The organism is Streptoalloteichus tenebrarius, from assembly GCF_024171885.1.
Lineage (GTDB): Bacteria > Actinomycetota > Actinomycetes > Mycobacteriales > Pseudonocardiaceae > Streptoalloteichus > Streptoalloteichus tenebrarius.
Genome location: NZ_JAMTCP010000042.1, coordinates 1 through 44807, shown reverse-complemented (window position 1 = coordinate 44807; position 44807 = coordinate 1). Strand labels below are relative to the sequence as shown.

Sequence of the window (44807 nt, the reverse complement as noted above, 5' to 3'; positions counted from 1 at the left end):
GCGCGGTGATCCGCACACCGGTGATCCGCAGGCCGGGCGTGGACAGGCGCGGACCTCGGCGGTGCGTCCCGGTGCTGACCGGGCCGGGCCGGGCCGAAGGCAGGGGGCATCGGGCCCGCGCGGTGAGCTGCGGGCCGGGCGAGGACAGGCGCGGACAGGTGCGGACCCCGGCACGGCGGACGGGGCCGGACCTGGTGCTGACCGGGCCGGGTCGTAGGCAGGGGACGCCGGGCCCGCGCGGTGAGCCGCACACCAGGCGAGGACAAGGGCAGCCCCCGGCGCCGCGATCTGGACCTGACCAGATCGGGCCGAAGGCACCGGACATCGGACCTCCGCGGTGAGCCGCGCGCCGGTGATCCGCACACCGGGCGAGGACAAGGGCAGCCCCCGGCGCCGCGTCCCGGTGCTGGCCGGGCCGGGCCGAAGGCAGGGGGCATCGGGCCCGCGCGGTGAGCTGCGGGCCGGGCGAGGACAGGTACAGACCCCGGTGGCGAGGACAGGCGTGGCCCTCGGCGCCGTGATCCGGTCCTGACCGGACCGGCCCGGAGGCAGGGGATGGCGGGCCCGCGCGGTGAGCCGGACGCCGGTGAGCCGCATACCGGGCGAGGGCAGGTGCGGACCCGGTGGCGCCGCGGACCGGTCCTGACCGGGCCGGACGGAAGGCAGGGGATGGCGGGCCCGCGCGGTGAGCCGCGCGCCGGTGATCCGCACGCCGGGCGAGGACAGGCGTGGCCCTCGGCGCCGTGATCCGGTTCTGACCGGACCGGCCCGGAGGCAGGGGACGCCGGGCCCGCGCGGTGATCCGCACACCGGTGATCCGTACACCGGCGTGGACAGGGGCGGGCCCCGGTGGCGCGTCCCGGTGGCGCGATCTGGTCCTGAGCGGGCCGGACCTGAGTGGATCAGACCGGACCTGGTCCGATCAGGAGGGATCGCTCGGCTCAGGTCCGGAGTCGCTGTACCCGCTCGTGGGTGTGCGCCTCGATGTCCTTGGCCGCGGCGTGCAGGAGCTGGTGCGCCAGGTCGGACAACGCCCTCGCCGTGGCCAGCTCGTCCCCGATGCTCGGCACGTTCTCGTCGGCCGGGTTGCACCGCGCCGTGCCCTGGCCGACCAGCTCCTCGGAGTCCTTCCCGCTCAACCGCGCCTCGACCCGGGTCATCCGGTCGACCTCGCTGATGTTGATCTGGACCTGCCACATCTTGTTCCCCATGGTTCGGCCTCCTCGTTCACCCACTGCCGGTCGGCGGCGGCCGCCCCGGCCCGCCTCGGCCGCCTCACCGCACCGGGCTGATCAGCCCGTAACGGCCGTCGTAGCGCCGGTAGACCACGTGGCCCCGCCCGGTCCGCTGGTCGGCGAAGAACACGAAGCGGTCGCCGGTCGTCTCCAGCCGCTGCACGGCCTCGACCACCGACAGGCGCGGCGCGCCCGTGCCGGCCACGGGGAACGGCGTCGGGGAGATCCCGGCCGGCCGCATCCGCACCAGCCGGGGCTGGCCGTTGGCGTCCCGGAACACCACGCTGTCCTGGTCGGTGGTGGCGTCCCTGAACAGGAAGAAGTCGTAGTCCATCAGCTCCATGTCGAAGGCGGCCTCCTCCGGCAGGAGCCGTTCCGGCGCGTACGTCTTGTGCCGCACCACCCTGGGCTCCTCCGCGGGCAGGGCGGCCCTGGGGGACGGCACGCCCCTGGGCGCGGCGCCGTGCCGGTCGCGGTGGGTCCTGGCCAGCCTCCGCAGACGCTCCCTGAGCCGGTCCTGGACGAGGTCGACGGCCTCGGTGAAGGTCGGGGCGGCCGCCTGCGCCCGCACCTCGCTCCCGTCGACGTCCAGGTTGACCTGGACCAGCGCCGGCGTCGGCACGGAGGGGTCGTGGGATCTGGTCAGCTTGATCCGCACGTACGGCACCGGACCCGGACAGCAACGGGACAGGGCGAGCACCTTGTCCCTGGCGTAGTCCTGCGCTCTGGCCGACACCCCACCCCCCGCCTGCACGCGAACGTTGGGCATCACCGATGTGGGCGAGCCTCTCATCGCGACCTCCCGCGGTCGGCACCCGCCGGACCCGACGCCGGCGAGGTGCGGGAACTGCCGCTGGCGGCGGGTGGGGATCCCCCGAGGGGGCGGCCGGCACCGGCCACGCGTGACCCCACCCGCCTGCGCGGTCGCACGCCGTGTACTGCCCAGTTTGCGCTGTTCGGGATGGGTATGCCAGACCGGACGCCCGGTCCGGTGGCGCCGGCTCGCGCCGCGTCGGGCGCGGCGCCGACGGCGACACTCACCCGTTCGGGGCGGTGGTTCGCTCGCCCGCGAGGCGGGCGTGATCGCCACTCCCGCCACCGCCACCGCCACCGCCACCGAGGACCGGGGAACCCGGGGGACCGCCGGCGCCCGGCGATCAGCCTCAGCGCGCCGGGCCGTCCCCGGAGCCCCCGCCCCCCGTGTTCCCCGGGGCGTCGTCACCCGTGTCGTCCGTGTCGACGGTGTTGTCCTGGTTGTCTTGATTGTCTTGGTCCTCGGCCAGCAGCCGCCGCAGGACCCGGCCCATGCCCGCCCGAATCTCCTCCGGCTCCGGCAGCGGCGTCTCGGCCGGCACGAGGTCCTCCGGCTCCTCGTCGCCCTCCCCGTTCGGGCTGACCGTCGTGGCCTCCGCCTCGGCGGCCGCCCTCAGCTCGGCGATGTCGGCCATGACGTCCTCCGGGGACACCGCCGGCAGCAGCGGCTCGACGTCGGCGAGCACGTCCTCGGAGTCCACCGCGACCGCCTCGGCCAACCCGATCGCGTGCGTCCGCTCGTAGGGGCCGCAGACAAACGGGTCCCAACTGTCGTCCCAGGAGCGGAACGTGACGATCCAGGGCAGGTCCCGCAGCGGTGAGCCGGGCTCCGGCTCGTAAATGATCACGCCGCCCACGACGGTTCCTCCTCGCGCGCCCCCGCGCCCCTGACTGTGCCTCTGATGACGGTAGTGCGCGTCACAGCCCCCCACCCGCTGGAGCCCATCCGCGCGCCGTCACCGTCGGTGATCAACCGCCTGACCTGCGTCGATCACCTTCTTCAGGGGTCGGCCCCCGGCGCCCGCCGGCCGTCGCCTAGCCTGCTGGCCTCGTAGCCGAATCGTGACCAAGTCGGAAGGGGACCCACCCGGTGAGTTCCGAGGACCACGCGCCCCCGGCACCCATCGCGGCGCGCGCCCCGCGCCCCGCCGCGCGCCGGCCGTCGTGGCGGGTCCCCCTCGCGCCGTGGCGCCTGTCCCGCCTGCCGCTGCCGCTGCGGGCCGTGACGCTGGTGCTCGCGGTGTTCGCGGCGGGACTGATGCTCTTCCGGCCGGCCAGCCCCGCCGAGGGCCCGCCGGACCCCTCGGTCGCGGGCGCCGCCCGCGTCTTGGACGCCATGAACCACCCGTCGCCGGACCGCGACCCCCTCGCCGACCTGCCCGACGACTTCGCCCACCTCCTCGGCTACCAGCCCGTGACCGTCCGCTTCCCCGACGGGAACCTCCGCGCCATCCACCCCCGTGGCGACTGCTCGTCGCCGGGCGGGGCCACCCGCTTCGACTTCGACGCCGGGTGCAAGGCGCACGACCTCGGCTACGACGTGCTCCGCTACGCCGACAAGAAGGGCCACCCCCTCGGGCAGGACGCGCGGCGCGGCGTCGACGACCAGCTCGGCGCGGACATGCACGCCCGCTGCTCCGCCCAGCGCGGACTGGAGGTCCCGATTTGCCACGCCGTCGCCGAGACCTACTCGGCGGGGGTGGGCTTCAACTCGTGGCGGCAGCGTTACGGCCCACCCAGCTTCGAGCCGATGGGCGCGTGGAGCGTCGGGTTCGCCGTGATCGCCTGCCTGCTGGTCGCCCGCCGGCCCGGCCGCCTCGCCCACTGGTGGCGCGACCGTCGTCGCCCGCTCACCCGAGCGCCGGTCCCGGCGGACGCGCCGGGGGCGGAGCCCCGCGCCTCCGACGCCACCGACCAGGACGCCGGAGCCCCCGCGCACGGCCTGCCCGTGGTGGCCGTCCTGTTCGCCCTGCTCGGGCTGCCGCTGGTGGTCGTCCTGGGCTGGTGGGACAGCGGCGTGGCCCGCCAGCCGGGGCTGTGGCTGGCCGCGTGGGGCCTCCAGGTGCTGCCGATCTTCTTCTTCGCCGGTGGCCGGTCCCACCTCGCCGCCTGGCGCGCGGTGCGCGGCGCCGGCGGCGGCTCGGTGGAGTTCCTCGTGGGCCGCCTGGCCGGCCTGTTGCGGCCCGTGGTCGCGTTCGTGCTGGTCTGGCTGCTGCTCCCCGCCGCGCTCGGCCTGCTCGGCGGGCAGGAGGAGCAGATGGACGAGCTGGGCTGGATGGTCGCCAGGCCGCTCTGGTACCTGGGCGTGTACCTGCTGGTCACCGCGGCCACTCCGGTGACGGCCTGGCTGCACCGCCGCCTCGGCTGGGCCGTGCCCTTCACGCTGATCGCCCTGACGGTGGCGGTGGACCTGGCCCGGCTGGTCACCGACCAGGCGCTGCTCGGCTACCCCAACGTCCTGCTCGTCGGGCTGCTGGTCCACCAGCTCGGCTTCTGCCACGCCGACGGCTCCCTGTCCCGGCTGTCCCGGCCGACGCTGGTCGCCACCGCGGCCGCCGGTCTCGGGGTCCTGGTCGTGCTCGCCGCCACCGGGGCCTACCCGCGTGATCTCGGCGGCGTGCCGGGGACCTCCGTCTCCGGCCTGAACCCGTGGGCGGTCACCGCCCTCGCGCTGGCCGCGTGGCAGATCCCGCTCGTGCTGTCGCTGCGGGAGCCGGCCGCGCGGTGGCTGACCCGCCGGCGGTGGGCGCGGGGCGTGGCGCGACTCGGCGACACGCCGGTGAGCCTGTACCTGTGGCACCTGGCCGTGGTGCTGGTCGGGGTGGAGCTGCTGAGCATGCTCGGCCTCAACGTCCCGTGGACCGGGCCGGGCTGGCTGGGCGTGTTGCTCGCGCTGCTGGCCGTGCTGGTGGTGGTGTTGAGGAGGCTGGAGCGCGACACGCTGCCGGCGGCGGCCGGGCGCATCGCGTCCCCGCACGGCCGGGTCGCGGCCGTGCTCGGCCTCGGCTACGCCGCGTTGGGCATCGTCGGGTTCGTCGCCACCGGCTTCGCGGCCGGACCGCACGGCAGGACCGTGCTGTTCCTCCAGGTCGACACCATGCAGAACCTGCTGCACCTGCTGCTGGGCGTGTACCTGGTGCGCACCACGCGCGCGGGCCTGAGCGGACGGTGGTTGCCCTGGCTGCTCACCGCCGTCGCGAGCGTGCCGCCGATGTTGCTGCCGGGCGTGAGCGGGGCCGGGCTGGCCCTGCACAGCACGACGCTGGCCGTCGCGGTGGTCATGGCGCTCGCGCCGCGCCGTCGTGTGATCCCCGGGCTGCGGCCGGTCTGACGGCCTCGCGCGGTGCCCGGACGGCCGGGTGGAGGAAATTCCTCCTTTCCCGTATCTGCCGCCGGATGTGGATCTCTTGTGATCGTGGACGGGTCATCCCGTCCACCCAGGGGGTGCACAACGGGAGGTGGGTCCCGCGACGGGGTGGCGCGACCGCCCCGGCGCGTCCGCCGGTCACGCGATGGGGGATCGGTGCGCCGGCGGGCACGAGGGCCCACCTCCCCAGGGCCGTCGTTCGGAGCAGGGGGAACGACGGACAGCGGGGGAGGGGGCTGGCACGCCCCGGGGGAGTGAGGCACCGGTCGGCGCGGTGGGGGGAAGCGCCGGCCGGTGCCTCCGTGTTCCACCGTGTTTCACCGGCCCGCCTTCTGCGGTCCGCCTGTTCCGTCCGCGTCGCGCGCCCGGGGTTCGTGCTGCGTCGTGCCCGCTGACACGTCCACTCGGGCGTCGCCATCTGCGGGGCAACCCCCGTGCGGGAGCCGTGCTTCTCGACCACCCGGCCCGGGAGTTGCCCCGCTCCACCGCATCACGAGATCATGAATTTGGGGGTTCCCCCCAATAACACCGTTTTGGGCGAAATGGACATCTGGGTCGCCCGATTTGCGCGCTGCGGGGCGAAATCTGACGGCTTCTTTTCCCGTCTCGGCGCGTCCGGGTCAGGGCGAGGACCGAACAGGGGCGCACCCGGGGACGGAGTCGGCGTCGGTGGAGATCAGGCCGGCTTGGGCTGGGCGGGGATCAGCAGGCTCCCCGCGGTCTGGTCGGCCAGCAGGTCCACCACGTCGCTGAGCCGTCCCCGGCGGGCGAGCGCGCGGCGCTGTCGTTCCGCCCCGGAGCCGCTCGCGCGCAGTGACCGCAGGACCTCGGTGACCAACGGGAGGTCGCCACCGGCCAGCAGGGCCGGGCGGAGGCGTTCCAGGAGCCGGTCGGCGAGCACCGGGACCGGGGTGACCTGCCCGGTGAGCGGGTCGAGGCAGGCGCCCTCCAGCCCGTCGTGGGCCGCCCGCCACAACGCGGCGCGCAGGTCCGACCCCCGGGGCGCCGGCGCGGGCCGGCCGGCCCGGATGTCGACGACGGCGGTCGCGACCAGCCCCCGGATCAACGCCGCGAGCAGGGCGGCCTCGTCGGCGGTGGGCGAGACGTCGCAGACCCGGATCTCGATCGTGGGCTGGTGGTCCGACAGTCGGATGTCCCAGTAGACCATCCCCCGGTCCATCGCGGCCCCGGTCTCCAGCAGCGCCCGCACGGCCGACTCGTACTCGTCGATCGAGGTGAAGTGCGGCGGCGGCCCCGCGGACGGCCACCGCGCCCAGATCATCGCCCGCCAGCTCGCGTGCCGGGTGTCGCGCTCGTGCCAGAACGGGGAGTTGGTGCTCAACGCGAGCAGGATCGGCAGCCACGGCCGCAGGTGGTTGCTGACCTGCACCGCGGTCTCCGGGTCGGGCATGCCGACGTGGACGTGGCAGCCACAGATGCTGTGCGTGTCGATCAGCCCCCCGAACTCGGAGGCCATGCGCTGGTAGCGATCGACGGCGGTCAGCGGCGGCGGCACGGCCTCGCCGAGGACGGCGGTGCCGGTGGCGACCAGGCGCAGTCCCTGCGCCTCGGCGGTGCGGGCCAGGCTGACCCGCAGCCGTTGGAGGTGGTCGCGCAGCTCGACGGCGCTCAGGCACACCGGGCTGGTCGTCTCCACCTGGTAGAGGGTGATCTCCTTCTGGAGCACGGGTGAGATGCCGGCGCCGGCCGCGAGGACCGCGGTGGCGGCCGGCGCGACCCGTCGCGTGTCGGCGTCGACGAGGAGGAACTCCTCCTCGACCCCGACGGTCAGCCGCTCGGCCAGCTCACCGGGGTCGGTGACGAGCTGGTCGACCGGGGGCGGCGACGGGTGGAACGCGGCAGCGTGCTGCTGCCCGCCGGTGCCGCCGTGGTCCGGATGGTTCATCGCGAGCGCCTCCCTGACAGCAGTCCGGTCCGGGGGAGCGGAACGGCCAGTGCGCGCGGTGGTGGACTGGAAACTATCGGTAGTCACGCGGGCGACGCATGGTGCATTGGGAGGAAACAAGAAAGACACTTCTCGGGGGAGCGACGACGCCGCGCTCTCGTCATTCCCCCGGAAGACTCAGTCCGGCTTCCCCCGTGCGGGAGACCTCTATGGTCCGCCGAGGGGTGGGGAGAAGGGAACGGCGGCCCGGGACCTGTCTCGGACACTGATCGCTCGATGAGGTCAGTGCCGAGTGAAGTCAATTACCCAGGGTCATGAGTGGTGTCGACGGTGTCGACCGTGTCGGCGCCTGTCCGGCGGGAGCAACGCTGGGGAAGGTGACCGTGACGAGATCCGGTCAGGGGTGGGGGACGGGGCGGGCGCTGTGACGAGAGCCCTGCCACCGTCCGCCGTCTGGACATTCTTCGATGTCGCCCGTTAAGGTTTCGCTAACGGTGTGCCGGGAAGTCTGGTCGGCGAGTTGGTGGCGTGTTCGACGAAAGGGTTCCTGGCCGTGTCACAACGTTCGTCCGTTGTTCGCACTCCCTTTTCCGATGATTTCCCGGCGACGGGTGCACTCGTGATCCGCGCGTCGCGGTAGTCGAGGTCCACGTCGCATCGGCCCTGGTCCGAGCGGCAGGCGGACCGGGATCAGCATTCACCGCCAGCGTAGGCGGACATTGACGACAACGTGGTCGTGACGCGTCGCGCGCGCCGCGCGGAGGCGCTCGCCGTTTGTCGGTGGAACAAGCATGGCCGTCCTGGCGCGTGTTCGAGGCGTCGGAACGGCCGAACAGGCGACGCAGGGCGAAATCGCGTCAGGGGGACGACGGTTCCGGTGCCCTGCCCGGACCGTCGCGGGGAGGACCCCGCCCGGCACACGGGGTTCGTGCTGGGCGGGGTCCACACGCGTGCCCGCTCCGCGCGTGGGATCAGCCGGGCATGACCAGCAGACTCACCGGGGTGAGGGTGAGCAGCGTCGCCGTGGCGACCAGCAGGACGCGCACCGCCGTTGACAGCGGCCTGCGCGGGGTGAGCAGCCGCCGCACCCGGGCCTGGAGTTCGTGGCTGGCCGGCGCGGAGCCGCCCGGCGCGGCCGGCGCGGCGGGCCCCGGTTCGCCGTCTCCGTCCGGGTGGAAGCACAGCAGGGCGCCGGCCAGGGTCTCCGGCCGGTGCCGGGCCAGCGCGCGGTCGTCGGCCCGCATCTCGACCAGCAGCTCCACCGCCCGGGACGCCTCCGCGAGCAGCCGGCTGTTCGGCAGGGCGCGCCGCAGCAGCGTGAACGGCAGCAGGACCAGGTCGTGGCGCTCCCTGGCGTGGGCGCGCTCGTGGGCGAGCACCGCGCGGAGCTGGTTGTCGTCGAGCAGTCGCCGCGTCACGGTGCTGATCACCACGCGGGGGTGTCGGCCGGGCACGCAGTAGGCCGCCGGCGTGGGCAGGTCCACCAGCAGCACGTCGTCGCCGTGCGGTCCGTCCTGTCCCAGCAGGGCGAGCAGCGACCGGTGCCGTCGGCGGGCGCGGAGCGTGGCGGTGATGGCGGACACCGCGCCGACCAGCAGCCGGGTGGCGAGCGCGAGGCCGAGCACGACGGCGACGAGGTGGGCCAGGCTGAGCGCGGTGAACACCTGGCCGGCCAGGACGTCGGCGACGAGTCGCGCGCACGCGGGCAGGACTCCCCTGTCGTAGGGGGAGAGGCCGACGGCGAGCAGGAAGCTGACCGCGGACAGCCCGGCGGCGAGCCCGAGCGCCTGCCAGAGCACGAGCGCGACCCGGGGGCTGTGCCAGGGCCACCGGCTGCGCGCCAGGGGGCCCACGCTCGCGGCGCAGACAGCCAGCATCAGCGCGTGGTGCAGCGCGTGGCTCATCGCCGGCCGGAGGGGTCGGGGCGGCCGTGTCCGGTGAGGGCGTCCCTGAGCACGTCGGCCTCGGTCACCGGCACGGAGCGGGCGAAGTGGACCAGGGCGGCGTCCCGGTCGCCGGCGAGGTCGAGGACCTGCAACATCAGCTCGGCGACGAACGACTCCCGGCTGGCGGCCGCGACGTAGCGCCAGGTGCGTCCGTCCTCGGCGCGTTCCCGGCGCACGAAGTCCTTGCGCGCCAGGCGGTCGAGCACGGTCATGACGGTCGTGTAGGCCAGGTTCCGATCGGCGAGGTCGGTGACGACCTCGCGCACGGTCGCGGGGGTGGAGCGGGCCCACAGCACATCCATCACCGCGCGTTCCAAGGCACCGAGGTTGCGCACGACACCTCCCTGTCGTCTGGCGCCGGACGATTGTCCGTCGGGGCGGGCGCGGCGGGGGACCCGGGAGGCCGTTGTCCTCCTACGCCTTGTCATACTACGGCGCGTAGTAGAGCGGAGCGGGCGGGTTTCGCGACGAGAGGGGATGGCGATGACGATCGGCGACCTTCGAGAGGTGGTGCGCGCCCCGGATGCCGAGGGGAGCCCCCCGCGGGGGCCGGCCCGCGGCGCGGCCAGGGCGCGCGCGTACCTCGCGCTGACCAAGCCCCGCATCATCCGGCTGCTGCTGATCACCACGGTGCCCGCGATGTGCCTGGCCGCACGCGGGCTGCCGTCGTTGTGGCTGGTGCTGTGGACGCTGGTCGGCGGGGCCGCCGCCGCGGGCAGCGCGAACACGCTGAACTGCGTCATCGACGCCGACATCGACAAGGTGATGAACCGGACCAAGGACCGGCCGCTGGCCACCGGCGCGCTGACGCGGCGGGAGGCCCTGGTGTTCGGGCTGGGTTTGGGCGCCCTGTCGTTCGCCGTGCTGTGGTGGACCTCGAACCTGCTGGCGGCGTCGCTCGCCGTGGCGGCGATCCTGTTCTACGTCCTGGTGTACACGCTGGTGCTCAAGCGGCGCACCTCGCAGAACATCGTGTGGGGCGGCGCGGCGGGCTGCATGCCGGTGGTGATCGGCTGGGCCGCGGTGACCGGGACGGTGGACTGGCCGGCGTGGGTCATGTTCGCCGTGATCTTCGTGTGGACGCCGGCCCACTTCTGGGCGTTGGCGATGCGCTACCGCGAGGACTACGCGGCCGCGAACGTGCCGATGCTGCCGGTGGTGGCTCCGCCGAAGGTGGTGGCGCGGCGGACGGCGGCCTACACGTGGTTGACCGTGGTGGTGTCGCTGTTGTTGTTCCCGGTCACGAGCTGGGTCTACGTGGCGGTCGCCGGTGTGGTGGGCGCGTGGTTCGTGGTCAGGGCGCACGGCCTGCGCAACGCGGTCGCCAGGGGAGAGGCGGGCGAGCCCATGGCGGTGTTCCACGCGTCGATCGCCTACCTGGCGGCGGTGTTCGTCGGGATCGCGGTGGACGCGCTGGTGGGTCTGACGCCGATCGGCTGGCCGCTCTGAGGACCCTCCGATGATCTCGGGACCCTCGGAGGAGCCCTTCGGAACGCCAGAGGAGCCCTGAGGAGTCGACGCGACCCCGTCTTCCCGTGCTGGTGTCGCGACGGGAGACGTGTCGTGAACGGGGTGTCGCCGGGCCGTGGCGCGTCGGTGGACGGGATCGCGAGGCATCCCCCACCGGCGGTCACGGCCCGCGTCTGTGGTTCCCACGTTCCGGGAAGTCCTCGTGGAGCGCCGAAAGCCAGCCGACCGAGCGTCCTCAGTGGACGAACAGGCGGGACGGGACGGAGGGAGCGCCCGAAACGGGGCGAGATCCTTTCCGGACCGATGACCGTCTAGAGTGGACCGAGGATCGGCGCCGTGGCCGCTCGCGTGGGCGACCACGGCGCCGCGACGTCGTGCCGTCGTTCCGTGTCGGGCCGCTCCTCGCGGGGCGACCACCGGCGGTCCGGGTGTTGACGTTCGTCACACCGCGCCATACGGTCCATCACCACCGTCCCCGTTAACGGTCACTAACCGCAGGAGGCACGATGGCCGCGAGCGCGCCGTCCTACGCTTCGGGAACCTCCACCACGCCGCTGCTCGGCGAGACGATCGGGCAGAACCTGGAGCGCACGGTCGCCGCGCACGCCGGGCGGCCGGCCCTGGTGGAGCGGGCCACCGGGCGGCGCTGGACCTACGCGGAGCTGAACCGGGACGTGGACGCGCTGGCCAGGGGCCTGCTCGCCGCCGGCGTCGCCCAGGGCGACCGGGTCGGGATCTGGTCGCCCAACTGCGCCGAGTGGGTCCTGCTCCAGTACGCCACGGCCAAGGTCGGCGCGATCCTGGTCAACGTCAACCCGGCCTACCGGGTGCACGAGCTGGAGTACGCGCTCAACCAGTCCGGGGTGCGGCTGCTCGTCTCGGCGACCAGCTTCAAGACCTCCGACTACCGGGGCATGGTGGACCAGGTGCGCCCGGACTGCCCGGCGCTGGAGCGCGTCGTGTTCGTCGGCGCCGACTCGTGGGACGAGCTGGTGGCGGGCGGGGCCGAGACGCCGGCCGAGGCGCTGCGGGAGCGGATGGCCCAGCTCTCCCCGGACGACCCGATCAACATCCAGTACACCTCGGGCACGACCGGCTTCCCCAAGGGCGCGACGCTGTCGCACCACAACATCCTCAACAACGGGTTCTTCGTCGCCGAGCTCCAGCGGTGGACGCACGAGGACCGGGTGTGCCTGCCCGTGCCCTTCTACCACTGCTTCGGCATGGTCATGGGCAACCTCGGGGCCACCTCGCACGGCGCGTGCGTCGTCATCCCCGCCCCCGTGTTCGAGCCGGCCGAGACCCTGCGGGCCGTGCACGACGAGCGCTGCACCGTGCTCTACGGCGTGCCCACCATGTTCATCGCCGAGCTGAACCACCCCGACTTCGACAGCTTCGACCTGTCCTCGCTGCGGACCGGCGTGATGGCGGGCTCGCCGTGCCCGCAGGAGGTCATGAAGCAGGTCATCGAGCGGATGGGCATGCGCGAGGTGACCATCTGCTACGGCATGACCGAGACCTCGCCGGTCTCCGTCCAGACCAGGGTGGACGACGCGTTCGACCGCAGGGTGGCCACCGTGGGCAGGGCGCACCCGCACGTCGAGATCAAGGTCGTCGACCCCGCCACCGGCCTGACCGTGCCGAGGGGGACGCCGGGTGAGCTGTGCACGCGGGGCTACTCGGTGATGTTGGGGTACTGGGAGCAGCCCGACAAGACCGCCGAGGCGATCGACTCGGCCCGCTGGATGCACACCGGCGACCTCGCCGTGATGGACGACGACGGCTACGTGACCATCACCGGCCGCATCAAGGACATGGTCATCCGGGGCGGGGAGAACATCTACCCGAGGGAGATCGAGGAGTTCCTGTACTCCCACCCCGACGTGCTGGACGCGCAGGTCGTCGGCGTGCCCGACCCGAAGTACGGCGAGGAGCTGATGGCCTGGGTGCGGATGCGGCCGGGCGCGGAGCCGCTGACCGCCGAGTCGCTGCGCGAGTTCTGCCGGGGCAGGCTGGCGCACTACAAGGTGCCCCGCTACGTCCACGTGGTGGACGAGTTCCCGATGACCGTCACGGGCAAGATCCGCAAGGTCGAGATGCGCGAGCGCGCGGTCCAGATCCTGGGTCTGCGCGAGGAGGGCGGGAACGGCGCGTCCTGAGATCGGGGCATCCCGGACCCGCACTGCCGGCGGGCGCGGTCGGTAGCCGCGAGCTGTCTGCGACGGGCAATGCGGAGGAGCCGCTGATGGGTATGCAACAGCGGGCCACTCCGGCTGGCCCACCTGGAGGGGCTGGAGGGGTGGCCCCCGTGCTGGGTGAGGCGGCTGGAACGGGCGCGTTTGTGGTGCGTTCGGAACGACAAAGTTGATGTTCGTCGTCGCGGCTGGCCGGGTGCTCTGCGGGCGTATGCGACGAGCCAGGGTGTCCTGAATCGATCCGTGGTGTCCGGAGAACCGGGTCCTGACGGCACAGAGGCACTTGGTGAGCGCTCTCCCGCCCAAAACACTGTTACCTGGGGGAACCCCGATTTTTATGATCCCAGGTGAGGCTGGGGCGCCGTGGGGGAAGCAGGTGCGGCGCGCCGAAACCTTCGGGGGAACTCGCGCGGGGGAACGTCCTCAGGGGCCGGCGCCGCCGGTCAGGCGGCCTCTCCGGTCAAGTGGCCTCGCCCGTCAGGCGGCCTCGCGGGTCAGGCGGCGTCGCGGGTCAGGCGGCGTCGGCCGGTCAGGCGGCGTCGGCGGTGTTCGGGGCGTCGGTGTTGGTCGCCTCGGCGAGCCGGGCCAGCAGCGCGTCGCGGTGGAGTTCGGCGACCGGCGCGAGCAGGTCGGGGTGCCGCAGCAGCGCGGCGGCCTGGAGGTCGCGCGGCGCCGGGTTGGTCAGCCGCGCGAAGGCGCCCTCGTAGCCGAGGAAGTGCGCGGAGTCGGCGAGCGCGGCCACCGCGGCCGACGCCAGACCCGGGTCGGCCAGCAGGCACGCGGCCCAGCTCACGACCACCTCGTCCACCCAGGTGCGCCAGCCGTAGTCCTCGTCGGGCAGCTCGGCGTGCTCCGCGCCGAGCAGGCCGTCCAGTCGCGCGGAGCCGCCGGGGCCGACCAGGGCCAGCAGCCCGGCGTCGGTGGTCGTGGGGTAGCGCAACCAGGCGGCGACGGTGGCGGCCTGCCGGGCCTGCACCTCGTTCAGGGTCGCGGCGAACGCTCCGCCGGTGGACGGGTAGGCCCGGACCAGCCAGTGCGCCGTGGCGGCGACAACGGGAGAGAGGTCGTCGGACACGCTGGCAACCTCACTCCACTTTCGGGGCACGTGCGGTGCGATCTGGCCACGGACAGTCAGCGCGTCGCGGCTGTGGCGGCTTCGGCGGGGTGCGACGACGCTCGTGTCACGGTACCTTCCCCGCTCTGTCCTGGGAAGATGTGTGAGCGGGCTCCCTCGCGCCTCCGACCCGGGTCCCCGATCGGGTTTCTGACCCATCACGCTCCGTCAACTGATCGACGCGCCGCGGTCCCCGGGGCGACGCGGACACGACGACGCCGGCGGCGACGGGTCGGTCCCCGTCGCCGCCGGCGTCGGACGCTGTCGGGGCAGGACAGCGAGGTGCGGAGCGCTCCTCAGGTCTTGCGGCCGGTGAGCGCGTCGCGCAGCCGGTCCACCAGCCCCGTGCCCGGGGCGAGCAGCTTGTTGGCCGGCGGCTTGTCCGGCGCGGCCGGGTGCGGCCGCGTGGGCGCCATCTGCTTCGCCCTGGTGACCTTGCGGCCCAGCTCGCGCAGCTCCTCCTGGTCACAGGCAGCCTGGAGCCGCGGGAACAGGTCGTTCTCCTCGCCGCGGATGTGGTCGCGGATCTCCCGCATCAGCGTCCTGAGCAGCTCGTCGAACCGGGCGTCGGTGGCGTCCATCCCGTCCAGTTCCTTCATGACCCGCTCGGCCTCGGCGTGCTCGGCGATCTCCTGGTCGGCGATCTGGTCGCCGTCGGGCAGCACCTTGCGCGCGGTCGGGTAGAGGTACATCTCCTCGGCCACCGAGTGCCGCACCAGCTCGGCGATCACGTGGTCGGCCAGGTCCCTCCGCTGCCGCGGGTCGCTGATCGCCCCGGTCTCCAGCTCGCGGAACGCCTGTTCGACCTCCCGGTGGTCGGCGATCAACACGGAGAACAGGTCGTCCTGCTTGGCTTCGGTCACGGTTCCTCCTCGGCGTTGGGAACGGCGGCGGGGACGACGTGCCCGCCCACCAGCGGCGACCGGCGCGGGCGCTCCGCGCGACCGGTCGTCGCCGCCTCCCGGCGAGTACCCCGACCAGAGCCGGTTCATGACCGTTCCGGCTGATCCGTCCCCCGAGATCCCCCCGAGATCCCCCTGAGGTCCCCACAGAGGGGCCCCACCGACGTCCCGGTCGGCCGCCCACAGGCCGCTGACCGGCAGCCCCGACGGCACGCCGGTCGGACCCCGCGGGGACCGAACGGCGCGCACGCTCAGAGCTGGTCCACGCTCAGAACTGGTCCACCGCCGTCACCCGCACCACGGCCGTCCCCGCCTCGTCCGACGCGGCCAGGTCGACCTCCGCGCTGATCCCCCAGTCGTGGTCGCCCGCCGGGTCCGCGAAGATCTGCCGCACCCGCCACAGGCCCGGCTCCTCGTGGATGACCAGCAGGGCGGGGCCGCGCGCGTCCGGGCCGGTGCCGATCTCGTCGTGCTCGGCGAAGTACGCGTCCAGCGCCTCCGCCCACCGCTCGGCGTCCCAGCCCGAGGCGGCGTCCAGCTCCCCGAGCGCCGCGTGGTCCCGGCGCGCCGCGAGCTGGACGCGCTGGAACAGCGCGTTGCGGACCAGCACCCGGAAGGCCCGGGTGTTGGCGGTGACCGCGGCCGGTGGCCGCTCCTCGACCTGGCCGGACCCGCCGCCCTCGCCGGGGTTGACCAACTGCTCCCACTCGTCGAGCAGGCTGGAGTCGACCTGCCGGACCAGCTCGCCCAACCACTCGGTCAGGTCGGCCAGCCCCTCGGTCTTGGCCTCCTCGGGCACGGTCTGCCGCAGCGCCTTGTAGGCGTCGGCGAGGTAACGCAGCACCAGGCCCTCCGAGCGGGCCAGGCCGTAGAACGAGACGAACTCGGTGAACGTCATCGCCCGCTCGTACATGTCGCGGACCACCGACTTCGGCGACAGCCGGTGGTCGGCCACCCAGGGGTGGCCCCGCCGGTAGGTCTCGAACGCCGCGTCGAGCAGCTCGGCCAGCGGCCGGGGGTGGGTCACCGACTCCAGCAGCTCCATGCGCTCGTCGTAGTCGACGCCGTCGGCCTTCATCTGCGCCACGGCCTCGCCGCGCGCCTTGAACTGCTGCGCCGACAACACCGGCCGGGGGTCCTCCAGCGTGGCCTCGATGACCGACACCACGTCCAGCACGTAGCTCGGCGACGCGGGGTCGAGCAGCTCGATCGCGGCCAGCGCGAACGGCGACAGCGGCTGGTTGAGCGCGAAGTCGAACTGGAGGTCGACCGTCACCCTGACCCGGCGGCCCTGCTCGTCCGGCTCGTCGAGCTGTTCCACCACGCCGGCCGCCAGCAGCGCGCGGTAGATCGCGATCGCCCTGCGGATGTGCCGGCGCTGGGCCGGGCGGTCCTCGTGGTTGTCGGTCAGCAGGTGGCGCATCGCCGCGAACGCGTCGCCGGGCCGGTTGATGACGTTGAGCAGCATCGGGTGGCTGACCGCGAAGCTGGACGTCAGCGGCTCCGGCTCCGCCGCGACCAGCCGCTCGAAGGTGGGCTCGCCCCAGGAGACGAACCCCTCCGGCGGCTTCTTGCGCACCACCTTCCTGCGCTTCTTCGGGTCGTCGCCGGCCTTGGCCAGCGCCCGCTCGTTCTCCACCACGTGCTCGGGGGCCTGCACGACGACGTTGCCCACGGTGTCGTGCCCCGCGCGGCCGGCCCTGCCGGCGATCTGGTGGAACTCCCTGGCCTTGAGGTGGCGGGTGCGCACCCCGTCGAACTTGCTCAGCGCGGTGAACAGCACGGTCCTGATCGGGACGTTGATGCCGACGCCCAGGGTGTCCGTGCCGCACACGATCTTGAGCAGCCCGGCCTGGGCCAGCCGCTCCACCAGCCGGCGGTACTTGGGCAGCATGCCGGCGTGGTGCACGCCGATGCCGTGCCGCACCAGGCGGGACAGCGTCTTGCCGAACCCGGCGGAGAACCGGAACCCGCCGATCATCGCGGCGATCGCGTCCTTCTCGGCCCGCGTGCACACGTTGATGCTCATCAGCGACTGCGCCCGCTCCACGGCCGCCGCCTGCGTGAAGTGCACGACGTAGACGGGGGCCTGCTGGGTGCCCAGCAGCTCCTCCAGCGTCTCGTGGATCGGGGTCGTGACGTAGCGGAAGAACAGCGGCACGGGCCGCTCGGCGGAGCTGACCAGGGTCGTGGGCCGGCCGGTGCGCCGGGTCAGGTCCTTCTCGAAGAAGGCGGTGTCGCCCAGGGTGGCCGACATCAGCAGGAACTGCGCCTTCGGCAGCTCCAGCAGCGGCACCTGCCACGCCCAGCCGCGGTCCGGCTCCGAGTAGAAGTGGAACTCGTCCATGACGACCTGGCCGACGTCGGCCTCCGCGCCGTCGCGCAGCGCGATGTTGGCCAGCACCTCGGCGGTGCAGCAGATGATCGGCGCCGAGGCGTTGACGCTGGAGTCGCCGGTCATCATGCCGACGTTGGCCGCGCCGAAGACCTCGCACAGCGCGAAGAACTTCTCCGACACCAGGGCCTTGATCGGGGCGGTGTAGAAGCTGCGGCGCCCCTGCGCCAGTGCCGTGAAGTGGGCGCCGACCGCGACCATGCTCTTGCCGGACCCGGTCGGGGTGCTCAGGATGACGTTGGAGCCGGAGACGATCTCGATCAGCGCCTCCTGCTGGGCCGGGTAGAGCGTGAGGCCCCTGCCCTCAGCCCATGCCGAGAAGGCGTCGAACAGGGCGTCGGGGTCGGGGCTCGCGGGGAGCTGGTCGGTGAGCGTCATAGCGTCACCGATCGTGCCCGACCAGGGGCGTCGACTTCACCCCGGGGGTTGGTCCGAAGGGTGGCGCCGCCGCCACGCGCCCCGGGAGGGACCGCCTGTTGGCCCGGTTGTCGGTGACGAACGCCCGGTTTTTCTCTCCGTCGAGTGTCACTCGATGCCGTTCTCCACGAGGTTTCGAGCGGCCCGGAGGCGAACTGACGTCGCGCTGGAGTTGGGCCGGAGTTGAGCCCGGGTCGGGGCGAAGTGGAAGCGGCCGTGTTCTTCTCGTCGACACGACAGGACGGTGGTCCTCGGTCCAAACTCCGACCCGCGCGGGACGCCGGTGCGGCGGGCCGAGCAAAACGATGTTCTTTCGTGTGAAAGGGGTCGGGCACGCCTCCCCGTGCCTTCCCTCGCCTTCGCCTCGGGCTGTGCCGTGAGCGTCAGGGCAATTTCCCGATCGAGGGGTGGCCGCGTTCTCCACACCGGGGACACGACGCGCCCGCGCGCGATCACACGGAGCTGATCCCGGTGCCGGCGGGCTCGGCCGGCGCCGGGGCGCCAGGGCGCCCGCCGCGGCGGCCACTACCCGCTGGTTCGCGACGATCACACCCCGATCGGGGACGGCTGGGATCACACTGTCCGGGGAGACAGGGCGGGATGCCCGGCGGAGCGGGTTGACGCGCCGCGTCCGCCGGGCCGTTCATCCGCGAGATGGGGAACACCCGAATTCGACAATGGTCGCCGAACGCGTTCGGATGGCGACGCCGGAAACGGGAGAGGAATTCCCGTTCGCGGCGCCCGGCCCCCGCCCCGAATCGGGTGGCCACCGTTTCGGGTGGTCGTGTCCACCCGAGTTGTCCCCCTTCCGTCGGGCGTGCTTCGATGACGATCAGCTCGGTGAGGCAACGGCACATGCTATGGCTGCGTCATTCGACGCCGCCCGGGGTTCCGTGTTCTGGTCGCCACTTCTGATCACCGCGGGGGAATCCATGTCTACAGCGGAGTCATCTCACGTGGATCGTCGGTTGGCGCGCGACCCGGTCGCGGTCGTCGGCGTGGCGGGTGTCCTCCCGGGGGCGCGGGACGTCCGCGAGTTCTGGACCCGCGTCGTCGCCGGCGACGACTGCGCCAGGGAGGTGCCGGCGACCTGCTGGAGGGTGACGGGCCGGGCCGCGGGGGACCCGGGGGCCCCTGGCCTCCCGGGGCTCCCGAGGCTCTCGGGGCTTCCGGGGGACGCGGCCGACCGGGCGGCGGGGACCGGAGCCGGGGGAGGCGGGGGAGGCGGGGGAGCCCGGCGCGCCGGCGTCCTGCCCGAGGTCACCTTCGACCCGCTGGAGTTCGGCATGCCGGCCGACGCGCCGGCCGTCGCCGGGATCGCCCGGCTGCTCAGCCTCGTGGTGGCCAGGGACGCGCTGCGCGACGCCGGCTGCGACGTCGCCCCCTGGTACGACCCGGCGCGGACCGGCGTGGTCCTCGGCTACTCCGGCGGGGGCGCGTTCGGCCCCGCCGTCTCCGCGTGGGCCAGGGTCCCCGCGCTGCGCGGCCTGCTGCGGGAGGCCGGGTTCGACGAACGGCGGATCGACGAGATCACCCACGAGGTCGCCGCCGCCACCGCCGGCCGCGTCGCCGGGGAGGCGCCGAGGGCCCGCCGCACCGACGACGGCAGGGCCGACGCGCTCGACGCCGCCGTCGCGAGCTGGCTGGCCAACCGCTTCGACCTGGGTGGGCTCGCCTGCTCGGTGGACGCGGCGGGGGCCAGCTCGCTGGCGGCGGTGCGGGTCGCCGTCGGGGAGCTGGTCGAGCGCCGCGCGGACCTGATGATCGCCGGCGGATGCGACGTCGCCGAGGAGCCGGCGGTCTCCGCGGGGCTCGGGGCCGCGCCCACCCTGTCGCCCCACCAGGTCGCGCGCCCGTTCGACGCCCACGCCGACGGCACCCTGCTCGGCGAGGGCGTCGGGATGGTCGCGCTCAAGCGCCTCGCCGACGCCGAGCGCGACGGCGACCGGGTCTACGCGGTGATCCGGGGCCTCGGGCACGGCAGCGACGGGCGCGGCGCGTCCGTCCACGCGCCCAGCCTGGAGGGGCAGCTCGTCACCCTGCGGCGCGCCTACGAGGACGCCGACTGCTCGCCCCGGTCGGTCGAGCTGTTCGAGGCGCACGGGACGGGCGCGCCGGACGAGGACGAGGTCGAGCTGCGCGCGCTGCACGCGCTGACCGCCGGGGCCGACCGGCCCGTCCCCCCGGCCGCCGTCGGCAGCGTGAAGTCGCAGATCGGCCACACCGGGGCGGCGGCGGGCGCCGCCGGGCTGGTCAAGCTCGCGCTGGCGCTGCACCACAAGGTGCTGCCGCCCACCATCAACGTGGACCGGCCGGCCGAGTCGGTGCTCGGCCCGGAGTCCACCCTCTACGTCAACACCGAGGCGCGGCCGTGGATCAGGGACCCGCGCCGCCCGGTCCGCAGGGCGGCGGTGTCCGCGTTCGGCGCCGGCGGCGCCGCCTTCCACGTGGTGCTCGACGAGCACGAGCCGTCGGCGGGGCTGCTGCACGTGATGCACGACTGCGCCAGGGTCCACGTGTGGCACGGGCCGGACGTGCCGTCCCTGCGGCAGGCCGTGGAGAGCGGGCCCGGCCTGACCACCAGCACCCCGATCCCCGAGGACCGGCCGAGGGCCGGGTTCGTCTCCCGGGACGACGCCGAGTTCGCCGAGCTGCGGGCCCTGCTGCTCGACCGGTTGCGGGAGTGGGACGGTACGACGCCGTGGCAGCACCCCAGGGGCGTCCACCTCCGTCGTTCCGGGCTGCCGGAGCCGGCGCGCGTGGCCGCGGTGTTCGCCGACCAGGGCAGCCAGTACGTCGGGATGGCCCGGCACGCCGTGCTCTCCGTCCCGGCGGTGCGCGCCGCGTTCGACACCGCCAACCAGCGGTTCGTCGAGGGCCCGACCCTGGCCGACGTGGTGTTCCCGCCCCCGGTGCCCGGCGCGGTGGGCGCGGCCGGCGAGGAGGCCAGGGCGCGGGCGGAGGAGCTGCTGCGCCGCCCCGAGTACGCCCAGCCGGCGATTGGCGCCGTCGCCCTCGGCCAGTACCGGTACCTCACGGTGTGCGGGTTCCGCCCGCACGGGCTGCTCGGCCACAGCTTCGGCGAGCTGACCGCGCTGTGGGCGGCCGGCTGCCTCGACGACGAGGCGTTCTTCCTGCTGGCCAGGGCCAGGGGCCGGGCGATGGCCCCGCCGGCGGACAACGGCCACGACCCCGGGGCGATGGCCACGGTGCGCGCGTCGGCCGCCACCGTCGACGCGCTGCTCGCCGCGCACCCCGACCTGGTGGTCTGCCACTACGACGCGCCGGACCAGCTCGTGGTCGGCGGCCCCACGATGGCGGTCGACGCCTTCGTCACCGCCTGCGCCAACCAGCGGATCTTCGCCAGGGTGCTGCCGGTGCCGGCCGCGTTCCACACCGCGCACGTCCAGCACGCGGTCGAGGAGTTCGGCAGGGCGGTGTCGACCACCGTGTTCCGCCCGCCCCGCGTGCCGGTCTACGCGAACACGCGGGGCGCGCGTTACGGCGAGGACGTCGACCTGATCCGGCGGGTGCTCGTCGAGCAGCTCCGGCACCCGGTGGACTTCGCCGGCCGGTTGGAGGAGATGTACCGCGAGGGCTTCCGGATCTTCGTGGAGTTCGGCCCCGGCCAGGCGCTGACCCGGCTGGTGGAGCGCACGCTCGGCGACCGGGGCGTGGTGGCGGTGGCCACCGACGGGGGCCGTGACCAGGACGGGGACGTCCAGCTCAAGCGGGCGGGGCTCCAGCTCGTCCTGCTGGGTCAGCCGCTGGTGGACCTCAACCGCTACCTGCCGGGGGTCAGGAACGACGCGGTCGACGCGACCGACACCACGGACGCGGTCGGGGCGCGGCGCGCTCCGTCGTCGGCGGCCGTGGTGCTGCGGCGGTTCCGCCCCGAGGGCGGCGAGCGGCGGGCGGCGGCCCGCGACGCGGCAGCGGCCGCGCCGGCCCGGACTGACCGTCCTCAGTGGACGGTTCCGGTGGCGGACGAGGAGGGCGGGGAGACCCCGGCGTCCCCGGAGACCGCGGCGCCGTCGGCTCCGCTGGTGGAGACCCCGGCGGCCGCGGTCACCCGGGAGCGGCAACGCCTGACCGAGACGGCCACGCCATGGCGGACCACGAGCGAGCACGACGTCCCACCGCCCACCAGCCAGGAACCCGCCCGCGTCACCCCGTCCCCCGTCGAGCCTCCCGCCGAGTTCCCCGTCGGGTCCCCTGGCGCGCCCGCCGTCGGTCCCGCTGTCGCGCCCGACGCCGAGGCCGTCCAGGACCTCACCCGGATCGCCGCCGACCACCTGGCGTTGCACCGGCGCTACCTGGACGCGCAGTTGCGGGTGGCCGAACGGCTCGGTTCGCTGCTCGCCCGCTCCACCGACACCGCGGGGCTGGCCGAGGGGGTCAGCGCGTTGCGGGACCACAGCCTGGCCCTGGGCGAGGCGCACATCAGGGCGAACGAGACCCTGGCCGCGCTGCTCCGGCTCGACACCGGCCGGGCCGCCACCGGCGGCGCCCCCACCACTAGCACGGTCTTCACCCCGGCGTCCGCCAGAGGGACCGGTGAGCCCGGCGCCTGGCCGACCGGCACCCCGTCCGGCGCGGACGCGTCGCGACGCGTCGTCCCGCCGCCGTCCCGGCCGGCCGCCCTCACCGCCGCGCCGGCGACCGGCCCCACGGGGAAGAAGAGGCCGCCGGCGCCCACCCCACCTCCGGCACCGGCGGCGCCCGCCGCGCCGATGGCTCCCTCCGCGCAGTCGGCAGCACCAGCACCGCCGCCACAACCAGGGCAGCCAGCGCAACCAGCCCAGTCAGCGCAACCAGCCCAGTCAGCGCAGCCAGCGCAGACGGCGCCCCCGGCGTCCGCCGCGTCTGCGGCGCCCCCGCCGCCAGCCGCCGGGCAGGACCGGGCGGCCAGGGCCGGCAGCCGCACGGCGGGCGGCGGCGTGCCCGACGACCGGGAACTCGACGCCCGGCTCCGCCAGGTGATCGCCGACCGCACCGGGCGGGACGCGCGGACGGTGGAGCCGACCCTCGACCTGGAGGCCGACCTGGGCCTGGACTCGCTGGAGCGGGCGCGCGTCCTCGGCGAGGTCTGGCGGCACTTCCCGGTCAGGAGCAACCCGAACGGGCAACCGACCGTGCCGTTCGCCGCCTGCCGGACCGTGGAGGACGCGGCGCGCCTGTTGCGGGCGGCGGCCAGGAGCGGCGGCTCGCCGACCGTCGCCGCCCCGCACGAGGTCCTGCGCTCCCGCGTCGGACTGGTCGAGCTGCCCGAGGTCGACGTGCTCACCGGGGCCTACCGGGACCAGCGCGTGGCGCTGGTGGTGGCCGACGGGTCCGACCTGCCCACGGCGCTGGCCAAGGCCCTGCGCGACGGCGGCTGGCAGGTCCGCGTCTTGGCCCTGCCCGGCGTTCCCACCGACGACCCCGACGCGGTCCGGCTCGGCGACTGGGGTGAGGAGTCGTTGACCGCGACGATCACCGGGGTCCTGCCCGAGCAGGGTCTGGACGCGTGCGTGCTGCCGGTCGTCGCGGACGACGAGCACGCGGCGGGCCGGCTCGTCCACGCCGTGCTGACCGCCAAGCACGTCCACCGGGCGCTGTGCGCCACGGCGGCGACCGGGCGACGCGCCGCCTTCCTCACCGTCACCCGGCTCGACGGCGCGCTCGGCTACACCGGCTCCGCCGCGAACGCCTCGCTCGTCGGCGGCGTGTCCGGCCTGGTGCGGACCCTGGCGCTGGAGGCGCCGACGCTGTTCTGCCGGGCGCTGGACCTCGCGCCGACGCTGCCGCCCGGCGAGGCGGCGCGGCTGGTCGTGACCGAGCTGCACGACGTGGCGCGGGACGTGGTCGAGGTGGCGCTCGACGGCGGCCGTCGCCGCACCGTCACCACCGTCCCCAGCCCGCTGCCGGCGCGGGACGCCGCCGCCGACCGCGCCTCCCACGCCCACCTCGGCCCGGACGACGTGCTCGTGGTGACCGGCGGCGGGCGCGGCGTGACGGCCTGGTGCGTCACCGAGCTGGTGCGCCGCCAGCCCTGTTCGGTGCTGCTGCTCGGACGGACCGAGCTGTCCGAGGAGCCCGAGTGGGCCGTGGACCGGCCCTCCGGCGAGCTGGCCGCCGCCCTCACCGCGCACCTGCGGGCCAGGGGCGCGGTGCTCGGCCCCGGCCGGTTCGCGCAGGCCGTGCGGGAGGTGCGGGCGCGGCGGGAGATCAGGGCCACGCTCGCCGCGCTGGCCGAGGCCGGCGCGCGCGCCGAGTACCTCACCGTGGACGTGACCGACGCGGAGGCCGTGCGGGCCGCGCTGCGCCCGCACGCCCACCGCGTCACCGGGGTCGTGCACGGCGCCGGCGTGCTCGCCGACGCCGCCCTGGCCCGCAAGAACCCGGCCGACGTCGGGCGCGTGCTGGGCGTCAAGCTCACCGGGCTGCGCAACGTGCTGGCCGCGCTGGACCAGGACCGCCTGCGGCACCTGGTCCTGTTCTCCTCGGCCGCCGGCTGGTTCGGCAACCCGGGGCAGGCGGACTACGCCGCCGCCAACGCCGCCCTGAACCGGCTGGCCTGCGCCTGGCGCGCGCGGCGTCCCGGGTGCCACGTCAGCGCGATCGGCTGGGGGCCGTGGGACGGCGGGATGGTGGAGCCGTGGGCCCGCGCCCGGTTCGCGATGCGCGGCGTCCCGCTGCTGTCGCGCGCCGTCGGCGTCGAGCGGTTCCTGGCCGAGTTCGGGGCCGAGGAGAGCCCGGTGGTGCTGGTCGCCCCCGCGCTGCCCGCCCTGCCGCCGCGCGCGCCCGTGCCGTCGACCGGGATCACCGTCGAGCGGCGGCTGGAGCGCCTGGCGTGTGACCCGGTCGTGCGGGACCACCGCGTGGGCGGGAGCCCGGTCCTCCCGCTGGCCGGCGCCGTCGGCTGGTGCGTGAACGTGCTGGAGCGCGCGCACCCCGGCTGGCAGGTCGTGGAGTGCCGGGACGTCCGGCTGCACAAGGGCGTGGTGTGCGACGGCGGCGAGTGGTCGCGGTTCGTGCTGGAGGCCGTGCCCGTCTCGGGTGGGAGGGACCACTCCTTCCAGGTCACGATCGTCAGCGAGGACGGCCCCACCCGGTCGTGGCCGCGCTACGCCGGCGCGTTCCTGCTGGCCGACCGGCCGAGGACCGCGCCGCCGGCCCGCCGGTCGTGGGCGCGCCGGCTGGCCGAGCTGGGGGACGAGCGGGCGCCGGCGTGGTACGAGGACGTCCTGTCCACCGGGCCGAGCCTGCGCGGCCTGGGCCGGCTGCTGGAGCAGGACGGCACCCGCCTGGTCGTGGAGTGCCGGATGCGGGACGTGCCGCTGGCGCACGGCGCGTTCGCCGGGCGCCTGCACAGCCCGGTGCTGGCCGACCAGGTGTTGCAGGCGGCGGTGCTCGGCGCCGCGCGCTGCCACGGGGTGTCCGGCCTGCCGGTGGCCATCGAACGCGTCGAGATGTTCGAGCGGCTGCCCGACGACCAGCCGTTCGTGCTGGAGGTCGACACGGTGCGGCGGGAGGCGGTCGGCCTGACCAGCACCGTCGTCGCCTGCGCCCCCGACGGGCGGGTGTACCAGCGGTACACGGGCGTGGTGCTGGCCGCGGCCAGCGCCGAACCGGCCCCCGCGCCGGCGCTGAGCGGTGAGGCCGCCGGCTGACCCCTCGGCTGACCCGGTGGGCGCCGGCCGGCGCCCACCGCCGATCGATCCGATGTCCTTCGTGCGTGAGGTGCTTGATGGCCGTTCCCGAGCCCGGGATCCCGACGAACGCGTTCGCCCGCTCCGGCGACGACCCCCGCGACGGCGGGTGGGCGGAGCCGGGGGACCAGGTGGACTGGACCGAGATGTCACGGCAGCTCCAGGCACTGCACCACCAGATGCTGCGTGCGCACGCCGCCACGCTCGACGCGCACGACGCGATCCAGGAGCGGCTGATGGCCGGCCTGGACCCGGTCGAGCGGGGTCCGCGGGGTCGGGCCGGGGAGCGCCGGTGACGAGTTCGTCCCCCTCCGCGCTCACCCCGGGCGCGGTGCCGCCGCAACGCGGTGTGCACCACGACATCGAGAGCATCCGGCAGATCATCGCCGCCACGGACGCGGCGTGCTTCATCGTCCGCACCGAGCGGGGGCTCGGCGCGTGCGCCGCGCTGCCGTCGGAGAGCCCGGTGGACGTGCTGGCCTACTGCCCGCCCACGCCGACGGAGCGGCTGGGGTCGGCGGAGTTCCCGCGCCGGCACGGGGTTCGCCAGCCGTACATGGCGGGCTCGATGGCCGGGGGCGTGTCCTCGGTGGCGCTGGTGCTGGCGTTGGCCAGGGCCGGCTTCCTCGGCTCGTACGGCGCGGCCGGCGTTGATCTGTCCACTGTGGACGAAGCAGTGACGAGGCTGCGCCACGAGCTGCCGGGCGGGTCGTTCGCGGTCGACCTGCCCGACGACGACCACCGCCCCGACCACGTCGAAGCCCTGGTCGACCTGTTCCTGCGCCGGGGGGTGCGCTGCGTGGAGGCGTCCGCGTTCCACCAGCCCACCCCCGCGCTCGTGCGGTACCGCGTGGCCGGGCTGCGGCGGGACCGCCAGGGGCGCGTGGTCGCGGAGAACCGGGTGGTGGCCAAGGTCCGCGACCTGGAGGCCGTCGAACGGTTCCTCGCCCCCGCGCCCGCCCCGCTGGTCGGGGCGCTGGTCGCCCGCGGGCGGCTCTCGGCGGATCAGGCGGAGCTGGCGGGCCGGGTGCCGATGGCCGACGACGTCACCGTGGAGTCCCACGGCCTCGGCGGCGACGGGGACTGCGCCTGGGCGGTCCTGGTGCCGGCCGCGCTGGCGCTGCGGACCCGCGCCCAGTCCCGGTTCGGGTACGCCGAGCCGGTCGGGGTGGGCGTGGCGGGCGGCCTCGGCACGCCCTCGGCCGTCGCGGCGGCCTTCCACCTGGGCGCGGACTACGTGGTGACCGGGTCGGTCAACCAGTCCTGTGTGGAGGCCGGCACGTCCGAGGCCGTCCGCCGGCTGCTCGCCTCGGCCGGGACCGCGAGCTGCGAGCTGGCGCCGTGCGCGCAGGGCTTCGAGGACGGCGCCCTGGTCCCGGTCCTGCGGGACGGGACGCGGTTCGCGGCCACGGCGCGCCGGCTGCGCGAGCTGTTCCTCGCCCACGACGCCCTGCACGAGATCGGGCCGGCCGACCGCCGGTGGCTGGAGACCCACGTCCTCGGCCTCGGCCTGGACCAGGCGTGGCAGCGGGCGCGGGACCACCACCGCCGGCACGACCCGGCCGCGTTGGAGCGGGCCGAGCGGGACCCGAAGCGGGCGATGGCGCTGCTGTTCCGCTGGCACCTGGCCCGCACCTCCCGCTGGGCCGTCGACGGCGACCCCACGCGGCAGCGGGACTACCAGGTCCGGTGCGGGCCGGCGATGGGGGCGTTCAACGACTGGGTGCGCGGCACCGCGCTCGACCCGCCGGCCCACCGGCGGGTCGCCGAGGTGGCGCGGCACCTCATGCGGGGCGCGGCGTTCCACGCGCGGGTCGCGCAGCTCCGGTTGGCCGGCCTGCGGCTGCCCGAGGTCTGCGCGACCTACCGGCTCGCTCCGGCTCCCCGCGCCGACGACCGGCCGACCACGGCCGCGCGCAACGGCAGACCGTACGGAGGAGCGCATGGCCTCGCCGACGAGTGAGCGGAGCGAGACCGCCCCCGTCGGCGCTGACGGCACGGACGGCGTCAGGGCCGGCGACGCTGGAGTCGGCGAGGCCAGGCCCGGTGACGCCAGGCCCACGGCCGACCGCTCGGCCGTCGCCGCGGTGGCGGGGCGGACGAGCTGGCTCCGGTTCGCCCTCTGGCTCGCGGTGGGCGTGGCCGCGCCCCGGCCAGGGCCGCGAGCAGGCCCACGGAGTGGCCGGTGGCCGCCTGGGCCAGCGGCATCAACGCCACCGCGACCGCGCCCCACAGGTCCGACACCACACTCGCCCGCCGCCAGCCGAGGCGGTCGACCACCGGGCCGGCCAGCGCCGACGCCAGGCCCAGCCCGGCGGTCTCGGCGGCGGCCACCACGGCGGCGCTGCCCGCGCTGCCCGTGGCGCGCAGCACGAACAACGGGACGGCCACCAACGTCATGGAGGTGCCGACGATCGAGATCGCGTTGGCCGTCAGCACCGCGAGCAGAGGAAGGCGTCTCACTCCCCGTCCTCCCGCGAGGGGCGCGGGAACGACTGGAGCTGCACGACCACCGGGCGGTCACCCGCCCTCCACTCCCTGCGGTACCGCTCGCGGCGGCCCTGGTGCTCGGCACGGCGAGCGCGGCGCTGCCGGTCGCGCTCGCCCTGTCCGGCTCGGAGTTCCGGGTCTCGGCGAGCCGGCTGGAGGGGGCCGGTTTCGTGCGGTTCGCCAGGGGTGAGGAGGCGGGGGAGGGCGCCGGGCCGCCCGTGGCGATCTCCGGCATCGGCTCGGCCTGCCTGCGCGACCTGTGCCAGTCGGTGGTCACCGACACCCCGGTCGGGCCGGTCACGGTCCGCGCGCTGGCCGGCTCCGAGGCACCGGCCACCGCCTCGGACCTGGTCATCGACCTGGCCCAGATGGCGGGCGACGTCACCTTCACCCGGTTCCGGCTCGCCAGGGACCCGGCGGCCGAGGGCCAGCCGGCGGGCATGGCGGGCCGACCGGAGGACCACGGGCAGCGCGCCGACACGATCGTGATCGAGAACCTGAGGCAGATCGCGCTGGCCACGACCGCCGGCGTCATTCGCCTGCCGGGCCTGCGGATCTCGGTGGACCGTGGGCGGCACGAGTGTTCCTGACCCCACCCCCTCGATCATCCACAATGGACTTTCCAGTGAATTCCACAGTGAATTCCACAGTGGACTCCGCGGTGGACTCCGCAGGAGACTCCCCACCGGCGGGGACCCGGCCGCCGTCCCCGAGGGTGCGGTTCCGCCGGTGGCGGCCTACCCGCCTGTTCTGGGCGGGGCTGGTTGCCCTCCTCGCCGCGGCCGAGATCCTCACGTTCCCCGTCGCCGGCTGGCGGTGGCTGCTGGTGCAGGGCCTTGGCGGGGTGGGCGTGTGGGGGATGGGCCTGGCGCTCGGCGCGACCGGGCTACTGCTATGGGCGTGCCCGGCGCGCCGGCGCGCCCTCGGGCCGCTGACCCTGGCGCTGGCGTTCGGCTCCTACCTGGTCGCCAACCTCGGCGGGTTCCTGGTGGGGATGGCGTTGGCCCTGGTGAGCGGCGCGCTCGCCCTGGCGTGGCGGACCACGTCCCCGCCGCCCCTGGGAGAGTGGGCATGAGCTGGCGACCCCGACGGGCCGCGACCGTCGCGGCCGCCGTCGGGCCTGTGGCGCCGTCCCCGTTCCGCGCGGGGGCGGGACCGCCCGACGCCGTCGGTCCTCGGAACCCGACGTCGCGGACCACCGTCGGGTCCTGCGCCGTCGACCGCCTGCCGGACGCTCCGCCCTCGGCTGGCGCGCCGGCGCGGGAGGCCGCCGAGATCCTGGTCCGCTGCCTGCGCGCCCACACGACCGACCCGTGGCCCGAGCGGCCCGTCCACACCAGGCTCCGCGCGCGGACGATGACGATCACCGGCCTGGCTGCCGAGCCCGCGCTCGGGGCGTCGGGCGAGGGTGACCGCCCTCCGGCCCCGCGGCTCAGGGCCGACTCTCTGGAACTGGTCGACGGCGAGCTGGTCGTGCGCACGGCGGGGAGCCCCGTCGTCTGGCGGTTCTTCCGACCGGGGCTGGCCGGACCGGTCACCGTGGAGGCGACCCGGGTGCGCGGCCGGGTCCTCGGCCTGCTTCCCGTGACCGTGACCCCGGGGTCCGGCCCGATCCCCCGCTGCCGTTCCTCGTCATGACGGAGTCCGAAGTGGACGATCCAGCGCTCGGTGCGCCAGCGGCGGACGTGGCGGGACGGGCGATCACCGGCGGCTGACGGGGAGGCGAGAGGTGCGGGACATGCGAGGAACCGACGAGTCGCCGGCGCCCGACGGGCGCAGGGACCGGTGGCGCGAGCACCGACGCGCCCGGCGCGAGGCCCTGGTCGACACCGCCCTGGCGGTCATCGACCGGCTCGGCCCCGACTGGGGCATGGGGGACATGGCCCGCGCCGCCGGCGTCAGCAAACCCGTGCTGTACCGGTACTTCCGCGACCGGACCGACCTCGACGACGCGGTGTGCGCCCGGGGCGTCGACCTGCTGCGCCGCCGGCTGCCGCCCCCCGACGACCCCGCCGAGCCGGCGTCCCGGTGGCTGGTCCGCCTCACCGACGCCTACCTCGCCGTGCTGGACGAGCACCGCCAGCTCTACCGCTGCCTCGCCCACGCCGAGTCCTGCCGCGCCCCCTCCGGCGACGGGAACGGGCCGACGACGGTCCTCGCGGTCGTGCGGGACCTCGTCCACCGCCACATGACCGCACGCGGCGCGACCGGACCCGTCGACCTGTGGAGCCAGGCCGTGGCCGGACTGGTCGTGTCGGCGGGGGAGTGGTGGCTGGCGCACGAGGGCACGGGCAGGGAGTGGGCGGCGCGCCAGGTCGGCTTTCTCGCCGCGCCCGCGCTGGCGGCGGTCGAGGAGCCCGGCGAGGGCGGCGGCCACCCGGGGCCGACGGCCGGCCACACGGCGGTGTGACCGACGTCAACCCGGCCGAGCGCCCGCCCCGTACTGGACGACACTGGTTAGTGGGCGTTAACTTCGCGGAGCCGTGGTGAGGGGCGGGGACGAGGAGGTCGGGCGGATGCGGACACCACAGCGGGTCGGGCGCGCGGGGCTGCCCGAGCGGGTGACCATCTGGGAGGTCGGCGCCAGGGACGGGCTCCAGAACGAGAGCGCGACGGTGCCGCTGGAGGTCAAGCTGGAGTTCCTGGACCGGCTGGCCGGGGCGGGCCTGCGGGTGGTGGAGGCGACCAGCTTCGTGCACCCCCGGTGGGTGCCGCAGCTCGCCGACGCCGACGAGCTGCTGGCCCGGCTGACGCCCCGGGAGGGCGTGCGGTACCCGGTGCTGGTGCCCAACCAGCGGGGGCTGGACCGGGCGCTGGCCGCGGGGGTGCGGCACATCGCGATCTTCGCCTCGGCCACGGAGACCTTCGCCCTGCGCAACCTCAACCGCTCGCTGGACGAGCAGTTCGCCATGTTCGAGCCGGTGGTCGCCAGGGCGCGCGCCGAGGGCATGGCGGTGCGCGGGTATGTCTCGATGTGCTTCGGCGACCCGTGGGAGGGCGAGGTGGCCGTGGACCAGGTGGTCTCGGTCGGCCGCCGCCTGCTGGACATGGGCTGCGACCAGTTGTCGCTGGGCGACACCATCGGTGTCGGCACCCCGGGGCACGTGCGGGCGCTGCTGGGCGCGTTCACCGCCTCCGGCGTCGACGTCTCGGCGTTGGCCGTGCACTTCCACGACACCTACGGCCAGGCGCTGGCCAACACCCTCGCCGCCCTGGAGTCTGGTGTGTCCACTGTGGACTCGTCAGCGGGCGGGCTCGGGGGCTGCCCCTACGCCAGGTCCGCCACCGGCAACCTCGCCACCGAGGACCTGGTGTGGATGCTCGACGGGCTCGGGATCGAGCACGGCGTCGACCTGGAGGCGCTGGTCGCCACGAGCCTGTGGATGGCGGAGCGCCTCGGCCGGCCCAGCCCGTCCCGGGTGGTGCGGGCGCTGGCCTCCGCCGACTAGCGTGAGTGTCAACCCCTGAGCGGCTGGGTGAGACCCTGATTGATCATGAGTAAAGCCCTGGGTCGATCATTCGTCCTGCGACAGATGGAAGATCGAGACAAGGGCTTCAGTCGATCAGTGCGCACCATGCCGGTGACGCCAGCGTGTTCGGGGAGCTGTCGGCGTCGCGCCAGGAGTTCCACCGCTGTCTGCCCCAGCGGGCGGACGCGGTGTTCGAGCGGGCTGACGCGATGTTGGGCGCGGACGGTGTGGTCGGTGGCGGAGCTGTCGCTGACCGGTGAGCATCGACGCGGGCATGGCAGCGGCTGTGCCGCGCTGGCCCGGGGGCGTGTCGACATGACGGCCGCGTACAGCGCTGACCGGGGCGCCGCCACGTGCCGCAGGCGGGCGGGCCGGCGGGGATCAACCGTTGCACGGCATCACGGATCTGCCTGGCGGTCACGCTCGGGGCGTCGTCGTCGGGCGCGAGCCGGACCGCGTCCAGCGGCGCGGTCCACGAAGGACACCCGGTTTCCAGGGCCACGACCACGACTACGAAAGCAGGGGCAGCCGGGGACCATCATGTGCTGGTGCTTGCCCCGACCGTGGGTGTGGCACAGGATCCGATGTGCGGCCGGTGTGTGCCTCCGGGCGAAGCCAGCAGGTCACGTCCACCGCGAGCACCAGCACTGGCGACCGGGGGTCCGGAGATCCCACTGGTCGCGGGCTACGACGCCCCCCGACTGGCCCACGTGCTGGCCGGTCTCCCGACCGCGGTGCTGGCGCGGATACGCCCGGACCGGGTCCCGCCTCGCCCGGCCCCCGCGCACGTGCCTGGCACGAGGGGCAGACCCCGCCGCCAGGGCGGCGAGTTCGTCTTCGGCGACCCGAACACCGGGGGGCGAACCCAACATCGTCACCGAGACCACCACTCGGCTCTCGGGGGCCGGCGCTGATCCGAGCCTGGGACGGGCCGCGCCCACGCCTGACCCACCGCGTCGCCGGGACAGGCCACGACGCCGAGCCTGCCCCACCTGGGAAGGCGCCGTGATGGGCCACGGGTCGAGCGTCTGACCTCCACAGCGATCGGCGAACCCCGTCTGGCTTTGGCGCTCCCGCACCAACCTCACCCAGGCCGGGGTCAATCTGGCGTGGCGGACGTTCCCGCGCCGGTTCGATATCGAGCACACCTTCCGCGTACTCACACAGCCCCTTGGCTGGACCACCCCGACGCTCCGGGACCCGGAGGCGGCCGACCGCTGGAGCTGGCTGCTGCTCACCGCCGACACCCAGTTCCGCCTTGTCCGCGACCTCGCCACCGATCTGCGCCGCCCCCGGGGGAGAAACCCCGGCCGGCGCCCACGGCTCACCCCGGCCCGGGTCCGATGGGGATTTCGGAACCCGCGTCCACAACTGGCCTGTCCCGGTGTGCCGAAACCCTCACGACCCGGCCCAGGACGCCCCGCAGGGCGGCTCAACCGCCAGCCCGCTCCACGCCACGACGTCCACACCGTCACCAGCACAAACAAGCCGGAATCCACACGCGGCAAGCAGACCAGGTCAAGCAACCCACGACCCCGCCGAACAGGTCAAAACTCAAGCTAGTTCGCCGCGTCCGGACCGGCCGACCAGCCAGGTGACTGGACCGGTCGACTGGGCCGGCCGCCGCCTCCCGTGCCGCTTCCGCCGGGCTGCGGCGTCCCGGTGTCGCCGGGATCTCACCGGAGAACCACGCGGAGCGCGTCATGCGGGGAGGTGGGGCGCGTCTGGAGAGTGGAGAACAGCCCCACCCCTGAGGAGAACGCCGTGCAGAACGGAGCCCCCCACCCGCAGCCGGCCTGGGACCGCGCCAAGTCCCGGGTCGAACTGGTGTTACACCTCGACGATGTCCTCGACCAGGCCGACGGCGTGCCGTTCGGACTGGCGGACCGGGTGCTCGCCACCCTGATCGACCGCTGGGACGACCCGGCCTGGCGGTGATCCTCCTGTCGGCGCGGGGCATCACGTCGGCCGGCGCGACCCGCGCCAGATCACCACTCGGCGCTGGGGTTCGAGGACGGGCATTCGTCAGAGGCATTCGTGAGAGGCATTCGTGAGGAGGCGTCCTCGGGGAGCGCGCGCGGTCAGGTCAGCTCCCGCTCGGCGCGGGCCAGGGCCGCGAACTCCTCCTCGGGCGCGTCGGCCACCAGACGCCGTCGGCTGTGCAGGACGAAGTACAGCAACGCCACGACGACGATCCCGGCCGTTACCGCCGCCGCGGTCGGGTCGACCAGGAACGTAGCCACCACCGCCGCGACCGCCAGCGCCAACGCCACGCCCGTCGTGACCACCCCGCCCGGAGTGCGGTACGGACGGGGCAGGTCCGGTTCCCGGAACCGGAGCACGATGTGCGACACCATCATCAGCACGTAGGACAGCGTGGCGCCGAAGACCGCGACATTGATCAGCAGCTCCCCGTCGCCGGTCGTCGCCGCGAGCAGGAACCCGAGGGTGCCGGGCACCAGCAACGCCGTGTACGGCGTCCCGCGTCGTCCGGTGAGCGACAGCCACCGGGGCAGGTACCCCGCGCGGGACAGGGCGAACAACTGCCGCGAGTACGCGTAGATGATCGAGAAGAAGCTCGCGACCAGACCGGCCAGGCCCACGTAGTTGACGAACCGCGACAACGCGGTCTCGCCCCCGAACACCACGACCAGCGCGTGCGGCAACGGGTTGTCCGACCGCGCGATTGCCGACGAGCCCGCTCCTCCCGGCGCGACCACGAGGATCACCGCGGCCAGCGCCAGCAGCACCAGCATCGCGCCGATGATCCCCCTGGGCATGTCCCGGCGCGGGTCGCGTGCCTCCTCCGCCGCCAGCGGAACCCCCTCCACGGCCAGGAAGAACCAGATCCCGTAGACCAGCGCGGCGAGCACCCCGGGGACGCCGAACGGGAGGAACGCGCTCGCGCCCGGCGCGTCCGTCGGCGCGATGTCGAACAACCTGGCGGTGTCGAACCGGGTGACCATGCCCGCCGCGAACGCCAGCAGGGCGACGACCGCCACGGCGGTGATCGCGAACATCAGGCGCAGCGCCTCGCCGACCCCGCGCAGGTGGATGCCCACGAAGACCGCGTAGCAGACCAGGTGCACCGGCCAGGAGTTGGTGAGGCCGAACAGGCCGAGCGCCTCCACGTAGCCGCTGATGAACACCGCGATCGCGGCGGGGGCGATGGCGTACTCGACGAGGATCGCGACGCCGGTGGCGAACCCGCCCAGCGGGCCGAGCGCCCGCCGCGCGAAACCGTAGCCCGCGCCGGCCACCGGCAGCGCCGCGGCGAGTTCGGCCAGGCCGAGCACCATGCAGGTGTACATCGTGGCCATCAGGGCGGTGGCCACGAGCAGGCCGCCCCACCCGCCGTGGGCCAACCCGAAGTTCCAGCCGGCGAAGTCCCCGGACACCACCGAGGAGACGCCGAGTCCCGCCAGCAGCACCCACCCGGCCGCGCCCCGGCGTAACCGCCTGCGCTCCAGGTAGGTCGCGTCCACCCGCTCGTAGTCGACGCCGCGCGGGTGTCCACCGCCGCTGCCCATGCGCCCCTCCGTCCGTCGGGGCCGGTTCCGGCCGCCCGGCCCGGGTTCCCCCGGCCCTCGGCCCCGCGGGCACGGGCCGGCCTCGCGGTGCTTCCGCGCTTTCCGCGCTCTCAGTCGGATGGGCGATGAGGGTCGTGCTCTCGCCGGCCGCTGTCAAGGGGGACGGGCGGAGCTTCCCCCGTCCGTTCCATGGTGGCCGTCCCGGGTATTGACACCGCACGCCACGGCTGCTTGCATCCGGCGGCACCAAAGGTCTGGTCGAGATCCATTGACGCCCGGCGCGCGGGCCGCGTCGACGCGGGTGGCCGGACCGGCCGAGGACCGGCGGGGCGGTCGGCGACAGGCGGGAGGCGCGGCGTGGGGCGGACCGAGGGCGTGCTCGACGTCGGACGACTGCGGGAGATGGCCGAGGACGGCCGCGTCGACACGGTGCTGCTGGCCATGACCGACATGCAGGGTCGGTTGCAGGGCAAGCGGTTGTCCGCGCGGTACTTCCTGGAGGAGGTCCTGGCCCACGGCTCGGAGGCGTGCGACTACCTGCTCGCGGTGGACGTCGACATGACCACCGTCGACGGGTACGCGATGTCCTCGTGGGAGCGCGGCTACGGCGACTTCGTGCTGCGCCCGGACCTCGCCACGCTGCGCGTGCTGCCGTGGCACGACGCGACCGCGTTGGTGTTGGCCGACCTGGCGTGGACCGACGGCGCCCCGGTCGCTGCCTCGCCGAGACAGGTGCTGCGCCGCCAGCTCGACCGGCTGGCCGCACGCGGCTGGACCGCCCTCGTCGGCACCGAGCTGGAGTTCATCGTCTTCCGGGACAGCTACGAGGACGCCTGGCGGCGGAGCTACCACGACCTGACGCCGGCCAACCAGTACAACGTGGACTACTCGCTGCTCGGCACCAGCCGCGTCGAGCCGTTGTTGCGCCGCGTCCGCAACTGCATGGCCGGCGCGGGCATGTACGTCGAGTCGGCCAAGGGCGAGTGCAACCTCGGGCAGCACGAGATCGCCTTCCGCTACACCGACGCGTTGACCACCTGCGACAACCACGTCGTCTACAAGACGGGCGCGAAGGAGATCGCGGCGCAGGAGGGCATGAGCCTGACATTCATGGCCAAGTACGACGAGCGCGAGGGCAACTCCTGCCACATCCACCTGAGCCTGCGCGGCGCCGACGACGAGCCCGTGCTGGCTGGGGACCGGCCGCACGGCTTCTCACCCGTGATGGAGCGGTTCGTGGCCGGGCTGCTGGCCTGTCTGCCCGAGCTGACCCTGCTGTTCGCGCCGAACGTCAACTCCTACAAGCGTTTCGTCCCCGGCAGTTTCGCGCCCACCGCCGTCGCCTGGGGGCGGGACAACCGCACCTGCGCGCTGCGGGTCGTCGGGCACGGGCCGTCGCTGCGGGTGGAGAACCGGGTGCCCGGCGGCGACGTCAACCCCTACCTCGCGGTGGCCGCGATGATCGCCGCCGGCCTGCACGGGATCGAGCGGGACATGGAGCTTCCACCGCCCTGCGACGGGAACGCCTACGACGGCGACGCGCCCCGCGTGCCCACCACGCTGGCGGAGGCCGCGCGCCTGTTCGGCGACAGCGAGGTCGCGCGGGCGGCCCTCGGCGACGACGTGGTGGAGCACTACCTCCACGCCGCGCGGGTCGAGATCGACGCCTTCGCCGCCGCCGTCACCGACTGGGAGCGCCGCCGTGGCTTCGAACGCCTGTGACGGGGACGGGACACCGGTGAGCCGGCCGCTGATCGGCGTCAGCACGTACTCGGAGGTGGCGGGGTGGGGCGTGTGGAGGCGCCCCGCCGACCTGCTTCCCCGCTCCTACAGCGACATCGTGCTGCGGGCGGGAGGCGTGCCCGTCCTGTTGCCACCGTTGGAGACCGGCGCGGCCGAGGTCGTGCGGGCGCTCGACGGGCTGGTGCTGGCCGGCGGCGCGGACGTCGATCCGGCGACCTACCGGGCGAAGCCCCATCCCCGCACCACGGAGACCCGACCCGAGCGTGACTCCTGGGAACTGGGGCTGCTCCGGCACGCCCTCGACCGGGACCTGCCCGTGCTCGGGGTCTGCCGGGGAATGCAACTCCTCAACGTCGGGTACGGCGGGACGCTCCGCCAACACCTGCCCGACGACGTCGGCCACGCCGGTCACCGGCCCGCGCCCGCCCTCTTCGGCAGCACGACCGTGCGCGTCGACCCCGGCAGCGGCCTGGCCCGCTGGATCGGTCCCCGGTGCGCGGTCTCCTGCTACCACCACCAGGCCGTGGCCGAGCTGGGCGCCGGGCTGGCGGCGGTGGCGTGGGCCGAGGACGGCACGGTCGAGGCGGTCGAGGACGCGCGCCGGGCGTTCGTGGTCGGGGTGCAGTGGCATCCGGAGCAGGACGCCGAAACCCTCCCCGACCAGGACCAGGACCAGGACCAGGACCGGGGCGGGGCGGTGGGGGAGGGGCCGGCGAGCGCGGCCCTGCGCCTGTTCGCCGCGCTGGTCGAGGTCGCGAGGACCCGCGCGGACACGAGGGAGAACCGGTGACGCGGACCCAGGACGTGATCAACCCGGCGACCGGCGAGGTGGTCGCCGCGGTGCCCATGGCCTCCGTCGAGGAGACCGACGCGGCGGTCGCCACGGCGGTCGCGGCGTTCCCCGCGTGGCGCGCGGTCGCGCCGGGCGACCGGGCCCGGCTGCTGCGCCGGTTCGCCGACCTGGTCGACGAGCACCGCGAGGAGCTGGCCGCCCTGGAGGTGCGCGACGCCGGGCACACGATCCGCAACGCCCGCTGGGAGGCTGGCAACGTGCGCGACGTGCTGCACTACTACGCCGCCGCCCCGGAACGGCTGTTCGGCCGGCAGATCCCCGTGCCGGGCGGGCTGGACGTGACCTTCGCGGAGCCGCTCGGCGTCGTCGGGGTGATCGTGCCGTGGAACTTCCCGATGACCATCGCGACGTGGGGCTTCGCGCCGGCCCTCGCCGCCGGCAACACCGTCGTGCTCAAGCCCGCCGAGCTGACGCCGTTGACCGCGATCCGGCTCGGCGAGCTGGCCACGGCCGCCGGCATCCCCGAGGGGGTGTTCCAGGTGCTGCCCGGGCGGGGCGCCGAGGTCGGCGGCCGGCTGGTGGAGCACCCCGACGTCCGCAAGATCTGCTTCACCGGGTCGTCCCGCGTGGGCCGGTCGATCATGGCTTCCGCCGCGCGGCGGGTGAAGCGGCTGACGCTGGAACTGGGCGGCAAGAGCGCCAACATCGTCTTCGCCGACGCCGACCTGGAGCGCGCGGCGGCCACCGCGCCGTACGCGGTGTTCGACAACGCCGGGCAGGACTGCTGCGCCCGGTCCAGGATCCTCGTCCAGCGCGAGGTGTACGACCGCTTCCTCGACCTGCTGGAGCCGGCGGTCGCGGCGGTCCGCGTGGAGGACCCGACGCGGGAGACCTCCGAGATGGGACCGCTCATCTCCGCCGAGCGGCTGGAGACGGTTGCGTCCTATGTGGACGAAAGCGAGGTGGCGTTCCGGGGAGGCTGCCCCGACGGCCCCGGGTTCTGGTACCCGCCGACGGTCCTGCTCGCCGCGACCGGCGCCGAGCGGAGCTGGCGCGAGGAGATCTTCGGCCCCGTGGTGTCCGTCATGCCGTTCACCGACGAGGCCGACGCCGTCCGCCTCGCCAACGACACCGAGTACGGGCTGTCCGGCTCGATCTGGACCAGGGACGTGGGCCGCGCCCTGCGCGTCTCCCGGGCCGTGGAGGCGGGGAACCTCTCGGTCAACTCGCACTCCTCGGTCCGGTACTGGACGCCCTTCGGCGGGGTCAAGCAGTCCGGCCTCGGCCGGGAGCTGGGCCCGGACGCGCTCACCGCGTTCACCGAGACCAAGAACGTGTTCATCGCGACGGAGGAGTGAAGAGTGCAGCGTCTCCATGGCCGTGTCGCCGTCGTCACCGGCGCCGGCAGCGGGATCGGGCTGGCCAGCGCGCGGCGGCTGGCCGCCGAGGGCGCGCGCGTGGTGTGCGCCGACATTGACGAGGCGACGGGCAAGGCGGCGGCGGCCGAGGTCGACGGCCTGTTCGTGCGGGTGGACGTCACCGACGAGTCCGAGGTCGAGGCGCTGTTCCGGACCGCGAACGACGAGTGCGGCTCGGTCGACATCGCCTTCAACAACGCCGGGATCTCCCCGCCGGAGGACGACTCGATCCTGGTCACCGGGCTGGACGCCTGGCGGCGGGTGCAGGAGGTCAACCTCACCTCGGTCTACCTGTGCTGCAAGCACGCGATCCCGCACATGCTCCGGCAGGGGAGGGGGTCGATCATCAACACCGCCTCGTTCGTGGCGGTGATGGGCGCGGCGACCTCGCAGATCTCCTACACCGCCTCCAAGGGCGGGGTGCTGGCGATGAGCAGGGAGCTGGGCGTGCAGTTCGCCCGTGAGGGCATCCGGGTCAACGCGCTGTGCCCCGGCCCGGTGAGCACCCCGCTGCTCCAGGAGCTGTTCGCCAAGGACCCGGAGCGGGCCGCCCGCCGCCTGGTGCACGTGCCGATGGGCCGGTTCGCCCGACCCGAGGAGATCGCCGGAGCCGTGGCCTTCCTGGCCAGCGACGACGCCTCCTTCGTCACCGCGTCCACCTTCCTTGTCGACGGCGGCATCTCCGGCGCGTACGTCACCCCGCTGTGAATGGCCGTCGCGCGACGGACGTCGGTGTTCTCCGGGGTTTTCGCGCGCCAGCGGGGAAATCCCTCCCGGACGCGTCGAAATGGGTGGGGGTGCTTGGGGCTCCCCGGCCGTGACCGCCGTCGATCGCGTCAGAAATGAGAAGCCTGCCCGGGTGACGGCGAACGAAGACGAAAGGCGAGGGCCTGAAGGTGGTGTTCGTCGAACGAAGACGGAAAGCGAGGTCCCGGGGCCAGGGCCGTTGATCGTATACGGAAGGCGAAGAAGCAGGGCTGCGGACCGTTGATTGTATACGACGCGCGACCACCGATCCCGAGTTCACCCGTTGGGGTAGGCGGTTCGACCGGCCTTGCGTATGCTGCGGGCCACAACCGAACACAGCGCCGTTCGAGCCCGGGCGGGAGAGACCTCCGGCGACGACCGGGGGCGCCGAAGGAGCAACCACTCCCTGGAAACTCTCAGGCACCACCAACCGTTCGGGCGAGGCGAACTCTGGAAAGCAGGACCGCGGGCGCGCCCGCGTCCTCACCCACGGTGCAAACCCGTCCCCGGGACGCGGCGAAGCTCTCAGGTCCATGACAGAGCGGGGAGGCCGACCCAGGCATGCCGGTGGAGCGCCGGCACGAGCGAGGGAGCCTCCATGTCGCACCAGGACACGTCGCACCAGGACCGGTCCCGGCCCACCCCGCTGCACGCGGTGCACGTCGCGCTCGGCGCGTCGATGACCGACTTCGCCGGGTGGACCATGCCGCTGCGCTACACCAGCGAGCTGGCCGAGCACCACGCGGTCCGCAACGCCGCCGGCCTGTTCGACCTGTCCCACATGGGCGAGATCGTCCTCACCGGCCCCGGGTCCGCCGCCGCGCTGGACCACGCGCTGGTCGGCAACATCGGCAAGCTCGCCGTGCACCGCGCCCGCTACACGATGATCTGTGACACCGACGGCGGCGTCCTCGACGACCTCATCGTCTACCGCACCGGCCAACAGGAGTACCTCGTCGTCGCCAACGCCGCGAACACCGCGGTGGTCCTGGCCGCCCTGACCGAGCGGGTCGCCGGGTTCGACACCGAGCTGCGCGACGCCACCGAGGACCAGGCGCTGCTCGCGGTGCAGGGACCGCGCGCGGTGGACCTGCTCACCCCGCTCACCGACGCCGACCTCGGCGCGCTCAAGTACTACGCCTCGGTCCCGACGACCGTCTCCGGCCACCCCGTGCTGCTCGCCCGCACCGGCTACACCGGCGAGGACGGGTTCGAGCTGTTCTGCGCCCCCGACGACGCCGAGCCCCTGTGGAACGCGCTGCGCGCCGCCGGCGGCCCGCAGGTCCCGCTGCCGGCCGGCCTGGCCTGCCGCGACAGCCTCCGGCTGGAGGCCGGCATGCCCTTGTACGGCAACGAGCTGACCCGCGAGCGCACCCCCTTCGAAGCCGGGCTCGGCCGCGTGGTCAAGTTCGACAAGGGCGACTTCGTCGGGCGCGACGCGCTGCTGGCCCGCGCCGAGGCCGGCCCGCGCGAGACCCTCGTCGGCCTCGTGGGCAGGGGCCGCCGCGCCCCGCGCGCCGGCTACCCCGTCGTCGACCCCGCCACCGGCGCGCCCCTCGGCGTCGTGACCAGCGGCGCGCCCTCGCCCACCCTGGGCAAGCCGGTCGCCATGGCCTACGTCCCCGTCGACCGGGCCGAACCCGGCACCGAGCTGGCCGTCGACGTCCGCGGCCGGCAGGAGCCGGTCGACGTGGTCCCGCTGCCCTTCTACCGCCGCGAGTCCTGACCCCTTCCCGGCTCCGCTCCTTCCCTTCTCCCGCTCCTTCTCTTCTCCCGCCGCCACCGCCCCAGCGCGTGCCGGCGCGCCCCGTCGCGCCCGCGGCGGACACCCCGACTCTCCCCGACTCTCCACAGTGGAGGACCTGACATGAGCGTTCCCGAGAACCTGCGCTACAGCGAGGAGCACGAGTGGTGCACCGCCGTCGAGGACGGCGTGACCACGATCGGCGTCACCGCCCACGCCGCCACCTCGCTCGGCGACGTCGTGTTCGTCCAGCTCCCCGAGGTCGGCGACCAGGTGACCGCCGGCCAGACCTGCGGCGAGATCGAGTCCACCAAGTCCGTCAGCGACCTGTACGCTCCGGCCACCGGCGAGGTCGTCGAGGTCAACACCGCCGTGGTCGACGACCCCGGCCTGGTCAACAGCGACCCCTACGGCGCGGGCTGGCTGTTCCGCGTGCGGGTGGACGCCCTGCCCGAGCTGCTCGACGCCGCGGGTTACCGTGCCCTCGTCGGCGCTGACGACTGACACGAGGAGCTACGCATGGACCTGATGCACGCCCCGCTCGCCGAGCTCGACCCCGAGGTCGCGGCGGCGGTGGGCGCCGAGCTGCGTCGCCAGCAGACCACGCTGGAGATGATCGCGTCGGAGAACTTCGCCCCGGTGGCGGTGCTCGAAGCGCAGGGCTCGGTGCTGACCAACAAGTACGCCGAGGGCTACCCGGGTCGGCGCTACTACGGGGGTTGCGAGCACGTCGACGTCGTCGAGCGCCTGGCCATCGAGCGGATCAAGTCGCTGTTCGGCGCCGGCTTCGCCAACGTGCAGCCGCACTCCGGCGCCCAGGCCAACGCCGCCGCCATGTTCGCCCTGCTGGAGCCGGGCGACACCATCCTGGGCCTCGACCTGGCCCACGGCGGCCACCTCACCCACGGCATGCGGATCAACTTCTCCGGCAAGCTCTACAACGTGGTCGCCTACCACGTGTCGGAGGAGAACTACCAGGTCGACATGGCCGAGGTGGAGCGCCTGGCCAAGGAGCACCAGCCGAAGCTGATCGTGGCGGGCTGGTCCGCCTACCCGCGCCAGCTCGACTTCGCCGAGTTCCGCCGGATCGCCGACGAGGTCGGCGCCCACCTCATGGTGGACATGGCGCACTTCGCCGGCCTGGTCGCCGCCGGCCTGCACCCCAACCCGGTGCCGCACGCGCACGTGGTCACCACGACCACGCACAAGACGCTGGGCGGCCCGCGCGGCGGCGTGATCATGACCAACGACGCCGCGCTCGCCAAGAAGATCAACTCCGCGGTGTTCCCCGGCCAGCAGGGCGGCCCGTTGGAGCACGTCATCGCGGCCAAGGCCGTGGCGTTCAAGGTCGCGGCCAGCCCCGAGTTCGCCGACCGCCAGCGGCGCACCCTGGAGGGCGCGCGCGTCCTGGCCGAACGGCTCGGCCAGGACGACTGCGCCGCCGCCGGCGTGCGGGTCCTCACCGGCGGCACCGACGTGCACCTGGTGCTGGTCGACCTGCGCGACTCCGAGCTGGACGGCAAGCAGGCCGAGGACCTGCTGCACTCGATCGGCATCACCGTCAACCGCAACGCGGTGCCGTTCGACCCCCGGCCGCCGATGGTCACCTCCGGCCTGCGCATCGGCACCCCGGCGCTGGCCACCAGGGGCTTCACCGCCGAGGACTTCGCCGAGGTCGCGGACGTGATCGCCCGCGCCCTCCAGCCGCGGCCCGACCTCGACGCGCTGCGCGACCGGGTGTCGGCGCTCGCGGCCAAGCACCCGCTCTACCCGGACCTGGGCGCCTGACGTCCCGACCGGTGGCCCCCGGCGCCGCGACACCCACCCGGTGTCGCGGCGCCGAGCCGTCTTCGCGGGGCGATCGCCCCGCGCCAGAACCGACGGCCGCGCCAGCGGCGACCACCTACCCTGTCCTCGGCCAGACGACTGCCCGTGAGGAGAACGCGGTGCGGAAGCGGGACGGCTCTCCGGCCACGGCGCCCGCCGTCGGTGCTGCTGGCTCTCCGACCAGGGCGAACGGTCACACCGGTGGCGGCAGCGGTGTGGTCGTCAGCGCGGACCACGCCGTGTTCCGACCCCTGCGGACCGGCAACGCCTTCGAGGAGACCGTCGAACGCCTGTTGCAGGCCGTCCGCCTCGGCGTGGTCGGGCCGGGGGAGCGGCTGCCGGCCGAGCGGGAGCTGGCCACCCGGCTCGGCGTCAGCCGGGTGACGCTGCGCGAGGCCATCCAGGCGTTGCACCAGGCCGGGTACGTGGAGTCCCGGCGCGGCCGGTACGGCGGCACCTTCGTGGTCGACCGGCCGCCGCGCGCCTCGCGCAGGGGACTGCGGGGGCTGGCCCACCGGCTCGGCGCCGCCGGGCTGGAGGACGTGTTCACCCTGCGGCACGTCCTGGAGACCGGCGCGGCCGAGGCGGCCGCGCGGCGCGACCTCTCGCCGGCCGAGCGCGAGCACCTGAGGTGCCGGCTCGCCGAGGCGGCCGGCTCCGACCTCGCCGCCTTCCGGCGCAGGGACTCCCGGCTCCACCTCGCGATCGCCGAGATCACCGGCGCGCCCTCCCTGGTCTCGGCCGTGGCCGACGTGCGGACCCGGATCAACGAGCTGCTGGACGCGATCCCGTTGCTGGAGCGGAACATCGAGCACTCGGGGGAGCAGCACGAGCGGATCGTGGCCGCGATCCTCGCCGGCGACGCGGGCGCGGCGCGCTCGGCGATGGCCGAGCACCTCGCCGGCACCGCCTCGCTGCTGCGCGGCTTCCTCAGTCCGCCACTGTCGGGGGAAACGTCCCGTTGACCAGGCGATTTGACCTTCCGGGGGACGCTGCGTAAATTCTTCCGGGCCAGCGCGGAACGGACCCCGAATCGGGGGCCGGAGTGCTGGGGCCGCGAACCAAGCTCCCACCGGGTGGTGGTAGAGTGGGCGGCCGCCGGTTCGGATCCCAGATCTCCTCCTTGTGGGGCGGATGTGCGTGGGCTCTCCGGATCTGGTGAACACCAAAGACTACTCACGAACATGCTGGTCGGGTGCGGCGCTGCCCGGTCCCTCTCGGAATGAGGGTGGATTTGACAGTCCGCGGAACGGCCGGATAGCGTGGGAAACACCAAAACCGAAAACGGGCCGATGAGGAACTCCTTTCGAGGGTTCTTCTGCTCGGTTGGGTCCGCTGTGGCCGCGAACGCGTGGTGCGGGTGGATTTGACGGGGCGAAGTTGGTCCGGCTAGGGTTGGTGGGCGTTACAAGCGAAGTGAGACAGCGCCCCGGATCGGGACATGCGGTTGTGTGTCTGGTGAGGGTGTGCGTGTGTTCTTTGAGAACTCAACAGCGTGCCGAATGTATGCCAGTGATGGATACCCCCGATGATGGGGTTCCTTTGAGATGCAACAACACTGCGCGCCGGCACTGGCGTTGACTGGCCCTTG

General features: G+C 74.2%; 31 protein-coding genes and 1 riboswitch. Of the genes, 20 read left to right on the top strand and 11 right to left on the bottom strand.

Annotation, left to right across the window (positions count from 1 at the left end; genetic code table 11):
• Nucleotides 1-941: 941 nt before the first annotated feature.
• From LX15_RS26020 to LX15_RS26010, 3 genes are all read right to left on the bottom strand, one after another.
• On the bottom strand, nt 942-1211 hold the full coding sequence (locus LX15_RS26020) for a DUF1876 domain-containing protein (protein ID WP_253672320.1): 270 nt from the start codon (nt 1209-1211) through the stop codon (nt 942-944).
• A gap of 64 nt (nt 1212-1275) precedes the next feature.
• Entirely contained in the window at nt 1276-1971 is a 696-nt protein-coding gene (locus LX15_RS26015) for a sigma 54 modulation/S30EA ribosomal C-terminal domain-containing protein (RefSeq protein WP_253672318.1), read from the bottom strand.
• A gap of 427 nt (nt 1972-2398) precedes the next feature.
• The gene (locus LX15_RS26010; RefSeq protein ID WP_253672316.1) at nt 2399-2905 is read right to left on the bottom strand and encodes a hypothetical protein; all 507 of its coding nucleotides are present in this window, start codon (nt 2903-2905) and stop codon (nt 2399-2401) included.
• Nucleotides 2906-3138: 233 nt separating this feature from the next.
• Between LX15_RS26010 and LX15_RS26005 the strand changes: the two genes are divergently transcribed.
• Nucleotides 3139-5379 (top strand): phospholipase A2, encoded by a 2241-nt coding sequence (locus tag LX15_RS26005; protein WP_253672314.1) that lies wholly within the window; start codon nt 3139-3141, stop codon nt 5377-5379.
• A 712-nt stretch (nt 5380-6091) separates the two neighbouring features.
• Here the strand turns inward: LX15_RS26005 and LX15_RS26000 are convergent.
• From LX15_RS26000 to LX15_RS25990, 3 genes are all read right to left on the bottom strand, one after another.
• A complete protein-coding gene (locus LX15_RS26000; protein WP_253672312.1) occupies nt 6092-7321 on the bottom strand; it encodes a carboxylate-amine ligase in 1230 nt (409 codons plus the stop codon).
• Between the two features lie 971 nt (nt 7322-8292).
• Nucleotides 8293-9225 (bottom strand): M56 family metallopeptidase, encoded by a 933-nt coding sequence (locus LX15_RS32710; RefSeq protein ID WP_301305270.1) that lies wholly within the window; start codon nt 9223-9225, stop codon nt 8293-8295.
• Nucleotides 9222-9602: a BlaI/MecI/CopY family transcriptional regulator gene (locus LX15_RS25990; RefSeq protein ID WP_308213520.1), complete on the bottom strand. Its 381-nt coding sequence runs from the start codon at nt 9600-9602 to the stop codon at nt 9222-9224. Before LX15_RS25990 ends, LX15_RS32710 begins: the two co-directional genes overlap by 4 nt.
• A gap of 148 nt (nt 9603-9750) precedes the next feature.
• Here LX15_RS25990 and LX15_RS25985 point away from each other — a divergent pair, with 148 nt between their 5' ends.
• Both LX15_RS25985 and LX15_RS25980 read left to right on the top strand, forming a co-directional pair.
• The gene (locus tag LX15_RS25985) at nt 9751-10716 is read left to right on the top strand and encodes a heme o synthase (protein WP_253672310.1); all 966 of its coding nucleotides are present in this window, start codon (nt 9751-9753) and stop codon (nt 10714-10716) included.
• 527 nt (nt 10717-11243) lie between these two features.
• Nucleotides 11244-12896: an AMP-binding protein gene (locus tag LX15_RS25980; RefSeq protein ID WP_253672308.1), complete on the top strand. Its 1653-nt coding sequence runs from the start codon at nt 11244-11246 to the stop codon at nt 12894-12896.
• Between the two features lie 565 nt (nt 12897-13461).
• Here the strand turns inward: LX15_RS25980 and LX15_RS25975 are convergent.
• The 3 genes from LX15_RS25975 to LX15_RS25965 form a co-directional block, all read right to left on the bottom strand.
• Nucleotides 13462-14007 (bottom strand): hypothetical protein, encoded by a 546-nt coding sequence (locus LX15_RS25975; RefSeq protein WP_253672306.1) that lies wholly within the window; start codon nt 14005-14007, stop codon nt 13462-13464.
• Between the two features lie 335 nt (nt 14008-14342).
• Entirely contained in the window at nt 14343-14909 is a 567-nt protein-coding gene (locus LX15_RS25970; RefSeq protein WP_253672304.1) for a hemerythrin domain-containing protein, read from the bottom strand.
• Nucleotides 14910-15216: 307 nt separating this feature from the next.
• Nucleotides 15217-17721, bottom strand: coding sequence for a DEAD/DEAH box helicase (locus LX15_RS25965; protein ID WP_253672302.1), 2505 nt, complete (start codon nt 17719-17721; stop codon nt 15217-15219).
• A gap of 995 nt (nt 17722-18716) precedes the next feature.
• Between LX15_RS25965 and LX15_RS25960 the strand changes: the two genes are divergently transcribed.
• From LX15_RS25960 to LX15_RS25950, 3 genes are all read left to right on the top strand, one after another.
• A complete protein-coding gene (locus LX15_RS25960) occupies nt 18717-25415 on the top strand; it encodes a type I polyketide synthase (protein WP_253672300.1) in 6699 nt (2232 codons plus the stop codon).
• A gap of 77 nt (nt 25416-25492) precedes the next feature.
• The gene (locus LX15_RS25955; protein WP_253672298.1) at nt 25493-25750 is read left to right on the top strand and encodes a hypothetical protein; all 258 of its coding nucleotides are present in this window, start codon (nt 25493-25495) and stop codon (nt 25748-25750) included.
• Complete coding sequence (locus LX15_RS25950; RefSeq protein WP_253672296.1) at nt 25747-27417, top strand: PfaD family polyunsaturated fatty acid/polyketide biosynthesis protein; 1671 nt, start codon at nt 25747-25749, stop codon at nt 27415-27417. Before LX15_RS25955 ends, LX15_RS25950 begins: the two co-directional genes overlap by 4 nt.
• A gap of 44 nt (nt 27418-27461) precedes the next feature.
• Here the strand turns inward: LX15_RS25950 and LX15_RS33275 are convergent, their stop codons facing one another.
• Complete coding sequence (locus LX15_RS33275) at nt 27462-27917, bottom strand: MFS transporter (protein WP_253672294.1); 456 nt, start codon at nt 27915-27917, stop codon at nt 27462-27464.
• Between the two features lie 101 nt (nt 27918-28018).
• Here LX15_RS33275 and LX15_RS33270 point away from each other — a divergent pair, with 101 nt between their 5' ends.
• From LX15_RS33270 to LX15_RS25915, 6 genes are all read left to right on the top strand, one after another.
• Nucleotides 28019-28534: a DUF6230 family protein gene (locus LX15_RS33270; RefSeq protein WP_253672292.1), complete on the top strand. Its 516-nt coding sequence runs from the start codon at nt 28019-28021 to the stop codon at nt 28532-28534.
• Nucleotides 28535-28605: 71 nt separating this feature from the next.
• Nucleotides 28606-29019 (top strand): DUF6114 domain-containing protein, encoded by a 414-nt coding sequence (locus LX15_RS25935; protein ID WP_253672290.1) that lies wholly within the window; start codon nt 28606-28608, stop codon nt 29017-29019.
• Complete coding sequence (locus tag LX15_RS25930) at nt 29016-29582, top strand: hypothetical protein (protein WP_253672288.1); 567 nt, start codon at nt 29016-29018, stop codon at nt 29580-29582. Before LX15_RS25935 ends, LX15_RS25930 begins: the two co-directional genes overlap by 4 nt.
• A gap of 100 nt (nt 29583-29682) precedes the next feature.
• The gene (locus LX15_RS25925; RefSeq protein ID WP_253672286.1) at nt 29683-30354 is read left to right on the top strand and encodes a TetR/AcrR family transcriptional regulator; all 672 of its coding nucleotides are present in this window, start codon (nt 29683-29685) and stop codon (nt 30352-30354) included.
• A 106-nt stretch (nt 30355-30460) separates the two neighbouring features.
• Entirely contained in the window at nt 30461-31393 is a 933-nt protein-coding gene (locus tag LX15_RS25920; RefSeq protein ID WP_253672284.1) for a hydroxymethylglutaryl-CoA lyase, read from the top strand.
• A 1785-nt stretch (nt 31394-33178) separates the two neighbouring features.
• Nucleotides 33179-33352 (top strand): hypothetical protein, encoded by a 174-nt coding sequence (locus LX15_RS25915; RefSeq protein WP_253672282.1) that lies wholly within the window; start codon nt 33179-33181, stop codon nt 33350-33352.
• A gap of 143 nt (nt 33353-33495) precedes the next feature.
• Here the strand turns inward: LX15_RS25915 and eat are convergent, their stop codons facing one another.
• Complete coding sequence (gene eat / locus LX15_RS25910) at nt 33496-34944, bottom strand: ethanolamine permease (RefSeq protein WP_253672280.1); 1449 nt, start codon at nt 34942-34944, stop codon at nt 33496-33498.
• A gap of 402 nt (nt 34945-35346) precedes the next feature.
• Between eat and LX15_RS25905 the strand changes: the two genes are divergently transcribed.
• The 8 genes from LX15_RS25905 (at nt 35347) to LX15_RS25870 (ending at nt 44181) form a co-directional block, all read left to right on the top strand.
• Nucleotides 35347-36666 carry a glutamine synthetase family protein gene (locus LX15_RS25905; RefSeq protein ID WP_253672355.1) on the top strand — a complete coding sequence of 440 codons (1320 nt, stop codon included), beginning with the start codon at nt 35347-35349 and terminating at the stop codon, nt 36664-36666.
• Between the two features lie 16 nt (nt 36667-36682).
• On the top strand, nt 36683-37477 hold the full coding sequence (locus LX15_RS25900) for a gamma-glutamyl-gamma-aminobutyrate hydrolase family protein (protein WP_253672278.1): 795 nt from the start codon (nt 36683-36685) through the stop codon (nt 37475-37477).
• Nucleotides 37474-38838: an aldehyde dehydrogenase family protein gene (locus LX15_RS25895; protein WP_308213519.1), complete on the top strand. Its 1365-nt coding sequence runs from the start codon at nt 37474-37476 to the stop codon at nt 38836-38838. Before LX15_RS25900 ends, LX15_RS25895 begins: the two co-directional genes overlap by 4 nt.
• Nucleotides 38839-38841: 3 nt before the next feature.
• Nucleotides 38842-39606 (top strand): 3-oxoacyl-ACP reductase, encoded by a 765-nt coding sequence (locus tag LX15_RS25890; RefSeq protein ID WP_253672276.1) that lies wholly within the window; start codon nt 38842-38844, stop codon nt 39604-39606.
• A 385-nt stretch (nt 39607-39991) separates the two neighbouring features.
• Nucleotides 39992-40088, top strand: a riboswitch (glycine riboswitch).
• 155 nt (nt 40089-40243) lie between these two features.
• Nucleotides 40244-41371 (top strand): glycine cleavage system aminomethyltransferase GcvT, encoded by a 1128-nt coding sequence (gene gcvT / locus LX15_RS25885; RefSeq protein ID WP_253672274.1) that lies wholly within the window; start codon nt 40244-40246, stop codon nt 41369-41371.
• A 141-nt stretch (nt 41372-41512) separates the two neighbouring features.
• A complete protein-coding gene (gene gcvH / locus LX15_RS25880; RefSeq protein ID WP_253672271.1) occupies nt 41513-41893 on the top strand; it encodes a glycine cleavage system protein GcvH in 381 nt (126 codons plus the stop codon).
• A gap of 15 nt (nt 41894-41908) precedes the next feature.
• Nucleotides 41909-43177 (top strand): serine hydroxymethyltransferase, encoded by a 1269-nt coding sequence (gene glyA, locus LX15_RS25875; RefSeq protein WP_301305266.1) that lies wholly within the window; start codon nt 41909-41911, stop codon nt 43175-43177.
• 254 nt (nt 43178-43431) lie between these two features.
• Nucleotides 43432-44181 carry a FadR/GntR family transcriptional regulator gene (locus LX15_RS25870; RefSeq protein WP_253672348.1) on the top strand — a complete coding sequence of 250 codons (750 nt, stop codon included), beginning with the start codon at nt 43432-43434 and terminating at the stop codon, nt 44179-44181.
• The last annotated feature ends 626 nt before the right edge of the window (nt 44182-44807 follow it).

Excerpts from the sequence above, each read along its gene's own strand:
- LX15_RS26000 (WP_253672312.1), bottom strand. The coding sequence starts at position 7,321 with ATGAACCATCCGGACCACGGCGGCACCGGCGGGCAGCAGCACGCTGCC.
- LX15_RS25930 (WP_253672288.1), top strand. The coding sequence starts at position 29,016 with ATGAGCTGGCGACCCCGACGGGCCGCGACCGTCGCGGCCGCCGTCGGG.
- eat (WP_253672280.1), bottom strand. The coding sequence starts at position 34,944 with ATGGGCAGCGGCGGTGGACACCCGCGCGGCGTCGACTACGAGCGGGTG.
- LX15_RS25955 (WP_253672298.1), top strand. The coding sequence starts at position 25,493 with ATGGCCGTTCCCGAGCCCGGGATCCCGACGAACGCGTTCGCCCGCTCC.
- LX15_RS25980 (WP_253672308.1), top strand. The coding sequence starts at position 11,244 with ATGGCCGCGAGCGCGCCGTCCTACGCTTCGGGAACCTCCACCACGCCG.
- LX15_RS32710 (WP_301305270.1), bottom strand. The coding sequence starts at position 9,225 with ATGAGCCACGCGCTGCACCACGCGCTGATGCTGGCTGTCTGCGCCGCG.
- LX15_RS25985 (WP_253672310.1), top strand. The coding sequence starts at position 9,751 with ATGACGATCGGCGACCTTCGAGAGGTGGTGCGCGCCCCGGATGCCGAG.
- gcvH (WP_253672271.1), top strand. The coding sequence starts at position 41,513 with ATGAGCGTTCCCGAGAACCTGCGCTACAGCGAGGAGCACGAGTGGTGC.
- LX15_RS26020 (WP_253672320.1), bottom strand. The coding sequence starts at position 1,211 with ATGGGGAACAAGATGTGGCAGGTCCAGATCAACATCAGCGAGGTCGAC.
- LX15_RS25925 (WP_253672286.1), top strand. The coding sequence starts at position 29,683 with ATGCGAGGAACCGACGAGTCGCCGGCGCCCGACGGGCGCAGGGACCGG.
- gcvT (WP_253672274.1), top strand. The coding sequence starts at position 40,244 with ATGTCGCACCAGGACACGTCGCACCAGGACCGGTCCCGGCCCACCCCG.
- LX15_RS25965 (WP_253672302.1), bottom strand. The coding sequence starts at position 17,721 with ATGACGCTCACCGACCAGCTCCCCGCGAGCCCCGACCCCGACGCCCTG.
- LX15_RS25920 (WP_253672284.1), top strand. The coding sequence starts at position 30,461 with ATGCGGACACCACAGCGGGTCGGGCGCGCGGGGCTGCCCGAGCGGGTG.
- glyA (WP_301305266.1), top strand. The coding sequence starts at position 41,909 with ATGGACCTGATGCACGCCCCGCTCGCCGAGCTCGACCCCGAGGTCGCG.
- LX15_RS25905 (WP_253672355.1), top strand. The coding sequence starts at position 35,347 with ATGGCCGAGGACGGCCGCGTCGACACGGTGCTGCTGGCCATGACCGAC.